This is a genomic window from Acinetobacter sp. A2, from assembly GCF_012371325.1.
Taxonomy (GTDB): Bacteria; Pseudomonadota; Gammaproteobacteria; order Pseudomonadales; family Moraxellaceae; genus Acinetobacter.
Genome location: NZ_JAAZQX010000014.1, coordinates 1 through 57,671, shown reverse-complemented (window position 1 = coordinate 57,671; position 57,671 = coordinate 1). Strand labels below are relative to the sequence as shown.

The 57,671-nt window shown below is 42.5% G+C and carries 47 protein-coding genes and 4 tRNA genes (1 of these 51 running past the window's edge); 18 read left to right on the top strand and 33 right to left on the bottom strand.

All coding sequences use genetic code 11. The features are described from left to right. From HHA43_RS07100 to HHA43_RS07020, 17 genes are all read right to left on the bottom strand, one after another. A protein-coding gene (locus HHA43_RS07100; protein ID WP_168542226.1) for a PglL family O-oligosaccharyltransferase crosses the window boundary here: on the bottom strand, positions 1–1,091 show its 5' portion. 541 nt of this gene lie to the left of the window's left edge; the window shows 1,091 of its 1,632 coding nt (coding positions 1–1,091); its start codon is at positions 1,089–1,091; its stop codon lies beyond the left edge, outside the window. Positions 1,092–1,243: 152 nt separating this feature from the next. Next, positions 1,244–1,978, bottom strand: coding sequence for a TfpX/TfpZ family type IV pilin accessory protein (tfpZ, locus tag HHA43_RS07095; protein WP_168542254.1), 735 nt, complete (start codon positions 1,976–1,978; stop codon positions 1,244–1,246). Between the two features lie 6 nt (positions 1,979–1,984). Next, a complete protein-coding gene (locus HHA43_RS07090) occupies positions 1,985–3,610 on the bottom strand; it encodes an O-antigen ligase family protein (protein WP_228284164.1) in 1,626 nt (541 codons plus the stop codon). 81 nt (positions 3,611–3,691) lie between these two features. After that, positions 3,692–4,249: a pilin gene (locus HHA43_RS07085; RefSeq protein WP_168542222.1), complete on the bottom strand. Its 558-nt coding sequence runs from the start codon at positions 4,247–4,249 to the stop codon at positions 3,692–3,694. A gap of 525 nt (positions 4,250–4,774) precedes the next feature. Then, positions 4,775–5,335 carry a TPM domain-containing protein gene (locus tag HHA43_RS07080; protein WP_168542220.1) on the bottom strand — a complete coding sequence of 187 codons (561 nt, stop codon included), beginning with the start codon at positions 5,333–5,335 and terminating at the stop codon, positions 4,775–4,777. After that, positions 5,329–6,444, bottom strand: a complete 1,116-nt coding sequence (locus HHA43_RS07075) for a TPM domain-containing protein (RefSeq protein WP_168542218.1) — start codon at positions 6,442–6,444, stop codon at positions 5,329–5,331. The genes HHA43_RS07080 and HHA43_RS07075 overlap by 7 nt, the downstream gene beginning before the upstream one ends. Before the next feature lie 19 nt (positions 6,445–6,463). Then, positions 6,464–7,054, bottom strand: coding sequence for a LemA family protein (locus tag HHA43_RS07070; RefSeq protein WP_168542216.1), 591 nt, complete (start codon positions 7,052–7,054; stop codon positions 6,464–6,466). Positions 7,055–7,345: 291 nt separating this feature from the next. Beyond that, complete coding sequence (locus HHA43_RS07065) at positions 7,346–8,767, bottom strand: FAD-dependent oxidoreductase (RefSeq protein WP_168542214.1); 1,422 nt, start codon at positions 8,765–8,767, stop codon at positions 7,346–7,348. Between the two features lie 91 nt (positions 8,768–8,858). Beyond that, positions 8,859–13,334 (bottom strand): glutamate synthase large subunit, encoded by a 4,476-nt coding sequence (gene gltB, locus HHA43_RS07060; protein ID WP_171525715.1) that lies wholly within the window; start codon positions 13,332–13,334, stop codon positions 8,859–8,861. A gap of 591 nt (positions 13,335–13,925) precedes the next feature. Next, positions 13,926–14,780 (bottom strand): hypothetical protein, encoded by an 855-nt coding sequence (locus HHA43_RS07055; RefSeq protein WP_168542210.1) that lies wholly within the window; start codon positions 14,778–14,780, stop codon positions 13,926–13,928. A gap of 10 nt (positions 14,781–14,790) precedes the next feature. Continuing rightward, the gene (gene aroB, locus HHA43_RS07050) at positions 14,791–15,870 is read right to left on the bottom strand and encodes a 3-dehydroquinate synthase (protein ID WP_168542208.1); all 1,080 of its coding nucleotides are present in this window, start codon (positions 15,868–15,870) and stop codon (positions 14,791–14,793) included. A 19-nt stretch (positions 15,871–15,889) separates the two neighbouring features. Then, a complete protein-coding gene (gene aroK, locus HHA43_RS07045; protein WP_096901281.1) occupies positions 15,890–16,432 on the bottom strand; it encodes a shikimate kinase AroK in 543 nt (180 codons plus the stop codon). 37 nt (positions 16,433–16,469) lie between these two features. Continuing rightward, positions 16,470–18,608, bottom strand: coding sequence for a type IV pilus secretin PilQ family protein (gene pilQ, locus HHA43_RS07040; RefSeq protein WP_168542252.1), 2,139 nt, complete (start codon positions 18,606–18,608; stop codon positions 16,470–16,472). A gap of 60 nt (positions 18,609–18,668) precedes the next feature. Next, positions 18,669–19,193, bottom strand: a complete 525-nt coding sequence (locus HHA43_RS07035; RefSeq protein ID WP_104852650.1) for a pilus assembly protein PilP — start codon at positions 19,191–19,193, stop codon at positions 18,669–18,671. Then, entirely contained in the window at positions 19,193–19,903 is a 711-nt protein-coding gene (locus HHA43_RS07030) for a type 4a pilus biogenesis protein PilO (RefSeq protein ID WP_104852651.1), read from the bottom strand. Before HHA43_RS07030 ends, HHA43_RS07035 begins: the two co-directional genes overlap by 1 nt. Beyond that, positions 19,900–20,535: a PilN domain-containing protein gene (locus tag HHA43_RS07025; RefSeq protein WP_168542206.1), complete on the bottom strand. Its 636-nt coding sequence runs from the start codon at positions 20,533–20,535 to the stop codon at positions 19,900–19,902. The genes HHA43_RS07030 and HHA43_RS07025 overlap by 4 nt, the downstream gene beginning before the upstream one ends. Then, the gene (locus HHA43_RS07020) at positions 20,535–21,593 is read right to left on the bottom strand and encodes a pilus assembly protein PilM (protein WP_168418910.1); all 1,059 of its coding nucleotides are present in this window, start codon (positions 21,591–21,593) and stop codon (positions 20,535–20,537) included. Before HHA43_RS07020 ends, HHA43_RS07025 begins: the two co-directional genes overlap by 1 nt. Before the next feature lie 169 nt (positions 21,594–21,762). Between HHA43_RS07020 and ponA the strand changes: the two genes are divergently transcribed. Beyond that, positions 21,763–24,321, top strand: coding sequence for a penicillin-binding protein PBP1a (gene ponA / locus HHA43_RS07015; RefSeq protein ID WP_168542204.1), 2,559 nt, complete (start codon positions 21,763–21,765; stop codon positions 24,319–24,321). Positions 24,322–24,427: 106 nt separating this feature from the next. Here ponA and HHA43_RS07010 read toward each other — a convergent pair whose 3' ends face one another. The 8 genes from HHA43_RS07010 to HHA43_RS06975 form a co-directional block, all read right to left on the bottom strand. Then, the gene (locus HHA43_RS07010) at positions 24,428–25,231 is read right to left on the bottom strand and encodes a putative RNA methyltransferase (protein WP_168542202.1); all 804 of its coding nucleotides are present in this window, start codon (positions 25,229–25,231) and stop codon (positions 24,428–24,430) included. 73 nt (positions 25,232–25,304) lie between these two features. Next, positions 25,305–26,423 (bottom strand): phospho-N-acetylmuramoyl-pentapeptide-transferase, encoded by a 1,119-nt coding sequence (gene mraY, locus HHA43_RS07005; protein ID WP_168418907.1) that lies wholly within the window; start codon positions 26,421–26,423, stop codon positions 25,305–25,307. Beyond that, on the bottom strand, positions 26,424–27,833 hold the full coding sequence (locus HHA43_RS07000) for a UDP-N-acetylmuramoyl-tripeptide--D-alanyl-D-alanine ligase (protein WP_168542200.1): 1,410 nt from the start codon (positions 27,831–27,833) through the stop codon (positions 26,424–26,426). 9 nt (positions 27,834–27,842) lie between these two features. Further along, a complete protein-coding gene (locus HHA43_RS06995; protein WP_168542198.1) occupies positions 27,843–29,336 on the bottom strand; it encodes a UDP-N-acetylmuramoyl-L-alanyl-D-glutamate--2,6-diaminopimelate ligase in 1,494 nt (497 codons plus the stop codon). A gap of 10 nt (positions 29,337–29,346) precedes the next feature. Beyond that, complete coding sequence (gene ftsI / locus HHA43_RS06990) at positions 29,347–31,170, bottom strand: penicillin-binding protein PBP3 (protein ID WP_168542196.1); 1,824 nt, start codon at positions 31,168–31,170, stop codon at positions 29,347–29,349. A gap of 12 nt (positions 31,171–31,182) precedes the next feature. Then, positions 31,183–31,458, bottom strand: a complete 276-nt coding sequence (gene ftsL / locus HHA43_RS06985) for a cell division protein FtsL (protein WP_413784402.1) — start codon at positions 31,456–31,458, stop codon at positions 31,183–31,185. Between the two features lie 62 nt (positions 31,459–31,520). Next, positions 31,521–32,432 (bottom strand): 16S rRNA (cytosine(1402)-N(4))-methyltransferase RsmH, encoded by a 912-nt coding sequence (rsmH, locus tag HHA43_RS06980; RefSeq protein WP_168418902.1) that lies wholly within the window; start codon positions 32,430–32,432, stop codon positions 31,521–31,523. Positions 32,433–32,629: 197 nt separating this feature from the next. After that, on the bottom strand, positions 32,630–33,643 hold the full coding sequence (locus tag HHA43_RS06975; protein ID WP_168418901.1) for a sulfate ABC transporter substrate-binding protein: 1,014 nt from the start codon (positions 33,641–33,643) through the stop codon (positions 32,630–32,632). A 497-nt stretch (positions 33,644–34,140) separates the two neighbouring features. On the opposite strand from HHA43_RS06975, the gene HHA43_RS06970 reads away from it, so the two are divergent. The 5 genes from HHA43_RS06970 (at position 34,141) to HHA43_RS06950 (ending at position 36,826) form a co-directional block, all read left to right on the top strand. Further along, positions 34,141–34,437: a hypothetical protein gene (locus HHA43_RS06970; RefSeq protein WP_168418900.1), complete on the top strand. Its 297-nt coding sequence runs from the start codon at positions 34,141–34,143 to the stop codon at positions 34,435–34,437. Between the two features lie 140 nt (positions 34,438–34,577). Then, a complete protein-coding gene (gene gltX, locus HHA43_RS06965; RefSeq protein WP_168542194.1) occupies positions 34,578–36,086 on the top strand; it encodes a glutamate--tRNA ligase in 1,509 nt (502 codons plus the stop codon). 57 nt (positions 36,087–36,143) lie between these two features. Further along, positions 36,144–36,219: transfer RNA gene (locus tag HHA43_RS06960), tRNA-Ala, on the top strand. A gap of 36 nt (positions 36,220–36,255) precedes the next feature. Further along, positions 36,256–36,331: transfer RNA gene (locus HHA43_RS06955), tRNA-Glu, on the top strand. A gap of 153 nt (positions 36,332–36,484) precedes the next feature. Next, a complete protein-coding gene (locus tag HHA43_RS06950) occupies positions 36,485–36,826 on the top strand; it encodes a membrane protein (protein ID WP_026438243.1) in 342 nt (113 codons plus the stop codon). 123 nt (positions 36,827–36,949) lie between these two features. Here HHA43_RS06950 and ettA read toward each other — a convergent pair whose 3' ends face one another. After that, positions 36,950–38,611 carry an energy-dependent translational throttle protein EttA gene (gene ettA / locus HHA43_RS06945; RefSeq protein WP_168542192.1) on the bottom strand — a complete coding sequence of 554 codons (1,662 nt, stop codon included), beginning with the start codon at positions 38,609–38,611 and terminating at the stop codon, positions 36,950–36,952. A 282-nt stretch (positions 38,612–38,893) separates the two neighbouring features. Here ettA and HHA43_RS06940 point away from each other — a divergent pair, with 282 nt between their 5' ends. The 4 genes from HHA43_RS06940 to HHA43_RS06925 all read left to right on the top strand — a co-directional run bounded on the left by HHA43_RS06940 (position 38,894) and on the right by HHA43_RS06925 (position 42,279). Next, entirely contained in the window at positions 38,894–40,171 is a 1,278-nt protein-coding gene (locus tag HHA43_RS06940) for an O-acetylhomoserine aminocarboxypropyltransferase/cysteine synthase family protein (protein WP_168418898.1), read from the top strand. Between the two features lie 306 nt (positions 40,172–40,477). Then, the gene (locus HHA43_RS06935) at positions 40,478–41,365 is read left to right on the top strand and encodes an SDR family NAD(P)-dependent oxidoreductase (RefSeq protein WP_168460772.1); all 888 of its coding nucleotides are present in this window, start codon (positions 40,478–40,480) and stop codon (positions 41,363–41,365) included. Between the two features lie 205 nt (positions 41,366–41,570). After that, positions 41,571–41,861: a hypothetical protein gene (locus HHA43_RS06930; RefSeq protein ID WP_168542190.1), complete on the top strand. Its 291-nt coding sequence runs from the start codon at positions 41,571–41,573 to the stop codon at positions 41,859–41,861. A 106-nt stretch (positions 41,862–41,967) separates the two neighbouring features. Then, the gene (locus HHA43_RS06925; RefSeq protein WP_168542188.1) at positions 41,968–42,279 is read left to right on the top strand and encodes a hypothetical protein; all 312 of its coding nucleotides are present in this window, start codon (positions 41,968–41,970) and stop codon (positions 42,277–42,279) included. A gap of 48 nt (positions 42,280–42,327) precedes the next feature. Here the strand turns inward: HHA43_RS06925 and HHA43_RS06920 are convergent, their stop codons facing one another. Both HHA43_RS06920 and HHA43_RS06915 read right to left on the bottom strand, forming a co-directional pair. Beyond that, complete coding sequence (locus HHA43_RS06920; RefSeq protein ID WP_168542186.1) at positions 42,328–44,301, bottom strand: DUF2075 domain-containing protein; 1,974 nt, start codon at positions 44,299–44,301, stop codon at positions 42,328–42,330. 90 nt (positions 44,302–44,391) lie between these two features. After that, entirely contained in the window at positions 44,392–46,728 is a 2,337-nt protein-coding gene (locus tag HHA43_RS06915; RefSeq protein ID WP_168542184.1) for a Tex family protein, read from the bottom strand. 347 nt (positions 46,729–47,075) lie between these two features. Between HHA43_RS06915 and ompR the strand changes: the two genes are divergently transcribed. From ompR to HHA43_RS06900, 3 genes are all read left to right on the top strand, one after another. Further along, positions 47,076–47,840: a two-component system response regulator OmpR gene (ompR, locus tag HHA43_RS06910; protein WP_096901297.1), complete on the top strand. Its 765-nt coding sequence runs from the start codon at positions 47,076–47,078 to the stop codon at positions 47,838–47,840. 169 nt (positions 47,841–48,009) lie between these two features. Further along, positions 48,010–49,470 carry an ATP-binding protein gene (locus tag HHA43_RS06905; protein WP_168542182.1) on the top strand — a complete coding sequence of 487 codons (1,461 nt, stop codon included), beginning with the start codon at positions 48,010–48,012 and terminating at the stop codon, positions 49,468–49,470. A gap of 307 nt (positions 49,471–49,777) precedes the next feature. Continuing rightward, complete coding sequence (locus HHA43_RS06900) at positions 49,778–51,301, top strand: acetyl-CoA hydrolase/transferase family protein (protein ID WP_168542180.1); 1,524 nt, start codon at positions 49,778–49,780, stop codon at positions 51,299–51,301. 107 nt (positions 51,302–51,408) lie between these two features. Here the strand turns inward: HHA43_RS06900 and HHA43_RS06895 are convergent, their stop codons facing one another. The 5 genes from HHA43_RS06895 to HHA43_RS06875 all read right to left on the bottom strand — a co-directional run bounded on the left by HHA43_RS06895 (position 51,409) and on the right by HHA43_RS06875 (position 53,979). After that, the gene (locus tag HHA43_RS06895) at positions 51,409–51,804 is read right to left on the bottom strand and encodes a hypothetical protein (protein WP_004974410.1); all 396 of its coding nucleotides are present in this window, start codon (positions 51,802–51,804) and stop codon (positions 51,409–51,411) included. A 98-nt stretch (positions 51,805–51,902) separates the two neighbouring features. Beyond that, positions 51,903–52,637 carry a class I SAM-dependent methyltransferase gene (locus HHA43_RS06890; RefSeq protein ID WP_168542178.1) on the bottom strand — a complete coding sequence of 245 codons (735 nt, stop codon included), beginning with the start codon at positions 52,635–52,637 and terminating at the stop codon, positions 51,903–51,905. A 154-nt stretch (positions 52,638–52,791) separates the two neighbouring features. Then, positions 52,792–52,867 (bottom strand) — tRNA-Phe (locus HHA43_RS06885). Between the two features lie 133 nt (positions 52,868–53,000). Further along, positions 53,001–53,076 (bottom strand) — tRNA-Phe (locus tag HHA43_RS06880). Positions 53,077–53,601: 525 nt separating this feature from the next. After that, on the bottom strand, positions 53,602–53,979 hold the full coding sequence (locus tag HHA43_RS06875; RefSeq protein WP_004974405.1) for a GNAT family N-acetyltransferase: 378 nt from the start codon (positions 53,977–53,979) through the stop codon (positions 53,602–53,604). 97 nt (positions 53,980–54,076) lie between these two features. Between HHA43_RS06875 and hisB the strand changes: the two genes are divergently transcribed. The 5 genes from hisB to hisA all read left to right on the top strand — a co-directional run bounded on the left by hisB (position 54,077) and on the right by hisA (position 57,561). Next, on the top strand, positions 54,077–54,670 hold the full coding sequence (hisB, locus tag HHA43_RS06870) for an imidazoleglycerol-phosphate dehydratase HisB (protein ID WP_004974403.1): 594 nt from the start codon (positions 54,077–54,079) through the stop codon (positions 54,668–54,670). After that, positions 54,670–55,287 (top strand): imidazole glycerol phosphate synthase subunit HisH, encoded by a 618-nt coding sequence (hisH, locus tag HHA43_RS06865; RefSeq protein ID WP_104852663.1) that lies wholly within the window; start codon positions 54,670–54,672, stop codon positions 55,285–55,287. The genes hisB and hisH overlap by 1 nt, the downstream gene beginning before the upstream one ends. Positions 55,288–55,456: 169 nt before the next feature. Then, entirely contained in the window at positions 55,457–55,921 is a 465-nt protein-coding gene (locus HHA43_RS06860; RefSeq protein WP_168542176.1) for a DUF805 domain-containing protein, read from the top strand. Between the two features lie 163 nt (positions 55,922–56,084). Continuing rightward, positions 56,085–56,762, top strand: a complete 678-nt coding sequence (locus tag HHA43_RS06855; protein WP_168542174.1) for a 3'-5' exonuclease — start codon at positions 56,085–56,087, stop codon at positions 56,760–56,762. Between the two features lie 67 nt (positions 56,763–56,829). Beyond that, complete coding sequence (gene hisA / locus HHA43_RS06850; protein WP_168460793.1) at positions 56,830–57,561, top strand: 1-(5-phosphoribosyl)-5-[(5-phosphoribosylamino)methylideneamino]imidazole-4-carboxamide isomerase; 732 nt, start codon at positions 56,830–56,832, stop codon at positions 57,559–57,561. The last annotated feature ends 110 nt before the right edge of the window (positions 57,562–57,671 follow it).

Below are 57,671 nucleotides of genomic sequence, written 5' to 3'. Positions count from 1 at the left end.
ACAACCGATTCCACCGATTGGGTATATTTATGCAACTGGTAGCCCCAATAACCAAGATACGCCAAAAATGGTACGCCTAGTAACACCCCATTCCAGAGTAAAAAGTCCAAAATAAAATTGTGTGCGCTGCGAATCCACACAGGGCCTTGGACAAATTCGCTAATCGTGACATACGCCACACTGGTTTGATGCCAACCGTAGCCCCACCACGGTTGATGCTCAATCGCAGCGAGCATTTGCTGCCAAATTGCCAAGCGTGACATATCACCTGTGGCGCGCTGTACCACGTCACGAGATTGCACCGAAAGGTCTGCACTTTGTGAGAGCATTTGACTAAAAGCAGGTGCGATAAAAATCAGCCCGATAAATGCGGCAAACCACAGCAAGCTATAGCGACATTTAATCCGCATCACGCCACGGTATTGTTGATAGCTCAAATAGGTCAAGAGACACAGCGACGCCAACCATGAAGTCCGCGATTGACTCAGTACCACACCGACCAAAATCATGGCAGCAGCAATCACAATCCACACGGTTTTAAGTTTTTGTTTTTCGTATAAATATAGGCATGCCATGAGTGACATCACCAAAAAGGTCGCCATGTTATTGGGTTGGGCGAAGTTGGCATAAGGGCGCTGTCCAATTTTTATATCCACCATCATTGGCAGGTATTGATCGAGTGTGAGCCACTGGCAAATGGCCATGAGTGCGGTAATACTTCCCACGCCAAGCAGCACATAACTAAGGCCTGTAAAGATGCGTTCACGTTCGATGCTGTTTTGAGTGAGGTTATAGCCAAAAATGATTGCTAACCAAAAACTGAAGATGTACACGCTGCTGAGCAGAGCTTTGTCAAAGAAGTAGACCAAGCCAAAGCCCCACTGAATAAGTGGAACACTACACAGTGCTAGTAATGGCAGGCTGATTTCAGGTATCTGTAATTTTTCTTTTAAAAGGCAGGCTGCAAGGGCAAACAGGGCAAAAAATGCGTAGAGTTCACCTGTATAGGTGACCCATGGGCGGTAGTGAATGGGCAAAAGCCATGCAAGGGAGATGAGGATGGCAGCCAAAAATAGCAATGCAGATTTCATAAGAAAAATAGACCAAAAAACTGGCTCTATCTTATATTTTTTTAGGCAAGATGATAGTGCTTTGTGTGGCAAGTTTGATTGGAATTCTGCCAGTCTTAAAATGGGATGATCGCATGGGGAATACTTAAATTCCCCATTTTTAACTTAAGAAATTATTTCCACGGTCTTAGGTCTACTATTTTGATGATAGATGCAGATTCTTTATTGACTAAAACCACCATATCTACCACATTAGCTTTTAAAGGTAGCCACGCGTCAGCCTTTGGATATTTTGCTAAAGCTTTTTCAACGTCTGCTTTTGAGTTGTACTGTTCTAATTCCTTCAGTGGTAATGCGCGTTGTTGGATTTGGGTTTTGGCTTGCGTGAGTTCTATATAACGCTCAGGCTGCTGAGCAAGAGAGATTCCACCTAATACTTCAGTAAACATATCATCTTGACGTTGTTGTGCACTAACTGCCAATTTTACTGCAGCAAATTTTGGACCAACCGATGACACCTGTTGAAATCGAGGCTGGGCTTGATCAATATTTACTAAAATAATGTCATTCTTTCGTACTAATTCAAAACGATCCACATTATAGACTAGCCATGCAGGACGACCTTGCTCCAAACTATAAACACCATACATCAAAGCCGAGATTTGAATCAAAATAATGACCGACAAATCAAATTTTAAGGTTTTTTTATGTTCTTTATAGACAAGCAACCCAAGTAATGGACCAATAATAATATCAATAGCAAATAACATTAAAATGATATGAGTTACACCAACAGTTTTTGCAAGTGGTGTAGGATACCAACAATAAAAAATGAGTCCAAGCAACACCAGAGCAACGATAAAGGACAACGTTAGATGCTTGATAAAAAAATGTATACGCTTTGTCATAACCAATTACTTCACATTTGGGGCTGATAGATCATCTTGATTTTTTAAAAATAGTGATGCAATATCATTGCTATTTTTTGTAGGAATTTTAGATAAATCTTCAAATAAAGCATTTTTATTATACAAGGCATTTGACACCTCAAAATAATGATTTGCCTTCTCAAAATTCTCATTAAAGTAGAATATTTGTGCCATTTTAAATAAATTATAGTAGCTCGGTTGGCTAACCACGTAATACTCAAATACCTTTAATTCATCTTCTGCATACCGCTTATCAATTTTTGCAATAATAAACTCAGCTCGGTCTGCAAATTGAGAAAAAACAATTGATTTTTTATGTTGTGATTCACCTGTATTTTCCATACCAGATACATAGCCAAAGTTCGTCAACCATTGATCATATTGTTGAAATATCAAGGCATAAAATATAATTGAAAATAAAAATGTAACTTGCTTTAATTTTTCATTTATTGAGACGCTCTTACTCTTACAATCTATCAATAATATTCCAATAAAAAAACCTAAAGGGAATAAAAAATAACTATAATATAATGGATATTCAAGCTGAGCATGCACCAATATACATAGTAGCATCATAAAAATATAAAGTTCAGCTAATGTTTTAATATTACAAATAATCACCTTGATTAAGTACAAACTATAAAAAATCAAAAGAATACCGAATGGAATGCCTACCCATAGTATTAAATCAATAATAATATTGTGTGCACTTGTTGCATTACCTTCATTTTTAAATATCAGTACACCCTCTAGTTGAGCGATAGTAGTTTGATACCATCCATAACCAAACCAAGGATGTTGCATAATTGCATAGTACATATGCTTCCACATTTCTATACGAGCAAAACCACCATTGATGCGATCTTCTAAAGGAATCGGTGCAACTAATTTTAAGTATTCAGCAATTTCAGTATTAAAGGTAAAAAGAAGTACATACAATACAAGAGCTAAATAAATGAGATTTACTGTTGATCTTCTTTCAAAATTTACTTTTTTGAATACATACACAATGATTAAGAGAATGATAACAACCCATGTCGTTCTCGACTGTGTCAGGCTAAGTGCATGAATCTCTAAAATAAGCAAAGGCACACATAAAAACCATTTATATCCATAACGATCATATAAAAATACAACACTACAAATACTCATCATTAAAAGTGTTGCTAAATGGTTCGGCTGTCCTAAGTTTGCATAAGGTCGATTATGAGCTAAATTTAAAATGTAGGGATGATAGATTTGGAGCCATTGCGCAATGGCGAATAGACTACTGATCAAACCAATAAGCGTAAAAAAATATGCAATATATTGAATAATTTTATTTTTATCAGCCAAGTGATGACTGTTATAACCATAAAGAAGAGAAACCAGAAAACCAAATAAAAAACAGAAACTAAAAAAAGCAGTAGAAAAGTAATAAATCTGATTGAATAAAAATTGTATAAATGGAATTAAACAGATAAAAAAAATTGGAATAGCTAATTTTGGAATCTTAAACTGCTTTTTATAATACAAAATAACAAATAATATAAGTCCTAAAAAACTTAGTAAATCTTGTAAAGAAGATGTCCACGGGTAAGGAGATATACCTACAAAATAAGGTGCTCCCAAACAAATTAAACTAATAAAAATTATAAATATCATTGTAATTATGGAAAAGCTGACCTAAATCAGCTTTTCCATATAAAGAAATTATTGTTGATTACGACAAGAAGCTGGTAAGTATTTAGACAAAGCTGGAGCATCTGCTGCAGCAAAACCACATTCCCAAGATTTAATGGTTGCTTGTGATGCCTGAATATTAACATTTCCACCTGCTTTTGAAACTGTCTTAGTACTTAAAGGCTCACCATCAGCAGCAATAGGTGTCATAAGAATTGTTTTTGTAGCTGCACCCTTTAACTCTGAACTATTAGTTAGTAATACTGAAATTTGACCAACTGTAGCATTTGCACTAGAGACAGTAACACCTTGAACATATTTTGTTGCTGGATCACCACTTGCATTAATTACACCAGTATTATTAATATTTTGCTCACAGCCCCACCCACCAGCAGCAGGTAGCACTCCAGAATCCACAGCTTCTGTTACTGCTGTTCGACAAGATGAACCAGCTAAAATAGCTTCAGAAACTTTTGCACGAACTGTATAGTCTTGATAAGCAGGTAGCGCTACCGCAGCCAAAATACCAATAATCGCTACAACGATCATTAATTCGATTAGGGTGAAACCCTTTTGAGCAGTTTTCATAACATTCTCCACAAATGTTTTGTTAATTTTTTATAAGCTTTGTAAGCTATTTTAATCTTAGCACTAAACGTGCCAACTTTTATTATAGATAATTCTCATAAAAAAACAGCATCTTACACATAAAAAATTTAGAACTTTTAATTCGACTGTGTATTTTTGTTAAAAAGTGACAAATATTGTCAGGTGGAAATTGTAAATTTAACAAATTTTGTCAATTTTAGAGCTATGAGTCACGTTTTATAATTTTAAAATAAACCTATCACACATCTATTTGTATTTTTGATCTAAATTTCAGCAAATTTAGCTTGTGTGCGGTGATTATCTTTTGTGCTGATGTGGTTTCCCTTTTTGAAAAAGTAAGTCAAATGTAGTGAAAACCACCCATGTTTAAAAAATCTCTCCTAGCCTCTCTTTAGAAAAGAGAGGAACCCTCGTTGCATTCTCTTTCTTGCGCACAAACTTAAAGCCGTGCTTAAATTTGTGCTCAAGAAAAGGATTAAAAAAAGAGAAAAACACCAACAACCCTCATCCCAAAATAATCGGCGCATTGCTCAATTCATTTTGCTGATCGAGCAACTGGCGGTCATAAAATACATCCAAAATTTCACCAATTTCTTGCACACCTGTGATTACAGCTTGCCGATATTGTTGCTGTGCCAAACCCTGCACTATATGCGCACAGACTTCATCCCACACCTGTTGCATGGTCGCGCTTTTAATGCCACGGTCTATGACAATTTCCACTTTACGCTCACACAAATTCAGGTACAGCAAAATCCCGCTGTTCAGTTCAGTATCCCAAACACCCAATTCTGCAAATAATTGGCGCGCGCGGGTATGCGTATCTACCGCATACGCCAAACGCGAGGGTAAACAGCCTTCAATCACCACCTGAATTTCACCCACATGCCCATGCTCGGCGGCAGTCACTGCTTCTGCAATGGCATGTTGATCCTGCGCATTAAAAAAACGTTTGGTGGCAGGTAAATAAAAGAAATGCTTCAGCCAACGCTTTACACTCGGACGCGCTTCAATGTCAATTTTCGGTTGAGTAATAATTTCTGTTGTATCTGTTTTGGTTACCATGATCCTGATGCTCCTCCCCCACCAAAGCCACCACCGCCGCCGCTATAGCCACCGCCACCAAAACCGCCGCCGCCAAAACCACCACCACGTCCGCCTCCACGCCCTGCAGAGGACAAGAAAATTTGGAAAATAGTCTGTGCAATGGCAGTGATGAGTAAAAAGAAAATTCCCGCGCCAATCATTAAACTGGTGATTAAGCCTGCACCATTGACCAAACCTGCCACTGTACCTGCCACGGCAGCGGTTGAAGCACTTAAGCGTTTTCCAACAATCAGTGAGCCAATTACCCCTGCAATTAAAATAAATAAAGCAGTGCTCAAGGTTTTTTCACGTGCCTGTTGTTCTTGCAAAGCTTGTTCCTGACGCTGTTTCAGTTCTTGCGCCGCCTGTGCAGCAACTTCGGGGTCTAGGTTTAAAATTCGTTCAATTTCTGCCAAGCCTGCGTCAATGCCTTGTGCATATTGCGCTTGCTTAAAATATGGCGTAATGCGTTGGTTAATAATCCGACTGATCACAATATCGGGTAGCACACCCTCTAAACCATACCCCGTTAAAATTTGAATACGGCGGTCATTGACTGCAATTGCCATTAACACACCATTATCTTGCTTGGCAGAACCCAACTGCCATTGTTCTGCGACCCGCATAGCAAAATCAAAAATATCTTCCTGCCCTGTGGTCGGTACAATCACCACCCCAATTTGCGCTTTGGCGTGTTGATGTAAATTTAAAATCCGCTGGCTGATTTGCTGTTTTTCTGCAGCAGTGAGCAAATTGGCTTGATCTACTACGGGCTGATTCAATGTCGGCAAAGCACGGATAGATTCACCCTCTGCCATATCATTGGCAATTTGCGGTTGCTGAACAGGTGTTTCTACAGGTGCTTGCTGAGTGCTGGATGTAGACTGGCGTGAGTTTGCAAGATCTGGGATAGGGTTGGCATTTTGAGGATGCTGTTGCTGCACAATTTTACCCAGCACCACAGCTTCGGCGGTTTCATCAGTTGCAGTGGCAACTTCACTATATGCAAAGCAGCTGAAACACATAACTGCCATGAGCAGCAGCATCTGCGCTAGACTCATGTGGGTCTTGCTGTGCATTTGCAGCATCCAGACATTCTCCTATGCGTTATTCAAACGAAACTTTCGGTGCTGTTTGTGCGCTTTGTTCGGCACTGAAGTTTGGTTTGGTGTCCATACCAATCACTTTGGCGGTCATCACTTGCGGGAATTGACGTGCATAGCTGTTAAAATCTTGCACTGTGCTGATGTAACGGTTACGCGCCACGGCAATACGGTTTTCTGTGCCTTCTAGTTGTACTTGTAAATCACGGAATTGCTCATTGGCTTTTAAGTCTGGATAATTTTCAGACACCGCAATTAAACGTGATAAGGCACTGGTCATTTGCGCCTGTGCTTCCTGATATTTCTGGAATAACGCAGGGTCTTCTAATACCGACTTATCCACTTTTAAGCCTGCGACATTGGCACGTGCCTGAGTGACTTCAGTCAAGACTTGTTCTTCATGCTTGGCATAGCCTTTGACCACATTCACCAAGTTTGGCACTAAGTCAGCACGGCGTTGATATTGGTTTTGGACTTCTGACCAAGAGGCAGTCACGGCTTCATCTTTCACTTGTAAGGTGTTATAGCCACAGCCGCTTAAAGTCAAAGTACTGGTTAAAGCCACTGCGAGTATGGTTTTTTTTGTGAAATTCATACATTAACCTCTAAATTTTCTTTGTATTTGTTTGAAATGATTTCATTCTAACGTGAAATTCTGACCTGTTTGTGTATTTTGTTTAATCGAGCGAATCACCAAACTGTTTACATCAAAAAATAACCTTGTACAGCAGATTGAATTGATATTGAAGTTTCAGCTCTTAAACCTTATATGAATCAGAGATGGCAATGTATTCCACATGAAGATGAGCTGGATAAAATATCCAATAAAAAAGGACTGAATTCCTTAAAACTCAGCCCTTTCAAGATCCAAGCAAAAGAAACTCGTTTAGACCTCTAAATAATCTAAAATACCTTCTGCCGCCTGACGACCTTCCCAAATTGCAGTCACGACCAAATCAGAACCACGCACCATATCGCCTCCTGCAAAAATTTTCGGGTTAGATGTTTGGAACTTAAATGTTTGCTGTTCTGCTGCCACTACACGACCTGAACCGTCTACCCCAACATTGACAGAGGCAAACCAATCTGCAGGGCTAGCACGGAAACCAAAAGCAAGCAATACCGCATCGGCAGCTAAAATTTCTTCTGAACCTGGAACAGGCTCTGGGCTGCGACGACCACGACTGTCTGGCTCACCCAATTGCGTGGTCACAACTTTGACACCTGTGACTTTGCCATTTTCACCGACAATTTCAATGGGTTGACGGTTAAATAAGAAGTTCACCCCTTCTTCACGGGCATTGGTCACTTCACGGCGTGAACCTGGCATATTGGCTTCATCACGGCGATAAGCACAGGTCACTTCCTGCGCACCTTGACGAATTGATGTACGGTTACAGTCCATGGCAGTATCCCCACCACCCAGTACAATCACTTTTTTGCCTTCAACACTGATGTAATCTGCAGGGTCTTTTTCCCAGCCTTGGCAACGGTTGACATTGGCAATCAAGAAATCCAGCGCATCATAAACACCATCTAAATCTTCACCAGCAAATCCACCTTTCATATAGGTATAAGTGCCCATGCCCATAAATACGGCATCGTAATCTGAAAGCAATTGTTCAATCGTGATATCTGTACCAATTTCAGTATTTAAATGGAATTCAACCCCCATGCCAGAAAAAATTTCTCGGCGGCGTTTCATCACGTCTTTTTCCATTTTAAATTCTGGAATACCAAAGGTGAGCAAGCCACCAATTTCAGGGCGTTTGTCAAAGACGACAGGCTTTACCCCGTTACGCACCAAGATATCGGCACAGCCCAAACCTGCAGGGCCTGCACCAATAATCGCAACTTTTTTATCGGTCCATTTCACATGCGACATGTCTGGACGCCAGCCCAAGGCAAAAGCAGTATCGTTAATGTACTTTTCGGCATTGCCAATGGTCACTGCACCAAAACCATCATTTAAGGTACATGCGCCTTCACACAAACGATCTTGTGGACAAACCCGTCCACAAACTTCAGGCAAAGTATTGGTTTGATGACACAATTCTGCCGCCTGAAAAACACGACCTTCCGAAATTAGTTTAAGCCAGTTCGGAATGTAGTTATGCACAGGGCATTTCCATTCACAGTATGGGTTACCACAGCCCAAACAACGATGGGTCTGATTGGCTGCCACTTCTGCAGTAAACGGTTTATAAATTTCCACAAACTCATTTTTGCGGACATCGAGATCTTTTTTCTCTGGATCTTGGCGTGCTACATCCAGAAATTGAAAGTCATTATGTAGGCGTTCTGCCATGTCTTTCTCCGTAGGTGGATGTGGATAACGCGACATTTACGCTGGGTATAAGTCTAAAGTTATCCACATCTGCCGAATGCTGAGTCGTGGATTATTGTGGATCTGCTTGGGTGGTTTTCAACAAAGTCTGCAAGTTTGCAGCTTTTGGTTTCACCAGCCAGAATTTACGGCTATAGAAATCAAACTCATGGCGGATTTTGTATGCCCACGCACTGCCTGTTTCTTTAATATGTTCATCTAAAATACGGCACAAGAACTCTTTATGTTCTTCCATCGATTCAGTTGAGATACGGTTCAATTCAATGAGTTCATGGTTGTAATGGTCAACGAAGTCATTATCTAAATCGAGTACATAAGCAAAACCACCGGTCATACCTGCACCGAAGTTATGTCCCACTTTGCCAAGTACAGTCACAATACCGCCTGTCATGTATTCACAGCAATGGTCGCCTGCGCCTTCAATGACTGCAAACGCGCCCGAGTTGCGAACCGCAAAACGCTCACCTGCCGTACCTGCAGCAAATAATTTACCACCGGTTGCACCATAGAGACAGGTATTACCAATTATCGCTGTGTTTTGAGTTTGGAAAGGCGAACCTTTTGGTGGGAAGATGGAAATTCGTCCCCCCGCCATGCCTTTACCCACATAGTCATTGGCATCGCCTTCAAGTTTGATATGCAAACCACCTGCATTCCAAACACCTAAAGATTGTCCCGCAGTACCCGTAAGGTTCAATTTGACAGGATGGTGTTCCATGCTCAAGTTACCATAACGACGCGCAATTTCACCTGAAATACGCGCACCAATTGAACGGTCACAGTTGCTCACATTAAAGTAATAATCGCCCCCTGTACCTGCTTCAATTGCAGGCAACATTTCTGCAATCATTTTTTCAGCCAAAACGCCTTTGTCAAACGGTGCATTGCCTTCAACCTGACAATATTGTGCTTTGCCTTCTGCCGCAGGGTGCGATTCCAACAAGGCACTTAAATCCAAGTGCGCATGTTTTTCGGTTTCACCCGGTAAAATTTCTAGCAAGTCGGTACGACCAATCAAGTCTTTCAAGCTCGCAACACCCAGTGCAGCTAACCATTCACGGGTTTCTTCTGCAATGAAAGTGAAGAAGTTGATCAGCATTTGTGGTTCACCAATATAGTGTTCCTGACGCAAGTGATCTTGCTGCGTTGCTACACCAGTAGCACAGTTGTTTAAGTGGCAAATACGCAAATATTTACAGCCTAAAGCAATCATTGGTGTTGAACCAAAACCGAAGCTTTCTGCACCTAAAATTGCAGCTTTAACCACATCTAGGCCAGTTTTTAAACCGCCATCGGTTTGTACACGAACTTTGCCACGCAAATCATTCACACGTAGAGCCTGATGCGCCTCGCTTAAACCTAATTCCCATGGCGAACCTGCATGGTGAATAGATGACAACGGCGATGCTGCTGTACCACCATCATAACCTGAGATGGTAATGAAATCGGCATAGGCTTTAGCGACACCTGCGGCAATCGTACCTACACCCGGTTCAGATACCAGTTTTACTGACACCATGGCTTGTGGATTGACTTGTTTTAAATCAAAAATCAATTGTGACAAGTCTTCAATCGAATAAATATCGTGGTGTGGTGGTGGAGAAATTAAAGTCACACCCGGTACAGAGTAACGCAAACGTGCAATCAAGCCATTCACTTTACCGCCTGGTAACTGACCACCTTCACCCGGTTTTGCACCCTGCGCTACTTTAATCTGCAATACTTCTGCAGAGGTTAAGTAAGCAGGGGTTACCCCAAAACGCCCTGAAGCAATCTGTTTAATTTTCGAGTTACGAATTGTGCCGTAACGCGCTGGGTCTTCACCACCCTCACCTGAGTTTGAACGTCCACCAATGGTGTTCATGGCAATAGCAATAGCTTCATGCGCTTCTGGCGACAAAGCACCTAAAGACATCCCCGCAGAGTCAAAACGTGGCAGGATTTGCTCAACCGATTCAACTTGATCTAAGGCAATTGAATTGTCTGTTTTCAATTTAAATAGATCACGAATAGTCGCAATAGGGCGATTGTTCACGATTTCTGCATATTCTTTAAAATCTGCATAATTGCCTGAACGTACCGCTTTATGTAACGCATTGATCACATCTGGGTTAAAAGCATGGTATTCCTTGCCAAAGACAAATTTCAGCAAACCACCCTGATCAATTGGCTTACGTGATTTCCACGCAGTATCTGCCAGTTTTTTCTGATCATTTTCAAGGTCGGCAAAAGTAGCGCCCTGAATACGGCTCGGTACACCAATAAAGCAGGTATTCACCACTTCAGCAGACAAACCAACCGCTTCAAATAATTGTCCACCGCGGTAAGAAGCTACAGTTGAAATACCCATTTTTGATAAGACTTTGAGCAAGCCTTTTTCAATCCCTTTGCGGAAATTGCTTTGTGCATAGACTGGGTCGCCCAATAACTCACCTTTGGCAATCAAGTCATTGATCACATCATAAGCCAAATATGGATATACCGCTGTTGCACCAAAACCGAGCAATACTGCAAATTGATGTGGGTCACGAGCAAAGCCCGTTTCGACAATAATGTTGGCATCGGTACGTAAACCGACTTGAATTAAGTAGTGATGTACTGCACCTGTGGCCATGACGGCATTGGCAGGTAAATAGCCTTCACGGATTTTTTTATCGGTAAGCACCAATAAAGTTTTTCCATCACGCACTGCTTGCGCAGCTGCTTCACAAATACGCTGAATAGCAGCTTGCAAACCTTCACTTTCTGCATAGTTCAGATCGATGTCGGCAATTTCATAGCCTTTACGCCCTAAAGTGCGAATCTGATGCATTTTGGAATTGGTCAGTACAGGGCTTGAAATAATCAAGCGGTCTGCATGTTCTGGGCCTTGCTCAAATACGTTTTGTTCACGGCCTAAACAGGTTTCCAAAGACATCACGATAGATTCACGCAATGGGTCAATCGGTGGATTGGTTACCTGTGCGAACTGCTGACGGAAATAATCCGACACATGGCGTACCTGACGCGACAATACCGCCATTGGGGTGTCATCCCCCATTGAACCCACAGCTTCCTGACCACTTTCTGCAATTGGACGCAATAACTGGTCACGTTCTTCAAAGGTCACCATAAACATTTTTTGTGCAGCTTTTAAGGCATCGCCTTTTAAACCGTGATCACATAAATATTCTTCAAGCTCTGGGCTACCTTGTAAACGGATTGAATTTTCACGTAACCATTCACGATAAGGACGCATTCTTTTCAGATGGTTATTCACATCCTGCGTATCTAGCACTTTGCCAGTAAAGGTATCGACTACCAAAATTTGACCTGGACCAACACGTCCTTTAGAAATCACATCTTCAGGCTCATAACCCCACACCCCAATTTCAGAGGCCAAGGTGATGTAGCCGTTTTTGGTAATCACCCAACGTGCAGGACGTAAGCCATTACGGTCCAGCATACAGATTGCATGACGACCATCCTGAATGACTAAACCTGCAGGGCCATCCCACGCTTCCATGTGCTTAGAGTTGAACTCATAGAAAGCACGTAAATCGGCATCAATGGTTTCTACGTTCTGCCATGCAGGCGGAACCAGCATACGCAAGGCACGGAATAAATCCATTCCCCCACCCACCAGAATTTCCAGCATGTTGTCTAAGCTAGAAGAGTCAGAACCTGTACGGTTCACAATAGGTTTCAGCTCAGTTAAACCTGGTAAAAGTGGGTTTTCAAATTTTGGCGTACGTGCCATCGCCCAGTTACGGTTTGCGGTAATGGTGTTGATTTCACCATTGTGTGCCAAATAACGGAACGGTTGCGCCAATGGCCAACGTGGTAAGGTGTTGGTCGAAAAACGCTGGTGGAATACCACAATATGTGATGCCAAACGCTCATCGGCAAGGTCCGTATAGAAGTCTGCAATCGCAGCAGGCATCATCAAACCTTTATAACTGATCACAGTTGAACACAAGGTGGTCACGTAAAAATACGGATCAGCAGTTAATTGCTGCTCTGCACGACGACGTGCCAAGAATAACTTGCGGTTAAACTCAACTTCTGTCACGCCAATTGGGCAGTTGACAATAATTTGCTCAAAGGCAGGCAAAGATTGCATCGCAATTTCGCCCAATGCCTCATTATTGGTTGGCACCACACGCCAAGCCAAAACTTTACAGCCTTCAGCTTCAATTTCTTTAGTCAGAATATTTTTAGCGTGAGTCGCCAAGGCAGGGTCTAGGTTTAAAAACACTGTACCTACTGCAAAGATTTCGCTTAGGGTAATGTCACTTAAGCGTTTTGCCTCTTCACGGAAAAATTGCTTTGGCATTGCCAACAGCAAACCACAGCCATCCCCTGTTTTACCATCTGCGGCAATCCCGCCACGGTGGGTCATACAACTTAAACTATGAATAGCCGTTTTGACGAGATCATGGCTTGCATCACCCTGCATATGGGCAATTAAACCGAAACCACAGTTATCTTTAAACTCATCCGGTTGGTATAAACCTTGAGCGGGAGCTACAGTATTAGGCGATGGCATGTGCATAGCGTACCCTTCTTTTACTTGCCCAATTGGGCCAATTAAACAATCTAGTTTTGCGATTTAACTCAATTTACTTCTCTAAACATCAATCTTGTGTAAATGAAGTTTCACGCATTTGTTTAAGTCTGATTTGGCTTAAACCTCAAACGTGTCATTCATCATTTACACAACTTTTACACTTTAATGTAGCAGGCAAATTTGACAGTTTCGCACAATCATTGAATCTTTTTTGCGCCAAAATAGGGACAACAACTCAATTCACGCACCAATAAAAGCAAAAACAATGCCAACTTTAATTTTTAGTTATACACGCGCTAAACATCAGCATCATTCAAGAAAAATCGTCGTTAGTTCACATTTTTGCTATAAATTCGCACTATTTTTGTGCACTTCATTATTTTTATACACCATGCTGCGCCATTTTAGAACGTATTTTTAATTCAGGATGATCAATTTTTTAGATCAAATTGGTGCAATGGAGCCAAAATAGCTCAACTTGAAAATAAATAAAAAAGACGAGTAAAACTGAAGCTTAAGTAGTCGCTTAATTACTATATTGCAGCAAAAAGCTGAGAAGAATTTAAATTATTAATTAAAAGGGTCGTGGACTTCTTCAGATTCTGGTGCATCAGGCTGAACCTGAGCAGGGACAGTACCACTTTGAGATTGCTGCACATCCACTACATTACCTGCCTGATCACGGCGTGTAATTGTGGTACTGGTGGTGCTATTTTGCGGAGAAGTAGGCTGGGTACTTGGTGCTGTATTTGGTGTCGCTCGCGGACGTGTTAAGACACTTTCATCTATTTTTGGCACAGCAGCAGGCCGTAAATTTACCGCATGTAATTTGGTATTTAGCCCCATCTCATCTGCCCCTAAGTCATTCACATAAGGAATATAATCTTCCCATTGCACAACAACAGGCTGAATGGTTTCAGGAAACTGGAAAGGTAAATTCGCAAGGTCTTGAGTGGCTTCACGTTTATTTTTATAGTTGCCATACAGCATCACATATTGTTCTGCCTGCCCCTCGCCACTTAAACGAATATAAAATAATTTACTGCGTTCAGACTGTTTTTTGATAAAGCTTTTAATGACATTTTCGTCACTGACTCGAAACAGCTCAATGCTACTGTTATTCTTTTGTTCCTGAATGAATTTTGTGCCGCGAAATTCAGCTTCATGCACACCTGATGCTGTTAAGCGTGTAGTCAATTCCAATGGACGAACTTCTTCAAGCAACCCACCTAAGTAAGTTGTTGCTGCCACTTTTTCAGGCTGAATTTGTAATTCAATTTCAGACTCAGGCTGTTTTTCAATTTCAACCAGTTCTTCACGGTCAGTCACTGCCCAGAAAATAAGGGCTGCCAATAAACACAGCACTGCGCCCAGCAACCAAATCGACTGTTGAATTTTTTGCCAGTGTGTACGCAGTGCTGTCATAAGCTGCCTTTTATACTTGGTTAGCTAAAATTGCCTGTTTCATCAATTCTAGATCAAACTCTTTGGTGATGATGGCTTGACCCAATTGCTTCATCAAGACCAAACGTAATTGACCATTCAGCACTTTTTTATCGTGTGCCATATAAGCCAAAAACTGGTCCAGTGGAATCTGCGGACATACTATCGGTAAATTGGCTCGTGCAATGATATTTTTTGTACGCTGCACATCTGCTGCAGAAATCCAGCCCATTCGCTGTGATAAATCTGCTGCCATCACCATCCCAGTTGCCACAGCTTCACCATGCAACCATTCACCATAGCCTAAATATGACTCAATGGCATGCCCAAAGGTATGACCTAAATTCAGTAAAGCACGTTCGCCCTGTTCTTTTTCATCATTGGCGACAATTCGAGCCTTATGCGCACATGAGCGATAAACCGCTTCTGCCAACAACACAGGATCACGCGCCACCAGAGCCTCCATGTGCGTTTCCAACCATGTTAAAAACTCAAGATCACCCAACAGTGCATATTTGATGACCTCAGCCAAACCTGCAGACAGTTCACGCTCTGGCAAGGTATTCAGCTGAGACATATCTGCCAACACCACTTGTGGCTGCTGAAATGCACCAATCATATTTTTGCCTAGCGGGTGATTAATCCCTGTTTTACCACCGACACTAGAATCGACCTGCGATAATAAGGTGGTTGGTACTTGAATAAAATACACCCCACGCTGGAAACTTGCCGATGCAAAACCTGCCATATCACCAATCACACCACCGCCTAAAGCCAACACGGTGCAATCACGGTTAAAGCCTGCTTCCAACAGCGCATCAAAAATAAGGGTCAAATGCTGAATATCTTTGTATTTTTCCCCATCAGGCAAAATACATGTTGCCACTTTCTTTCCAAGTGCTTCAACGGCAGTCACATAATGACTCAAATACAAGGGTGCAACTGTGGTGTTGGTGACAATCATCACTTGCTGCCCCTTAATATAAGGAGCCAATAAGTCTTTGGGTTGAAGGTCACTACCTATGAAAATGGGATAACGGCGATCGCCGAGTTCAACATGTAAAGTTTGCATGAAAAGAGTCGCTTTCTACCTAAGATATTTGCTCTGAAACAATCGTATTTAAGATTTTTTGCGCCAAATCTCGCGCAGCACCCTGATTGGTTTCAATAATATAATGTGCTACCTCACGATACAACGGATCACGTATTGCAAGCAAATCACGTAGTCGCTGTTCGGGATTTTCGACTTGAAGTAAAGGACGGTTTTTGTCGCGATAGGTTCGCTGGAGTTGAATTTCGACAGGAGTATACAGATAAACAACAATACCGCGTTGTTTTAAAAATTCACGATTAGGGGCTTGAGTTACTGCACCACCACCTGTGGCCAGCACAAGTTTATGTCGCGTAGTCAACTCATCAATGACCGCTGTTTCACGACTACGAAACCCTGATTCCCCTTCTTTTTCAAAGATCCAGGGAATCGTTGCACCTGTTTTACGCTCAATTTCATGATCACTGTCTAGAAATTCACGCCCTAACAATTCTGCTAAATGTCGTCCTACAGTGGTTTTGCCTGCCCCCATCGGCCCTACCAAATAGATATTTGGTAGGGTTTCAAACTCTTTGCTTAGCAAGGAGTCACCTATAAATTTTGTTTAAATTGAAAATATATTAATGATTTCTTGAAACACTGTCATTAACAATTCGTGGTGTAACAAAAATCAGCAACTCACGTTTGTTATCTGACTTGATATCTTTACGGAATAAACGTCCGATATAAGGGATATCGCCCAAGAACGGAACCTTGGTTTGTGAGTTGGCAGTTTGCTGCTCAAAAATACCACCCAAGACCACAGTTTCACCATTATCTACCAAGACATTGGTATTGACTGCATTCTTGTTAATCGTGAGCTGACCGGTTGGTGTAGGCGCACCTGGTGAGTCACTGGTGATATCCAATTGCATTTGCACCTTGCCATCTGGCGTTATACTTGGCGTCACATCCAAACTTAAAGTCGCATCAATAAATTCTGTGGTCGAGACAGCATTAACACCGCCACCTTCAGAAGATTGGTATGGAATTTGAGTACCCGATGCAACTTTGGCATTTTGCTTATCTGCAGTCAGTACTTTTGGTGTTGAAATCACTTCACCATAGCCATCGGCTTGTAATGCAGACAATTCCAAATCCAACATAAAGTCAGATAAACTGATTAAACCAAACGCAATACGGCTGGCACCTGGACTGGTCACACCTAAATCGACATTGAGGTTTTGCGGACGCTCAATATCATAAGTATAGCCGCCTAACTCGCTATTCTCTGCTGGCTCACGCAAGTTCCACAAAGTGGTATCACTACCACCCACCAACAAGTGATTATTGTTGGTGATCCCTTGTGACAAGATACCCCACTTCACACCCATCTCTTTGGTGAAATCTGTGGTTGCACGTACGATACGTGCTTCAATCATCACTTGTTTCACAGACACATCAAGCAAATCAATCATCTGACGAATCTGATCAATTTTTGCTGAAGTATCATTAATAATTAAGGTATTGGTACGTGGATCTACAGACACTGTACCGCGAGGGCTGAGCAAGCTCCCCACGCTATCACCTAATGGGTCAGCTCCAGAACCTGTATTTGAACTACCACTACGTGATGCATTTTTACCTTCAGTAATAAGCTTCTCAATATCTGCGGCTTTAGCATAGTTCAACTGAATATATTCAGTTTGCAGTGGTGCCAATTTAACACTTTGTGCAATCGCTTTGGCTTCTTCTTCTTCCGCCTTAATCAACTCAGAAACTGGCGCAATCCAGATCACATTACCATTACGGCGCTTGTCTAAATTTTTGGTTTTCAGAATAATGTCTAAGGCTTGATCCCAAGGCACATCTTTTAAACGTAAGGTGATATTACCTTGTACTGTATCTGCAGCCACCATATTGATGCCTGTAAAGTCTGCCAACAGCTGTAATACACGACGCACTTCGATATCTTGGAAGTCCAATGAAATCTTTTTACCTGTGTAGCTTTGTGCTGCACGTGGCTTAAACGGGTTTTTATCAACTGGGCGTTTTAAGCTGATGGTGAGCTTGTCTTCTGCCTGATAGGCCATATATTCATAGCTACCTGCAGCCTGAATGGTGATCACGCCATTGCTACCATCATTATGCGCATCAATGGTTGATACTGGGGTTGCAAAGTCATTCACATTCAGGCGACGAGCCAAATGCGCAGGGACTTTATTGCCCAAAGTACGTACGACAATTTTGCTGCCTTGTTGCTGTACATCTACAGGGGTGTTGCTACCCAATAGGTCAATTACCACCTGACCTTCACCTTCGCCACCACGTTGGAAACCAATATTGGAAATTCCTTGTGCGCTACGTTGTGCAGTCACTGCTGCAACAGGTGTGGCTGTAGTTGAGTTGATCTTTAAAATAAAGGTATTGCCTTCAACACGTGTCGTAAACGCACCTGCATCAGCCAAGTTCACAGTTAAACGTGAACGCTGCGCATCTGAGCTGACCTCTACAGAACTCGCTTCTTTGGTCGCCACTGCAATACTGTTTTGTTTCAGCGTTTGTTGTGCTTTATCAAAGTCTAGAATCAAACGCGCAGGTTGTTCCAACTGATATGCCGCTGGCTGTGGTGGTAAGCCATTGAACATGACACGAATTTCCGTGCCTTGTCCTGGAATTTGCATTGGTACAATATTGGTAATGCTCACTTGGGCATTGGCCACTTGCATCACCGCCATTGCGACTGCACCCATTGAAAACTGACGGAACAAATTGTTCATTGTATTACCATCCCCAAAAATAAAATCTTTCACACTGTTATTCATTTTTATTCCTTTAATTTATGGCGCAGGCCCAATTAAAACCAAACTTCTTGGACGTTCTACATAACCTTCACGACCATCTGGAATAATCTCGATTAAATCAATTTGCGTTGGTGTAATGTTCACCACACGACCATGATTTACCCCCATATAACTGCCACGCTGGATACGCTCAATCTCACCATCTGGTGTTTGAATCAATGCCAAAATTTGACCATTTTGACGCATACTACCTTTCATGGTCAGTGATTCAAGTGCGTAGTTTTCCAGTGGTTGTAACTGGCGAGCAAGGTTCGGATAAACACGCTTCCCTGCCATAATTTTAAGTTCAGCAGCCAAAGAACTTGGCATAAATGGGCTTTTCAGCTGATGCGCTGCATAGTTGAATGTTGGCGCAGGCTCAAACACGGGGGCAGGTTCAATCGGCAATGGTGGCTGATTACGGATTTCAGCCATTTGTGCATTGACTGCATCAATTCGAGAATCACAGCCTACCATTAACACAGTTGCCAGTAGAGCCAACGAAAGCTTTTCAATTTTCATTACTGTGCCCCTCCAGCAGTGTTAGCCGCAGTTTGTGTATCTGCACTACCCACATAACGATATGTCTTCGCTTGCGCTTTATATGTCACTTGTGGAATATCTGTTTTCTTGTCTTTATTTTCAGTCGCCACAATTTCAAAATCATGCATGGTCACAATACGCGGCAATGCTGCAGTACCACTTACAAATGAACCAAAAGCGTGATAGTCACCTGTTGCTTCAATCGAAATTGGCTGCTCAATAAAGAACTCTTGTTTAATTTCATTCTCTAAGCGAATGTTTTTAAACTTCAAGCCTGAATTAACACCTGTTACGTTGATGTCTTCAACTAAGCCTGGAATTTCAGTTTCTTTCGGTAATTGCTCAAGCTGCTGGTTAAAGTTAGCTTCCATTTCTTGTAATTGCGCTTGATATTGCTGCAAATTACGCAATTTAGAATCTTTTTCACGGAACTCGTTTAATAAATTCTGTTCTTGTGCATGCGCTGCAGCAATGGCATCTAACTTCGGCTTAATTACGACAAAATAGCCTAGTGCCGCAATTAAGAAAATAATGAAAATCCAGCAGGTAATTTTGACCGAAAGTGGCCAACCACCATAGTTATTTGGATCAAGGGTATTAAACTGCTGAAAAAACTTCTCAACGGTCATTTTCTTTTTCGGAGCAACAGCAGCTTCCTGATTTACTTCATCAAATTCATCGAGACTCATTGTGCTGCCCCCGCTGCTGATGTTGAATTAGGATCTGTAGCGGTCACTGGAATTGCGATTTCTTCTAAATCAGAAGTCACCACAAATGTGCCATAACTTTCCTCAACACGAGGAACTACAGAACTTGGTGCTTTATCTTTATTTTCTTCTTTGGCTAAGAATGAATTCATAAATGCATTGCGATACCACGGCGATGCTTCCAAATTACGTAAAAATTCTGCAACCGTATTTGGACTTTCTGCCTTGCCTTCAAAGGTAAATTTATTGCCAGTACGCGTCACTTTGGTCAAATACATATTGCTTGGTGTCACACGCACGAGCTCATCCACCAAACGTACCGCAATTGGACGTTGGCTTTGTAAGCCCTGAATCAGCTTCATACGCTCTACAATTGCATTACGCTGTTCTTGTAAGCCTTCCAAAGATTTTAGTTGTACATCTAGGTTTTGGTTGGTACTGATAACCAATTGATTGGCTTGTTCTTGATCTGCCAATTTTGCATTGTAGAAAAACCACGCCAATGCGACAGCCAACACCCCTACAGCAGCTGCTGCAACACAAAATACAATAAATTCTTTTTTACGTTTTTCTCTTAGCTCATCGCGCCAAGGGAGTAAGTTAATCTTTGCCATTAATCAAAACTCCTCATTGCTAAACCACATGCCACCATCAAGGATGGTGCATCACTTTCAATTCTTTTAATGTCGATTTGTGGAGAGAAGCCCATTTGCAAGAATGGATTGGCAATGGTCACACGGTAGCCCAGTTTTTGCTGCAATAATTTCGCAAGACCTGGAATATTGGCATTCCCCCCTGCCAATAAAATGTGATCAATTTCGTTAAATTGTGAAGATGAAAAGAAGAACTGCAATGAACGTGCGGCTTGTTGTACCACAGCCTCCAAGAACGGTTCTAACACCTCAACGTCGTAATCATCTGGCAAGGTACGGCTCTTTTTGGCACGTCCCGCTTCTTCATACGATAAACCATAACGGTTTTGAATTTCTTGAGTCAGCTGTTTGCCGCCAAAGGTTTGCTCACGGGTGTAAATAATTTTGTTATTTTGCAGAACCGACAATGTGGTCATGGTGTGACCAATGTCTAGAATACCAATTGTGTTCACACCCATAGGCAGGGTATCGGAGAACACTTTAAAGGCATTTTCAATTGCAAAACTTTCAACATCAGCAATTTTGGCGGTCAATCCACCTAAATCCAATGCTTCAACTCGTGCTTCCACGTTTTCTAAACGGGTGGCCACCAGTAACACATTGACACGGTTTGGATTGGCTAAGCGATCTGGTAAAACTTCAAAATCCAGACTGACTTCGTCTAATGGGAATGGAATATATTGCTCGGCGTCCATACGAATTTGAACTTCACGCTCATCGCTAGTCATATCTGCATCCATTTCAATGATTTTGGTAATTACCATTGATGTTGGAATTGCTAAGGCTGCAGATGTAGATTGCGTGTTTGCTAAGTTCAATGCACGTTCAAGCGCATCCCCGACTGCTTCTGGATTGAGAATGTTTTTTTCGACCACACTGCCTTCTGGAAGAGGGACCAGCGCATAGCTTTCGACCCAATATCTCCCATTCTTAACAGAGAGTTCTAATAACTTAACAGAAGTAGAACTAATATCTACACCTATTAACCCCTTACTTGGCTTACGATATAACCTACGCACAATAGTACCATTCCTATTATTTTTTTATCCCCAAAAAAATTTAACCTACTAATCTGCGCTGGTCTATAATTTTTTACGGATACAATAATTCATCTAACAATCCGTAAATCTACTCGCTATACTGACCAGCAATTAGTTTGCTATTAGCGCTTATTAAAACGCACTTGTTATGAAAAAGCTATCTTGTTCGGGTCGTGTTCATCCATTTTTTTTGATCATTATTATAATTTTGGTCGCAATACCGATGGGTTTCTATGGCATGTATCTCTATATTGCCCCATCTTTGCCAGAAATGACCACCTTAAAAAAAGCACCATTACTAAAGCCATTACAGGTTTACAGTGCCGATAATGAGCTGATTGCGGAGTACGGTGGCAAACTTTCTGTACCTGTTGATTACGAACATATTCCTGAAAAATTTATTTTAGCTTTTTTGGCTGCCGAAGATTCTGCCTTCTTTGAACACAGTGGTATTAGCTTCAAAGGCCTTGGGCGTGCTGTGAGTGAAGCGGTAACGGGCTCTAATGTGCAAACAGGTGGCTCTACCATTACCATGCAAGTTGCGAAAAATTATTATTTAAGCCCTGAACGCACCCTAAAACGCAAACTGACCGAAATTTTTTTAGCACGAAAAATTGAACAGAACCTGAGTAAAGAAGAAATTTTGACCTTGTACGTCAATAAAATCTTTTTGGGTAAAAATGCTTATGGTATCGCGGCAGCTGCAAAAATTTATTACAACAAAAGCTTAGAAGAACTCTCTATTGCACAAATGGCAATGATTGCAGGTTTACCCAAAGCACCATCACGCTATAACCCTGTCGTCAATCCTGAACGTGCTTTAGAGCGTCGCAACTGGATTTTAGGACGCATGTTGCAATTAGGGTATATCAACCAAAATGAGTACCAAAAAGCGATTGCTGAACCCATTAATCTAGATATGCCTGATCGCAGTATCAGCAATAAACATCCATATATTGGCGAGATGGTTCGTTCAGAATTGGTGAAAAAGTTTGGTGAACAAGCGGTAGATTCTGGCTACAAAGTCTACACCACAGTAGACAGCAAGCGTCAAATGTACGCAGAACAAGCCGTACAGGAAGGTTTGGAGGCCTATGACCGTCGACATGGCTGGCGTGGCGCTGAAGCGCATGACAAGCCTCTGACAGAATTTCGTGCCTATGCCAATACTTACCCAGCCCAAGTCACGAAAGTGCTAAACAATTCTTTTGAAGCCTTAATGCAGGATGGTTCAACTGTAACGGTACCTTGGTCTGGAATGTCTTGGGCACGTCCCTACCGCAATGCCAACAGTGTAGGCAATGCGCCAAGTCGTGCATCACAGATTGTAAAAGTCAAAGATATTGTCCGTTTACGTCCAAATGACAATAAAACTGCATGGGCCTTGGTTCAAGTACCCAAAGTGCAAGGACAATTGGTTGCAATCAACCCCAACAACGGTGCTATTGAAGCGTTGGTCGGTGGTTATAATTTCTATCAATCTAAATTTAACCGCACCTTACAAGGCTGGCGTCAGCCAGGTTCTACCATTAAACCCTTTGTTTATGCACTGGCTTTAGAGCGTGGCATGACCCCACACACCATGGTCAATGACAGCCCGATTACCATTGGAAAATGGTCGCCACGTAACTCCGATGGTCGCCATTTGGGTATGATACCATTGCGTCGCGCGTTGTATTTATCACGTAACACGGTATCTGTACGTTTATTGCAGGACGTTGGGATTGAACGTACCCGTCAGTTGTTTATGGATTTTGGTTTGCAGGAAGATCAGATTCCGCGCAACTACACCATTGCATTAGGCACACCACAAGTCTTGCCTATTCAAATGGCGACAGGTTATGCCACCTTTGCCAATGGCGGTTACCGTATTCAGCCACACTTCATTAACCGCATTGAAGATGCCTATGGCAAGGTGATTTACCAAGCTAATCCTGAATATGCCTGCATTGCCTGTATTAATGCCAAAGAACAAACCATAGAAAGTGCCGAAGCCACAACCCCTGATGATGAAGTGATTGAAGTCACCAATCAAAAATTGGCAGAGGCAGAAGTTGCGCAAGATTCAAAAATTTTGGCAGAACGCAGTCAGTACAAACAAGCACAGCGTATTTTAAAATCTAGTTCTGCCTATGATATGTCCAACATTTTACGTGATGTGATTCAACACGGCACTGGTCGTGCCGCGCTCAGAATTGGCCGTGGTGATATTGGCGGCAAAACAGGAACCACCAATGATGCCAAAGATGCATGGTTTGCGGGCTTTAACAGCAAGCTGGTGACTGTGGCCTGGGTCGGGTTTGACCAACCGACCACTTTAGGTCGTCGTGAATACGGCGGTGTGGCTGCTTTACCAATTTGGACGGACTTTATGGGCAATGCGCTCAAAGGAACACCTGAAGCTTGGGTAAGCTTGGACAACAAAGCCAAAGCACCACAGCGTGAGCTGAATCAACTGACCGCAGAACAGCAACAAGATTATCGCGCCTCTCCACCTCTGGCACGTCCGTTGTATCGCCCTGCACCTGCTGCACCGGTACGTGCACCTGAACGTGATTTTGATGACTTGCCAGGCGAGGAAGTGTTGATACCAGACAACAATACGCCACCACCGATGCAAACGCCAGAAAATACACCGACTAAACCAACGCCTGCACCAAAACCTGCACCCGATGCTTTGGAAAACTTAATTGATGAAGTCTTGTAAGCACAGACACCATCAGCTAGCAAAAAGCCCTCATTCGCAATGATGAGGGCTTTTTTATGAGCACAGCTTGGACTTAAATAGCAGCCCGATTTTTAAAACCTAGCGCTTACTTTTTTTGGAACAGGTAAATTTGATGTTGTGCAGATAGTTCAAATTGAGCATGTTGCTCTAATGCCTGACGACGCTCAGGTTTGGCCTTATAGGCATAAGGTGTCATCGCAATCAAATGTTTTAAATCTGTTTGACTGAGCTGTAACGGTGTCTTCACCACACTGGCATCCACCAATTCAAAAGCATCTTGTAATTGAGTAACAAATTTTTCAGGCTCATGCGGTTTGACATCTTCAAACAAGGCCTGACGCATGGTCAGCAAGTGTTCAGGCGCTGGCGTAACCACCAGCAAATAACCTTGTGGCTTGAGTACCCGTAAAATTTCCTGCTTAGGTATTGGACTAAACAAACTGCTGCAAACATCAATGCAATGATCCAACACAGGCAAAGTTGCACCTGTACCCACCACCCAAGTCACTTCTGAATTCAGTTTAGCCGCCACTTGTACTGCATTTTTGGCAATATCTACCCCTACACATTGCATGACTTCAGCTTGCATAGCTGCAGTGTAATAACCTTCGCCACAGCCAATATCCAACAGATTTTCTATACGTAGTTCACGCAATTTTTGTACCACTGCCTGTTGCAAAGGTGCATAGTGCCCCGCACTTAAAAAGGCACGGCGTGCCTGTACCGAAACAGGTGTATCTCCTGGGTTTTTACTGTGTTTATGCTGCACGACATGCAAGTTGACATAGCCTTGTTTCGCGACATCATAACTGTGGTTGCTGGCACAGCGCCACGTTCTGTCATGCAGTTGTAAGACCTGACGACACACAGGACACATCAGCAGATTCATGATTTTCTCCAAAGCAGGCGGCATAAAAAAGTCGGCAGGTGCCGACTTTTCAAGGTTTTTCGGTTCTTTTGGCTTAGCGTAATTTTAAGGTCATTAGGCCTAAAACCACCAGCATAATTGTAATAATCCAGAAGCGAATCACCACTTGGGTTTCACGCCAGCCTTTCTTTTCGTAGTGGTGATGCAACGGCGCCATTAAAAAGACACGTTTATTGCGCATACGCAGTGAACCAATTTGCAGGAATACTGAAATGGCTTCCACCACAAATACACCGCCCATAATCGCAAAGACGATTTCCTGACGTACCATTACAGCAATCGTACCCAGCATTGCCCCCAAAGACAGTGCGCCCACATCGCCCATAAACACTTGTGCAGGATGCGCGTTATACCACAGGAATGCCAAGCCAGCACCAATCATTGCTGCGCAGATCACCACCAGTTCAGAGGCATATTTCACATAAGGAATATGTAAATAATCTGCAAAGCGAACATCCCCCGCCAAGTAGGCAAATACACCCAAACCTGCTGCAACTAGCACGATTGGCATAATCGCTAAACCGTCTAAACCATCGGTCAGGTTAACTGCATTTGAGGCACCATTAATAACTAAATAGGTAAAGATAATGAAACCTATACCCAATGGAATCAGTGACAATGGAATACTGAAATCTTTAAAAAATGGGATCAAGACATCCAGCATATCTGCAGTTTGCGCAGGGTTTGGCTGTTGGGTTGCAATCACATACAACGCAATACCTGCCCCTAACGATGCCACCGAAGTCCAGAAGAACTTTTTACGTGCTGGCAAGCCAGCATTGTCTTTGTAGCGAATTTTAATCCAGTCATCCGCCCAGCCTACAGCGCCAAAGATCACCATGACCGCAAGTACAATCCAGACATAAGGGTTAGATAAGTCTGCCCATAACAACGTGGAAATACCAATCGAGAGCAGGATTAATACCCCACCCATGGTAGGTGTACCCATCTTTTTGGCATGTCCTTCTGGTGCATATGAACTAACTGCTTGACCGTATTTCAATGCTTGCAGTTTACGAATCATCACAGGGCCAAGCACCAAGCCAATGCCAAGTGCAGTCAATACACTCAGTAATGAACGTAATGTTAAATAACGAACCACTTGAAACGAACTGTGATAGCCCGCAAGCTGTTCAAATAACCATAACAGCATTTAAATTTTCTCCATCAATGCAGCCATCAACGTTTCCATATGGGTATAACGAGAACCTTTAAATAGGAAACTCATGGACTGAGGTTGATGTGTTTTTACCAGATCAATTAAAAACGGCAAGGCTTGTTCCTGCGTTACAAAGGCCTGTAATTTTTTTCCAAATTGGGTACTACGCGCGCCCTCTTGAGTCGCAGGTGAAAATTCACCCACAGCCACCACAAAATTAATGCCACGAATAGAAACTAAATCCCGTCCTAGCATATAGTGTTGCTGTGCCGCACTGTTGCCAAGCTCACCGATATCACCTATCACCATGACCCGCACGCCCGTTTGCTGTGCCAAAACTTCACCTGCAGCACGCATTGAAGTTGGATTGGCATTATAGGTGTCATCAATGAACAAATGTGCGCCTTGCTGAATAAAGTTTAAACGGCCTTTGGCCCCTTGCGCTTGCTCCAAGCCCGCCACAATATCATCTAAACTCACGCCAATTGCCAGTGCAAAGGCTGCAGCAGCCGTGGCATTTTGTACATTGTGTTCGCCGGCAAAAGGTAAATTGACCTGACGTGTGCCTTGTGCGGTATTTAAGCAAAAACTTGCCGATTGTGGCTGCAACTGAATCTCTGTGGCAAAAACATCACCGCCTTCACCAAAACTTAGACGCTGTTCTGACTGAACGGCTTGTTGAATCTGTTCAGCAAAATCATCGGCAGCAGGCACAATGGCAGTACCTTGTGGTGCAAGATGTGCATAGATTTCTGACTTCGCCCGACAAATGCCCTCACGTCCACCAAATTCACCCAAATGTGCCGTACCAATATTGATAATGCCTGCCACATGCGGCTGCACCAAGTTTGAAGTGTAATCGATTTCACCTTGATGACTGGCACCCAATTCCATTACGGCATATTGATGGCTTGTGTTCAATTCCAGCAACATCATCGGCACTCCCAAATCATTATTCAGGTTGCCACGGGTAATTAAGGTCGGTGCCAAACGTGACAAAATACTGCCGAGCATTTCTTTGGTGGTGGTTTTACCACTGCTGCCTGTTAAAGCAATCACTTTTAATTGTGGATGTTGCTGACGACGAAAGGCACCCAAGTGTCCTAAGGCTAAACGGGTGTCAGATACCACGAGCTGACAAATATCTGCGTCGACAGGCTGGCTGACAATCGCCATTGAACAGCCCTGGGTCGCCACTTGAGCCACAAAGTCGTGTGCATCAAAACGCTCACCTTTTAATGCCAAAAAGGCATCGCCTGCTTCTGCATGCCGTGAATCAGTCAAAATACGTTTAATCTCGCCCTGTGGTGTTTGTCCGTTCAGCCAATAACCTTGTGTTGCCTGTTGCAGTTGTTCTGCAGTCCAAGGTTCTAAAATTGCAGTACTGGTGGTGGAAGTGTGCATACAAATTCCTTATTGCGCAGGGTAAGCAGAAGGTGAGCAATGTTGTGCATCTATCGCAGCTTGCACTTCAATCACATCATCAAACCAGTGTCTTACCCCATCTATTTCTTGATAATTTTCATGACCTTTGCCTGCAATCAACACAATATCACCTGATTGAGCATGTTGAACGGCATATTTAATCGCTTCACGGCGATCATGAATTTCATGCGTTTGTACTACTGATAAATCTACACCTGCCTGCATATCGGCAAAAATTTGTAAAGGATCTTCTGTGCGTGGGTTATCTGAGGTCAAGAGCACAACATTGGCATAATCTAGTGCTGCTTGGGTCATGAGTGGACGCTTGCCACGGTCACGGTCACCACCGCAACCAAATACTGCCCAAAGCTGTGCGCTGACATGGCGTTTTAGGGTTTGCAGTACTTGAATCAAGGCATCTGGGGTATGTGCATAATCCACCACAAACAGACGCTCTGCATCACGCAGCACTTGCATACGGCCAGGTGCACCTTTCAGTTGTAGTACAGTCGCAATCAAGTCAGCCAACTCAAAACCTGCCTGCTCAGCCGCAATTAAACTCGCCACCAAGTTTTCAACATTAAAATGCCCGAGCAATGGACTTTGCACCACATATTCTGCCGTAGCAGTTTGTAAATGGAAACGTACGCCATTCAGACTGTATTCAATTTGCTGTACTTGATAATCAGCCGCTTGCTGAGTTGAATAAGTCAAAATTTTCGGTTGTGCAGGATTCTGCTGCGCAGCTTGCAGCATGATCTCAGCATATTCATCATCCAAATTAATAATCGCGACTTTTAAACTGGCAAACTGAAACAACATGGCTTTAGCGGCAGCATAGGCTCCCAAAGTGCCGTGATAATCCAAATGATCACGGCTCAGGTTACTGTATACCGCAATTTCGATGTCGCAACCATTTAAGCGACCTTGCTCTAAGCCATGTGAACTGGCTTCAATTGCAGCAAATGCTGCCCCTTGCTGGGCGTAATTGTGCAAAGCATTTTGTAGTTGCAAGGCATCCAACGTCGTGTGCGTTGAAGCTTCTAAATTCGGTAAAATGCCGTTACCTATTGTGCCCATGACCGCGCAGCGTTGATCTTGCAACATCAACAATTCAGCAATTAAACGTGAAATGGTGGTCTTGCCATTGGTGCCTGTGACCGCAAGTATGCGTGCCAAACGTACAGGCTGCACGGCTTGTAAATATTGTTTTTGCCACTGCCCCATGCGCTGACGCACATCTGACACCACCAAATTATGCGCTACCGCCAAGGGTATTTCTGAAATCACCGCCAATGCACCTTGTGCTAAAGCGGCTTGGGCAAATGCAACGGTTTTTTCAGGCTGTGACAAACTGGTCAGGGCGATAAAAATTTGACCTGCACGTACATGACGGCTATCCAGTTGAAAGCCCTGAAATTCTTGTGTCATCCAATCTGCAACGCTTGCTGTGCGGTAAATATCTTGAAAGCGAATCGACATGCGTCACCTGTTATGGAGTGTTGGGAGTTTCTAAAGGTTTATCTAAAGGTACGTTCATTAAACGTAACGATTCTTGCATCACACGAGCAAACACAGGCGCTGCCACCAAACCACCATAATACTGACCCGTTGGGTTTTCTACGACCACCACCATCGCCAAACGTGGATCGCTCACTGGAGCAACCCCTGCAAATAAAGCACGATATTCAGTTTGTGAGTAACCTTTGCGGTCTGCGCGAAGTTTATGTGCCGTCCCTGTTTTACCTGCAACCCGATACCCAGGAATATTGGCTTGACGAGCAGTACCGCCTGGCAAGGTCACCGCTTCCATCATCAGCATCACTTGATCGGCAATTTTGGCATCCACAATTTGTTCGCCTTTGGGCTGTTCTTCCAGCTTATATAGGCTAAGCGGCATTTTAACGCCTTTATTGGCCAGCATGGCATAGGCATCTGCCAATTGCAGCACAGTGGCATTTAAACCATAGCCATAGGACATGGTCGCCACTTCTGACACATTCCATTTACTTGGCGGCAAGATTAAACCTGCGCTTTCACCCGGGAATTTAACGGCAGAACGTGCACCGAAACCGAGACGTTTATAAAAAGTTGGTAAAGTTGCATAAGGTAACGACAAGGCAATTTTCGCTACACCTACGTTAGATGATTTTTGAATAATCCCCGCCAAAGTCAGTGACCCATAGTTATGCGTATCGCGAATGGTGTGATTACCCACCCGCATTGAACCACCGCTTAAATTAACCACGGTATTCGGTGAATATTTACCGCTTTCCAGTGCCATTGCCACTGTCATCGGTTTCATGGTCGAACCCGGCTCAAAAGAATCGACCGCACCACGGTTACGCATCGCATCTTTGTTCGATAAGCTTTTTTTGTCATTCGGGTTATACGATGGCCAACTGGTCATTGCCAGAATTTCACCTGTTTTGACATCTACCGCAATAGCAGTTGCCGAACGTGCATTATTGGCGACACCTGCTGCGGTTAATTCACGGTACATAATGTACTGCAAACGTGAATCAATACTTAAGGTGATATTTTCACCCGGTTCTACTTCTTTAATGACTTCAGGGTCTTTAACTCGGTTACCTTTTTTGTCACGGATGATTTGCTGTTCGCCATCTACACCAGCCAAACGGGTATTCAGCTGCATTTCCAAGCCTTCAATACCTGTGCCCTCACTGTTGGTCAAACCAATAATTTGTGCATTCGGCTGCGGCTGTGGGTAATAACGCTTATAGTTTTTTTCGGTATATACCCCTTGGAAATTGCGTTTTAAAATCAGTTCTGCCTGTTGCGGTGGCACTTCTTTTTGCAGCACCAAATAACGTGAGCGTGGACGCTCATTCATTTTTTGTTTGAGTTCCTGACGATCCATGCCAACCGCATCGGCCAGTTCATCTAAATTTAAGTTTTTATCTGGTAACTGACGACGCAATTTACGGCTAGTCGGATTTTTCTCCAGCTCTGCGGTAATTTCATCAAACAACTTTTTATTGTCAAAATAATCACGTGGATCAATCACCACTTTCATAATTGGGGTACTAATTGCCAAAGGCACGCCATTGCGGTCATAAATCACCCCACGCATGGCTTTTAGTTTTTCAGTTCTTAAAATATTGGCATTGGCTTTGTTTTGTAAAAAATCATGGTTGATAATTTGCACATAGAATGCCCGCCCCACCAGTGCCACGAACACCAGTAGAACCACGCTCCACATTAAGTAAAAACGCCACATTTCAACATGAATGGCATTTTTTCCAGTGACCGATTGTTGTTTCTTTCGGGTTTGCTTTTTACGCGCATCAACCATGTGCCAGCCGCCTTATTGTTCTGAAGTTGTAGGCAAAGAAATCACCACCGTTTGTGCTGCAGGCGGAGAATACATGCGCAGCTGCGTCACAGCACGGGTACCAATTTGTGCTGTTGCCCCAAAGGTTTGTTGCTCAATCAGTAAACGCCCCCATTCTGCATTTAAGTCGTCACGCTCGCGGTTAAACGAACTGAGCTGACGATAATCATGACGATACTCAAACACTTGAAATACCACCATAATTGCACTAATAAACACCAGTGCCAACAAAATAAAATAAGCGACCATTTTTTTTAGTCGTGATGGCGTTAGATTTTTTTCTACAGCGTCTGTTTTCATTATTGGCCTTTTCAAGCTAATCGTTCTGCAACACGTAACCATGCACTGCGTGAGCGTGGGTTGGCTTTCACTTCAGCATCACTGGCACGTACCCGCGCAATTTTTTTCAGGCGTCTCGTATCTTGTTGCTGTTGTGGCAAGCCCCAGCCCGTATCTTCAGGCAAGCTCGATTCTTTTTGAATAAACTGTTTGATTAAACGATCTTCCAAAGAGTGGAAGCTAATCACCGCCAAACGGCCTTGGGGCTTTAACACCTCGACCGCCTGCGGCAAGAAGGTTTCAATATCTTCTAATTCTTTATTAATCGCAATACGAATGGCCTGAAAGGTGCGAGTAGCAGCGTGTTTGTTCTTTTCCCATTTCGGGTGCGCCACTTTTACAATTTCAGCCAATTGTGCCGTGGTCTCAATATAGCCTGCCTGTTTAATGGCTTTGGCAATACGGCGGCTATAGCGCTCTTCGCCATATTGGAAAATCACATTGGCCAAAGCTTCTTCTGCAATATCGACTAACCATTCTGCTGCAGTTGGCCCCTGAGAGTTGTCCATACGCATATCGAGTGGACCATCTTTCATAAAACTAAAGCCACGCTCGGCCTGATCCAATTGCGGTGAAGACACACCTAAATCGGCCATCACACCATCTACCTGTGTAATGCCTAAAGCATTCAATTCTTGCTGTAGGTCGGCAAAACTGGCATGAATAATCTGAAAACGAGAATCTTGCTGAGCCAATTCCGCTGCCACTGCCAATGCTTGCGGGTCTTTATCAAATGCATAGACCCGTGCCTGTGCATCAAGTTTGGACAATAACAAACGAGTATGACCACCACGACCAAAGGTAGCATCGACATAAATTCCTGTATTGCGATCTGCCAACATGGCATCAACAGTTTCATGAAGTAATACAGAAATATGCGACATAGGGTTCATTCAATACAGCTAAAATGTAACTGCACATTATTACCTTGTTTTGACAAAGCTCCAAACGTCTTTTTGTAGATAAATATTACTTTTCATAGGGAAATCCGTTTTTGGCTTTTTTTAGACACAAAAAAATCTCCGTAGAGATTTTTTTGTGTGTTGATCTGATGATCAATCAGGCGACAGCGAAGTATTGCTTAACGCTTAGAATTATAAATTTGGTCAAAAATCGCACCATTCACAAAGTGTGTTTTTTGTGCATTTGCCCAACCACCAAAAACTTCATCAATAGTGAACGTTTTTAGCTTTGGAAATTGTGCTGCATATTTTGCCAACACTTTTTCATTACGTGGGCGGTAGAAATGCTTAGCTGCCATTTCCTGACCTAAAGGTGAATATAAATAGTTGATATAACCTGTCGCCAACCATTTATTGCCATTTTTCTCTACCGTACGGTCTACCACAGCCACTGAAGGTTCAGTCAAAATAGAAATTGAAGGATAAACAATATCAAACTTGTCTTTACCTAAAGTTTTTAAGGTCACTAAGGCTTCGTTTTCCCAAGTTAAAAGCACATCACCAATGCCACGCTCAGCAAATGTCGTCATAGAAGCGCGTGCCGCAGAGTCCATCACTTTCACATTGTGGTACATCTTGCCCACAAATTCCTGTGCTTTGGCTTTAGAACCACCCGGTTGCTTCTCTGCATAACCCCAAGCCGACAAATACACCCAACGTGGCAAGCCGCCAGTTTTCGGGTTTGGCGTAATAATTTCTACGCCCGGTTTGGTTAAGTCCTTCCAGTCTTTAATCTGTTTTGGGTTACCTTTACGTACCATAAATACGATGGTTGAGGTATATGGCGCAGAGTTATGTGGGAACTCTTTTTGCCAACCTGCTTGGATTTGCCCTGACTTTACAATTTCTTCAATGTCGTTAGCCAAGGCCAAAGTCACCACATCGCCCTTTAAGCCATCTACCACCGAACGGGCTTGCTTGCCCGAACCACCATGCGACTGCTTGAAATTTACAGTGATACCCGTACGTTTTTTCCAGTACTGACCAAACGACTGGTTAAATTCATCATAAAATTCGCGGGTTGCATCATAAGATACATTTAAAAACTGACGATCTGCAGCCTGAGCAGTCGTTGCAGCAAAACCTGTTGCCAATAGCGCAGCAGCCAATAAAGCTTTGAATTGAGTTTTCATTACAGCACACATCATCTTTAAACTGCCGCCAATATATGCAATCCCATCACGCTGCGCAATTCAGTAAAATGAGGCAAAATATCCAAATAATTAAATCATTTCAGCTTAAGCATTTATTTTTATTCACTTTAAAGTTTAAAATCTCGCTTATTCCAAATTTATACCTTTTTTGTGAATTGGATATACAAAAATCGAATAATGATTTCAGGCTATTTCGTATTTTTAATCTCCATCAAGCTCATCACAATTGTTCTAACACTATTTTTATTGTGACTTTTGTAACAATCTTCACGATCTCTCCACACTTGTTTGTTACAACATGTTCTAAATGACAGATCATCTGCAAAATCGGTATATAGTCAATCCTGATTATTTACTATTTTGAAAAAAGTGTGACGCAAGTCTACTTTTTGGATGCTTTTTTGTGATTAAATGGTAACGGTATTAGAACAACTTATAAATTGTCAGTGCATTCATAAACAAAGGGGGAAATCAGAATGACATCTAAACTGATCTTGGCAACACTCATTAGCTTAAGCTCACTTGCTACGGTTAGCCATGCTGCAGTCATAAAGTCGGCTGAAACTAAAAGCAGCCTTGCACCTGCAAAAAACTCCCTAATTGAAAAAGCCATTACCCAGCAAAAACAGGCAGACAAGCAAAAATTTGAATCAAATAATGATTTAAAAGTACTGACCTCGATTAATGTTGCACCGACACAAAGCTTCTTTGCTTTGCAAAACCAACGTTTCAGCCGTTTTGTGCAAGCCTTATTCCCGCAAGGCAACTCATAAGCAACACCCAATTTCACTGCCTTTGATCCCCTTTTCAAAAGCAGCCGAACTGCCCAAGTACAGAATGTTGAATTTAACATTAAGTACTTGGGCTTTTTCGTTATAATAGTTTCAATTTACATTTTGAATTATTTTTGGTTATGACTGTTCGTACTCGTATTGCCCCATCTCCTACTGGCTTCCCGCACGTGGGAACGGCTTATATCGCCTTATTTAACTTATGTTTTGCCAAACAGCATGGCGGTGAGTTTATTCTTCGTATTGAAGATACCGACCAACTGCGTTCAACACCTGAATCTGAAAAAATGATTTTGGATTCATTGCGTTGGTTAGGCTTAAACTGGGCAGAAGGTCCAGATGTTGGTGGTCCTCATGCACCATACCGCCAATCTGAACGTATGGACATTTACAAGCAATATGCCTTGCAACTGGTTGAACAAGGCCATGCTTTTTACTGTTTCGCAACTGCAGAAGAACTGGATCAGATGCGTGCAGAACAGCAAGCACGTGGTGAAAGCCCTCGCTATGATGGTCGTGGCTTGAATCTTTCTACAGATGAAGTACAGCGTCGTTTAGCTGCAGGTGAACCGCATGTGATCCGCATGAAAGTCCCAACCGAAGGCGTATGTAAATTTAACGATATGCTGCGTGGTGAAGTGGAAATTCCATGGGCGCAGGTCGACATGCAAATTTTGCTCAAAACCGATGGCTTACCAACTTACCATCTAGCCAACGTGGTAGATGACCATTTAATGCAAATCACTCACGTAATTCGTGGCGAAGAATGGATTCCATCTGCACCCAAACATCAATTGCTATATCAATATTTTGGTTGGGATATGCCTGTGTTGTGTCACATGCCATTGTTGCGTAACCCAGATAAATCTAAATTATCTAAACGTAAAAACCCAACTTCAATTAACTACTACAAAGATATTGGGGTACTGCCAGAAGCCTTACTGAACTACTTAGGCCGTATGGGTTGGTCAATGCCAGATGAAAGTGAAAAATTCACGTTGGCCGAAATGATTGAACACTTTGATATTCAGCGTGTATCACTAGGTGGCCCAATTTTTGATGTAGAAAAATTGAACTGGCTGAATGGTCAATGGATTAAAGCATTATCTCCTGCTGAGCTGCTGGATACCTTGCTTGCATGGAAAGCAGATCGTGCCAAGCTTGAAGATATTGCGGCTGCAATTCAACCACGTATTAACTTGTTGTCTGAAGCGGTGAATTGGTCTGCTCATTACTTCAACCATTTCCCAAGCTTGAGCAAAGAACAGTTTGAAAGCAAAAAGCTATCTGAAGAACAAGTGCGTCAAAGTCTGCAATTTGCCATTTGGCGTTTAGAAAGCCTATTTACTTGGAACAATGACACCGTGAGCCAAACTCTCATGGATTTGGCCAACCAAATGGAAATCAAATTGCGTGATTTCATGCCTGCTTTCTTTATTGCTATTGCAGGTTCAACTGCGTCTACGCCAGTCATGCAAACCATGGTCACCATTGGCCCTGACCTAACTTTTGCACGTTTGCGCAATGCCTTAGAAGTTGTAGGCGGCCCAAGCAAAAAAGAAGTCAAAGTCTGGGAAAAACTGAATGAAAGCATCAAATTGCCGAAAAATGATGCAATTGATCCTGCTTAATTCATTTTTTTGTTGACGTGTGAACGCAATAGCCCTAATATTGCGCTCACACAGACTGGGGTCATAGCTCAGTTGGTAGAGCGCTACAATGGCATTGTAGAGGTCAGCGGTTCGATCCCGCTTGACTCCACCAAGTTTAAATAAGGCTTTACCTGTGTTGCCTCATCAAGTCCCTATCGTCTAGAGGCCTAGGACATCGCCCTTTCACGGCGGTAACCGGGGTTCGAATCCCCGTAGGGACGCCATATTCAAGATGAATATAAAGCACTTATCTTCATCTTATAAAGAAGCTCAAGCAACGACTTGGGCTTTTTTATTGCCCTGTTTTCTGACAGACTGTTTTTTATTTGTCGCACATTTCGTTAGAATAACAATTAGATCAGAATTTTGGAGTTGTAATGCAATACCGATGCCCTAAATGTCAAAGCCCAAAAATCATGCCTGTTGCACAGGCAGGTCAAGCAACGCCACGTCCTGTTGTGCCTAAAAGCTTGGTGATGCTCATTCCTGCGGTATTTGTATTATTGCTTCTGGTTTTAATTAGTATTGCCATGTGGATTTTTGGCGATGGTGCAGGCACAACCTTACAAAGCATTACTGTAGCGGTATTTGTTGTGTGCGTGATTGCAGGCTTCTTGTTCTACCGTGATTTGCCTGATTTTAAAATTTCCATGCAAGCTTTTATGCAGTCGCAAAAACAATGGAAGTGCCGTGAATGTTCACATGAGTGGGAAGTTTAAACGCTGCTAGTCTTTTTCAGATTTCACATCATGCTGTTGTCTTGATACTCAATCAACATGATTGAATGAACACAAAAAACCAGCCCTAAGGCTGGTTTTTTTATTTACAAACGTCGGGAATAATTACACACCGATTTTGCGATATTTTTGACGCTTGGTTACTAAGTCATCACCATCACGTTTGCGACGATATTCTTCGAATTCAGTATAGTTACCAGTGAAGAATTCTGGTGTTTCACCTTCAAATGACAAAATGTGCGTTGCAATACGGTCTAGGAACCAACGGTCATGCGAGATCACCATTACAGTACCTGGGAATACCAAAATGGCATCCTCAAGTGCACGTAAAGTTTCGATATCCAAGTCGTTTGATGGCTCATCCAGCAGGATCACGTTAGCGCCCATTTGCAGGATTTTGGCAAGTTGTAAACGGTTACGCTCACCACCCGACAATTGACCCACACGTTTTTGCTGATCTTGACCTTTGAAGTTAAAGCGACCGATATAGGCACGAGATGCAATTTCGTATTCACCAATACGCAAGATGTCTAAACCGCCAGACACTTCTTCCCATACGGTTTTGTTGTCGTCTAAGGTGTCACGAATCTGACCCACGTAAGCCACTTTAACCGACTCACCCAGCGTTACCGTACCAGAATCTGGTTGCTGTTCGCCAGTCATCATACGGAATAACGTCGTTTTACCTGCACCGTTCTCACCGACAATACCCACAATGGCACATGGTGGTACTGAGAAGCTTAGGTCTTTATACAGAGTACGGTCGCCGAACGATTTGCTGATCCCTTCAACTTCAATCACCTTGTTGCCCAGACGTGGACCAGGTGGAATGTAGATTTCAGAAGTTTCATTACGTTGCTGGAATTCACGCGAGTTAAGCTCTTCAAAGCGTTCCATACGTGCTTTGTTTTTCTTTTGCTGGCCTTTGGCATTAGAACGAACCCATTCAAGTTCTTTTTTCAATGCTTTAGCAAAAGACTCTTCCTGCTTCTGTTCTTGCTCTAGACGTGCGTTCTTTTGCTCTAACCAAGAAGAGTAGTTACCTTGGTATGGAATACCATGTCCACGGTCAAGTTCTAGAATCCATTCAGCCACGTTATCTAGGAAGTAACGGTCGTGCGTAATCGCGACGATGGTACCCGGGAAGTCTTTCAAGAAACGTTCTAACCATGCAACAGATGAGGCATCCAAATGGTTGGTCGGTTCGTCTAGTAGCAACATATCTGGTTTAGACAAAAGCAAACGGCAAAGTGCTACACGACGGCGTTCACCACCAGAAAGCTTAGAAACGTCTGCGTCCCAAGCAGGCAGGTTCAGTGCTGCAGCAGCTTGATCCATCTGGTTTGTAAGGTTGTGCGCATCCCAAGTTTGAATAATAGCTTCAAGCTTTTCTTGCTCTTTGGCTAGTGCGTCAAAGTCTGCATCTTCAGCCGCATATTCAGCGAAGACTTCATCAAGACGAGCCAAAGCATCAAGTGGCTCACGCAAGCCATCTTCCACGTTACCACGAACGTCTTTACTCTCGTCCAAAGGTGGTTCTTGCTCAAGATAACCAATTTTGATGCCTGGCTGCGCACGTGCTTCACCCGAGAAATCTTTGTCTACGCCCGCCATAATACGGAGCAACGTCGATTTACCTGCACCGTTTAAACCAAGCACACCAATTTTCGCACCTGGGAAAAATGATAAAGAGATGTCTTTCAGGATTTCGCGCTTAGGCGGAACCATTTTGGACACTCGGTTCATCGTATAAATATATTGGGCCACGTAGGACTCCTCAATAGAAAACCAAATCTGGGGCTCAGATGAGCAGCCCCTGCTCTAATGAGCGAAAAAATAATCGGGTATTATACCTGAATACAGAGAAAAAATAAGACACCTCAAACATCTTGCATGCTTTGTTACAACTCCGTCTTTAAGCTTGCAACCCGCCCATCTACTTAAGTGCTATATCAACTTTCACGCTAAATATTGCAATATTTTGACGCTTTCTTTCATATTGAAAAATGCTAGACTCAAGCCAATTTAACTCACGAAGATGAAGTAAACATGACCTATAAAGACGAAACCTTGGCGATTCATGCAGGATATAGCCCAGAACCGACCACCAAAGCAGTGGCTGTGCCAATTTACCAAACCACATCGTATGCCTTTGATAATACACAACATGGTGCCGATTTATTCGATTTAAAAGTACAAGGCAATATTTATACCCGTATTATGAACCCGACCACTGCGGTGTTGGAGCAACGTGTTGCTGCGCTTGAAGGCGGGATTGGTGCCTTGGCTTTGGCATCAGGTATGGCTGCTATCACTTATGCGATTCAGACCATTACCGAAGCAGGTGACAACATTGCTTCAGTATCGACGTTATATGGCGGAACGTACAACTTATTTGCTCATACTTTGCCAAAACAAGGCATTGAAGTGCGCTTCTTCGATTATCAGAATCCAGAAGCACTGCGTGACTTGATTGATGACAAAACAAAACTGGTCTTTGTAGAGTCCATTGGTAACCCACTGGGCAATATTATTGACCTTGAAGCGATTGCCAAAATTGCACACGAATACGGTATTCCTGTAGTGGTGGATAACACTGTGGCAACACCTGTATTGCAAAAATCATTTGATTTCGGTGCAGACATTATCATCCACTCACTGACCAAATATATTGGTGGTCACGGTACCTCTATTGGTGGCATTATTGTCGATAGCGGTAAATTCCCTTGGGGCAAATATCCTGAACGCTTTAAAGCACTCAACACACCAGACCCAAGCTATCACGGTGTCAACTATGTAGAAGCCTTAGGTGCTGCGGCTTATATCGCACGTGCACGTGTGGTACCACTGCGCAACACGGGTGCAGCCATTAGCCCGCACAACGTATTCCTGATTTTGCAAGGCCTAGAAACCCTAAGCTTGCGCATGGAACGCCATACCGAAAATGCGCAAAAAGTAGCGGAATATTTACAGGCTCATCCAAAAGTAAAATGGGTCAATTACGCAGGTTTAAAAGACCACCCTCAACATGCATTGGCGCAAAAATACGTAAAAGGCAAGCCATCGGCAATTCTGTCTTTTGGTGTACAAGATGGCCGTGAAGGTGGCACCCGCTTTATTGATGCCTTACAACTGTTCACTCGTTTGGTAAATATTGGTGATGCCAAGAGCTTAGCATGCCACCCTGCGACCACCACACACCGTCAGCTAAATGCCGATGAACTGAAAGCCGCAGGCGTAAGTGAAGATATGGTGCGTTTATCTATCGGGATTGAACATGCCGATGACTTAATTGCCGATTTGGAACAGGCTCTCGCTGCTGTATAAAAACTCATCAGTTCAAGCTTTATACTGGCATCCTGCTGATTTATTTCAACAGGATGCCTTTTTATTTTAATTTTTCCTTGAATGTCTTTGCATTAGCTTTATTTCATGGTAAAAATAAGAATAGCCAGCGTATTAAAATAGAGCAATTACTCTAAATTCATCTGAAAATTCAATCACTTATTTCATAGCTTTTTTTACACAATCGGCTATCATAAAGCCAAGTAAATCAGTCCAGATCACGGTAGGATTTGGATGAGCAATTTCAATAAAAACGACAATCTGGGAACTTAAATCAGGAATATTAGCGTGAAGCCAAAATTAGAGAAACTTTTTCAAAAGCGTGTAAATGGTAAAGTTGCCCTTATTACAGGTGCATCAAGTGGTATCGGTTTAACAGTGGCACATAAACTGGCCGATGCGGGTGCGCATGTGCTTTTAGTTGCACGTACTCAGGAAACCTTAGAACAAGTCAAAGCTGAAATTGAAGCCCGTGGTGGTAAAGCATCAGTTTTCCCTTGCGACCTAAACGATATGCAATCGATTGATGCGGTATCACAACAGATTCTTGCTTCAGTCGACCATATTGATATTCTGATCAATAACGCAGGTCGCTCAATCCGTCGTGCAGTACACGAGTCGGTTGACCGTTTCCACGACTTTGAACGTACCATGCAATTGAACTATTTTGGCGCGGTACGTTTGGTGCTAAATATTTTACCGCAGATGATGCATCGTAAAGATGGTCATATCATCAATATCAGCTCGATTGGCGTATTGGCCAACGCAACTCGCTTCTCTGCTTATGTTGCATCTAAAGCTGCGCTAGACGCATTTAGTCGCTGTCTATCTGCAGAAGCGCATACGCATAAAATTGCAATTACTTCGGTGTATATGCCATTGGTGCGTACCCCAATGATCGCACCAACCAAAATTTATAAGTACGTGCCAACACTTTCACCTGAACAAGCTGCAGATTTAATTGCTTATGCAATTGTGAAACGTCCGAAGAAAATTGCGACTCATTTGGGTCGTTTGGCTTCAATCACTTATGCAATTGCACCAGACATCAACAACAAACTCATGTCAATTGGTTATAACCTGTTCCCAAGTTCAACCGCTTCAGTCGGCGAACAGCAAAAACTCAACTGGGTACAAAAAGCGTATGCACGTTTATTCCCAGGTGAACACTGGTAATTCAACCTGCTCAAATTTGAATTTAGGCGACCAATCGGTCGCCTATTTTATAGCTTCATTTTTTACATCCCTTGCAATACCACAACATCAATTCAACAGTTCTTGAATGGTTTCAAGCTTTGTTTTCATGCAAATTTAAGCAAATTTTAATCTTGGCTTAAGAAAGCGACATCACAATAAGTGCAAGAATGAAAGGGACAATAAAATGAAAACACTGTATTTTTTTAAGCTGTTTTGTTTTTCTGCTGCGCCTTTGAGCGCCTACCATTTATATGCTGAGCTGATGCACAATCCTATAAATATTTTCCAAGTGATTACTTTGGCAGGCTTAATTGTGGTGCTATTGGAGCTCGGCTATCGTAGTCGGCTTACAACTTCTGCTCCTGCAAGCTCTGCAACACAAGCAGATGCTCCAACAGACTATGCCTATATGTATTCTAAATTGGCAGCAGGCAGTATTGCTACCTGTTTTATTGTGCAAAGCTGGATGACTTAAAATATTCCTCCAACAATCTAAACTACCACGTGTATTCCGACAAAACATTCAATTGATGGATTGTTTTATGCTATAACACAGCTGTTTTAAGTCGTTTGAATGAATTATGCGAGCCCTAGCCCTCATTTTACAATATGGCTGTTTTGCCTTTGCCTTGTTTCTGAGTTATCAGGTTGCAATGGTGCTTTATCAGCAAGAATATGAATTACTGGAGATTGTTGCAGATATCGGCACGATTTTAATTTGTATTGATTTGGGCGTGTTTTTATTTAGCAGTAAAGCCTCGCAAGGTTTAAATCTTCAGGAATATGCCCGCCAACTTGAAGCACCGCCCTCTAAATTAGTGGCCGTCACACGTAAACTTGGACATTTGGGTATTATGCTGATTTTAGTGAGTTGGATTGTGCCGTTGATATAAAATAGCCCTTTATCTCAAAAGGGCTAAGATACGTATAAACGCTGTATTTTAGTTTTTTAACACATCGAATCCACAGCTCAGTAAAAATTCATAGGTCGAATCATATTGTCGTGCAGGCCGTGTCCAATCATCTTCGCTAACACATGGCACAAAAATCACCATACCTTGACGGGCACGCGTTAATAAAACGCGATAGGCATTCAATAAGTATTTCCTATTGGCTTCATTATGAATTTGCTGCCACCTACTGCCCCTAAAATTCTGGTAAAACCATTGTTGATCAAAATAAAAGTTAATATCCCAAGCCACACAGGTATAGTCAATTTCCAAGCCCTGTATATCAAATTCAGTTGCAACGTCTTCTAAATAATAAGAGGAACGCACATCAAAATTGTTATTTAAAAACCAATCCGATGGCACCATTTTGTTTTTAACATCCAAGCCCTCTGCCTTTAAACGACGCCCGCCCGAACTTGCCACAATGCCGTAACGCTCTGAACCTTTCGCTTTTTCTTTTAGCCAATCTTTTGCTCGTTTTAAATTACGACATATAACAATTGGATAATCCTGTTTAATCTCCTGATAAATTTGCTTTGCGATGTCCGGCTGATTATCTAATATCGCCTGAACTAAATTAGACACACGTTCACTTCTAAATGAACGGACAGAAACAGCTAAATGTAGGTTTGGCTCATGCTGTCCAAAAGCTTTCAACCAAGCAATCTGTTCATTTGACTCAAGATAAACTTTCTGCTGTAAAATTTGATCTGAATAATAGACGGTCCAATCTTTAAAACTATACTGCAAAGTGGAAATCCACTCAGAAACACCCGCCTCTCCAGTATTAATCTCTTGTCCACCACCAATTAAACATACGATCACACACCAATCTGAATGCCGATCCATGACACTGATCAAAAATTCTGGCTCTGACATCGAAAAATTTTCAATGCCCTTTTTTTGTTTCATAAAATTAGAAACTTGCTCTTTTTGCCAAGCACGTTGAGCCTCATCAAAAACAACGACTTTCTCAATCGGCGCTTCTGATGATTTTAAATAATGATCACGAAAGTGATGAATATTTTGAATAAATGTTTTAGCATGACGCTCAGCATCTGTACGCTTGATCAATTGGTTATTTTGCTTAGCACTATTCACAGTATCACGTATCAAGGCCTCTCGTAGCACATCCACAAGTGGGCCATTTCCTGATAAAAATACAGAGTGCTCAGACTCATCTACTTTTAAGCGCTGATTGGCAATATTTAAACCTGCCAAGGTTTTTCCTGCTCCAGGCACACCCGTTAGAAAGCAAATGGCTTTATGTTTATTCAGCTTAGTGAGTTCGATAATCTGCTCAATTCGCTTTGATGTGATTTCTAAATTAATTGCACCTGCATCACTTCGCGAAATATCTTCAACACGATGCCCTTGATAAAGTGCCTGCGCAGCTTCAATAATTGTGGGTGTGGGTTTATAGGTTGAGTTAATCCACGTCGAGACATCAAAATGGTCAGATTCAGAAAATTGCTGTATTGCTTGTAGTAAATAATTAGCTAGTTGCTCCGCATTACAACATAAAGCATCATTTAACTCTCGAATCGCTCGCCAATCCTGCCCAACTGAGTTGGCTTGTGTTGCAATCAAAACTGGAATTACTTTTTGATGATGACTCCCCGCATGAAAGTTTAATAAATCTAGACAGTAATCAATCACCTGCGTTTTTGCTTGCGAGGTGAATTGCCGATCTCCTACTTTAAATTCAACTACAAAAATTAAATCACGAATAATAAGAATATTATCTACCCGCTTGCCCATACGCGGGATACTAAATTCAAAAAAAATCTGCCCATGATTAAAAACGGCTAAATGCTGTTTCAATATTTGAATTTGTTTTAACCATGCATTTTTCTGCAATTCATCTAATGCAAACTCATGCGCTGCCGTCAAGCTTCCAAGAATAAATTCATCCGTTGTTTCTATGAACCTTGCAAACTCACTTTGATAATAACTTCTTAACATCTTCTGACTACGATATTTTTATTTAATATACTGAATACAAAAACAAAAAACTCCCTCAATTCGGGAGCTTTTTGTTTTTGTAATTAAAGATTACTTCGAACCTTTAATCCCTGCTTGTAACAACAAGGCACCTAAACCACCAATTTTATTCTCTTGTGGTTTAGCAGTTTGTGGCTTTTTAGCCTGAGGTCGCGACTGCTGTAGACGCTTCGCCTGTGGCTTACGCTCTGTACGTTGCTCTTGATCACGACGTGCTGGACGTGCCGCTTTAACAGGTGCAGCCGAACCTTCTGGACGCATTGACAAGTTTACACGGTTACGCTCTACATCAACCTGTAACACACGCACTTGAACAATTTGACCTGGTTTCACCACTTTATGCGGATCGGCCACAAATTCATTGGCCAATTCAGAAATGTGAACCAAACCATCCTGATGCACACCCACATCCACAAAAGCACCGAAGTTGGTTACATTGGTCACCACGCCCTCAAGCTGCATGCCTTCAGTCAGCTGTGCCACTTCAGTCACATCTTCACGGAATTTTGCAGTACGGAATTCAGGACGAGGGTCACGACCTGGTTTTTCCAATTCAGACAAAACATCCTGAATCGTTGGTAAACCGACTTGCTCATCTACAAATTCTTCCGCATTCACTGAACGAATAATTTCAGTATTGCCAATGATGTCTTTGACTGTGGTTGCTTTCGCTGCAACGATTTTTTCCACCAAACCATAAGATTCTGGGTGAACAGCAGAGGCATCTAAAGGCTCAGAACCGGCTTGAATACGCAAGAAACCTGCTGCTTGTTCAAAGGTACGTTCGCCTAAGCGTGGTACATTTTTCAAAGCTTGGCGGTTATCAAAACGACCATGCTCTTTACGGTAATCTACAATTTGCTGTGCAATTGATTTATTCAAACCCGCGATATAGCCCAGAATAGCTGAAGATGCTGTATTCACATCTACACCCACCGAGTTCACACAGTCTTCAACCACGGCTTCCAGTGTTTTTGCCAAACCTGCCTGATTCACGTCGTGTTGATACTGACCCACACCAATCGATTTCGGATCAATTTTAACCAACTCAGCCAATGGGTCTTGTAAACGGCGTGCAATAGACACTGCACCACGAATCGACACATCTAGCTCTGGCAATTCTTGTGAAGCCAATTCAGAAGCTGAATACACCGATGCACCCGCTTCAGACACAGACACGCGCGTCAGCTTCAAATCGCTGTGCGCAGCCATCATTTCAGCCACAACAGCTTCAGTTTCACGACTCGCTGTACCGTTACCAATCGCAATTAAATCGATATTGTGTTCACGACATAAACGCGCAAGTTCTTCAATCGCACCCGCTTTATCTTCTTTTGGTGCAAATGGATAAACCGTACTATGTGCAACCACATCGCCAGATTGATTCACGACTGCCAGTTTCACACCTGTACGGATACCAGGGTCAACGCCTAGCGTACATCGTGCACCTGCAGGTGCAGACAACAGCAAATGGCGTAAGTTTTCTGCAAATACATCCATTGCTTCTGCTTCGGCAGCAAGACGTTTTTCAGTCAATAACGAATGTTCAATTTGCGGGCGAACTTTACCCAACCAGAACAGTTTTGCAGTTTGCTTTAAAAAGTCTTGACGTGCTTGCGGCTGAATTTGATCTAAATTGTATTCAGTTTCAATACGTGCCAATGGTGCGCTGTCTTCACCATCGACTTTTAAGCCTAGGACGTTTTCCTGACGACCACGCAGCATCGCCAATAAACGATGTGAAGGGACTTTGTTCAAGTTTTCAGAAAAGTCGAAGTAATCACGGAATTTTTTGCCCACTTCTTTTTTATCTTCAGACGCTACTAAACTTTTTAGCAGTGCTGTTTTGGCAAAAATGGCTTTTAATTCGGTGGTCAAGGCAATATTTTGTGCCCATTCATCAATCAGAATATGCTGTACAGCATCAAGCTGACTGTCTAAATCTGGGTAGTCTGCATGACTAAAGCCTACCAATGCTGCACTTGGCTCAAGTGCTTCTGCAAAAATTTGCGCGGCAATTGGGCCTAAACCTGCTTCTTTAGCTTTAAACGATTTACTGGTGCGTTTTGGACGGTAAGGCGCGTAAATTTCTTCTAGCGCATTCTTGGTTTCAGCAGCATTTACACGTGCCAATAAATCATCAGACAATTTATTTTGTTCTTTGAGTGATTCTATTACTTTTTCGCGACGCTCATATAAATCACGTAAATACGATAAACGTGTATCGAGCTGACGTAGCTGCGTATCATCTAAACCTTGCGTTACTTCTTTACGGTAACGTGCAATAAATGGAACGCTAGCACCTTCATCAATCAGTTTGATGGCAGCTTCTACTTGATTTGGTCGTACGGCAAGTTCTTTTGCTAACTGCTGAACTAAGTCAGTCATCGTGTGTGATCCTACAAGGATAAGTACTAAAAGCCATGATTATAAAGACCAAGACTATAAAATCCACAATTGTTTTATGAATTTTATAAATGGCGGTTTTTTGGTGGATTTTGCCAATTCGACAGAATTTTATAAATCTAAATAAAATTCAGGCCCATGTTAGACTGAAACGGGCAAATATGTCAGATTTTCACACAGGAATGCTGTATATATTTGGTATCTATGTCTTGATTTTATCTGCAATATTTGTTGCTTTAGAACATAGGCAATAGATACAAATGAATCGTATACTCAAAGCCAACTCAACTTTTTGTTTACGATGACAATAAAGAATAAAGGAGCACATCATGAGTTTAGTTGTACCTGCTGAAAAAACAGATGCCGTACACACCGAAACTGACCGCGTCGAACGCATTCTCGTCGTCGATGATGATGTGCGTTTACGTACCCTTTTACAGCGCTTTTTGGAAGATAAAGGCTTTGTGGTGAAAACTGCCCACGACGCCACACAAATGGATCGTTTGTTGCAGCGTGAACTGTTCTCTTTAATCGTGCTAGATTTTATGCTGCCTGTGGAAGATGGTTTAAGTATTTGCCGTCGTTTACGTCAGTCCAACATCGATACGCCAATTATTATGCTGACCGCTCGCGGCAGTGATTCAGACCGTATTGCAGGACTTGAAGCAGGTGCAGATGATTATTTGCCAAAACCATTTAATCCAAACGAGCTGTTAGCACGTATTCGTGCCGTATTGCGTCGTCAAGTGCGAGAAGTACCGGGCGCACCAAGTCAGCAAATGGAAGTGGTCGGTTTTGGCCCATGGTCGCTAGATTTATCGACCCGTACTTTAACGCGTGAAGGTCAGGTTGTAACACTGACTACAGGTGAATTTGCGGTACTCAAAGCGTTGGTACAACACCCACGCGAACCTTTGACCCGTGACAAATTAATGAATTTGGCGCGTGGCCGTGAATGGGGTGCGATGGAACGCTCGATTGATGTTCAAGTTTCTCGTTTACGTCGTTTAATTGAAGAAAACCCTGCCCGTGCACGTTATATTCAAACGGTTTGGGGGGTAGGTTATGTATTTGTTCCAGATGGCGCGGAATAAGTTAGAAATGATGTGAGGCTTCAGCCTCACATCTTCATACAATGATCAAAATTTATACATACCGATCATTGTGCAATGATTTAAAGAACAAACACTCCAATAAAAAGTATATTCATCATAAAATTTCACTCACCAAATTCGCTTTACAACCTCTGCCACAGGACAAGATGTGAAACTCGAACCCATCAACCCACAAGAGTTTACCGACTATGTGGCGTATTCTGAAAAGAAACGTACCCGCTGGGAGCGTTTTTTGGACAAAATCAAGCCACGCTCTGCAGCCATGCGTACCACGGTACTGGTGGTCTTTGTGGTGTTGTTTAGCCTGTTTATGTCGTTGTGGTTCTTTTGGCGCACCTTATATTTACCTGAAATTCAACAACACGCCCGCTATTTAGCGGTTGAACTGGAAATTTTAAACAATCCAGATTTGCGCATTTTTCACAATGAAGCCGAAGTCGATGTTGATGCATGGCTCAAAAATCGGGTCGGCATTGAGTATGTGACCGATCCACGTGAGTTTCCCAATGTACGGGAAAAAGTCATTGCGGAATTTTTTACCCGACAAATTGAAAAGAAACTGGCAACTGAGTTAAAAATGCAGGATGTCACGGTTTATTTCCAATTCAAACCAAGCCCGCGCATTTGGATTCAAACCCCAGAAATGAATGGCAACTGGGTACGTGAGCCACTTAAAACCTATGCCAATTACAGTCCTGAACTTGTGTTTGGCTGGCTCTTGGGTATCCCACTTTTCGCAGCCGCTATTATTTTAACTTTGGTGCGTCAGCTGAACCGCCCTTTGCGTCGTCTGCAAAATGCTGCTAACAGCTACAGTAAAACAGGCAAAGCACCCTATTTGGAAACCAATCACGGCCCGCAGGAAATTCGCGAGGTCAACCAAGCTTTTAACCAAATGATTTATACCTTGGAACAGACTGAACGTGATCGTCGGATCATGCTGGCGGGTATTTCTCACGACCTGCGCACGCCACTCACACGAATTCGCTTAAGTGCCGAAATGATGCCTGATGAAGACTTTTTAAAAGAAGGCTTAATTTACGATGTAGAAGATATGGATGCGATTTTGAATCAATTCATTTCTTATATGCGAGATGGTTCCGATGAAGAATTACAAGAAACTGATTTAAATGTGTTGTTGCAGGAATTGATTATTCAGTTTAAACCTTTGGATATTCGCTATACCGCACAGGAACTACCTCTAATTCAGGCTCGTAGTTTGTCACTAAAACGTCTGATTGGTAACTTAATTAACAACTCTAAACGCTATGGGGCAGAACCAATTGAACTTTCTGCAGAAGTGCTGGAGGATCAGATTCGGATTAGTGTTGCCGACAACGGCACAGGAATTCCTGAAGACCAGATTGCTGATTTAATGCAGCCGTTTGTACGTGGCAATGAAGCGCGCACCGTACAAGGCAGTGGTTTAGGCTTAGCAATTGTAAAACGTATTGTCGATATTCATCAGGGCGAACTGACCATTCAAAACCGCGAACAAGGCGGATTAGAAGCCATTATTACCTTGCCACTACAACCCGAACAGGTTGAGGAAAAAAACAGCCTTGGCACACTAGAAAAAATCAAGCAAAGCCTGAGCGAGCACTTTTAATTGCCCTCAGCTTTGTATGCTGTTGAAATGGCTATATACCAAATTCAGACCAACAGCAAATCTTAAGTGCAATCAAAGCAAAAACTTCTCACAGCGCATATCAAAATTGTATAAAAATATATCAAGTAAATTTTTACATTTATCAAGCGATATATAAATAAACTATTAAATTCAACTATTTATATATTATTTAATATTTTTATACCACCATTTAGGCAAAAAATTAGACCTTAGCCTAACACCTATGCAAAATACCTTTTTTGATCGGTACAATCGGTATCAGTTTAGTATTTTACGAGAGTTCACCATGTCTTTAGATCGCATCCGTTTAGCCTCCCTCCACGACAAAGTAATCAGCGCAGAACAAGCTGCTGAATTCGTTCATGATGGTATGACCGTAGGTATGAGTGGCTTTACTCGTGCGGGTGAAGCAAAAGCAGTTCCACTTGCATTGGTTGCACGTGCAAAAACCAATCCTTTAAAAATTGATTTAATTACAGGTGCAAGTCTAGGTAACGATTTAGACAAGCAATTGACTGAAGCAGGTGTTTTGGCACGTCGTATGCCGTTCCAAGTAGACAACACTTTGCGTAAAGCAATTAACCAAGGTCAAGTTATGTTTATTGACCAGCACTTGTCTGAAACTGTTGAGCAAATGCGTAACAATACGCTTAAACGCCCAGACATCGCTATTGTTGAAGCAGTAGCAATTACTGAAGACAGCTTAATTATTCCAACAACTTCTGTAGGTAACTCTGCAAGCTTTGTTGAATTTGCAGATAAAGTCATTATTGAAATCAACACTACGGTAAGCACAGAATTTGAAGGTCTACACGACATTTACATCCCTGAAGCACGCCCAACACGTGGTCCAGTACCGTTAACTCACGTTGACCAACGCATTGGTACCAAAGGTATTCAGTTAGACCCAGCGAAAGTTGTAGGTATTGTATTTAACGATACTTTGCTTGACTCTCCATCTAACGTGACTGATCCAGATGATGAAACTCAAGCAATTGCAGATCACTTAATTGCATTCTTTGAAAATGAAGTTGCACAAGGTCGTTTACCGAAAAACCTTGCACCATTACAAGCAGGTATCGGTTCAATTGCAAACGCAGTATTAACAGGCTTCAAACACTCTAACTTTGAAGACTTGGTCATGTACTCAGAAGTACTTCAAGACTGTACCTTTGAATTGATTGATGCAGGCAAAATGAAGTTCGCTTCTGGCTGTTCAATGACTTTGTCTGAAAAATGTGGTGATCGCGTATTTGGCAATCTTTCACACTACAAAGACAAATTCATTTTACGCCCACAAGAAATTTCTAACTTCCCAGAGTTAGTTCGTCGTTTAGGCATCATTGGTATTAACACTGCACTTGAGTTTGATATTTACGGTAACGTGAACTCAACACACGTATGCGGTACCAAAATGATGAACGGTATTGGTGGTTCAGGTGACTTCGCGCGTAACGCACACTTGGCGATTTTCGTGACTAAATCAATTGCGAAAGGCGGTGACATTTCATCTATCGTTCCAATGGCTGCGCACGTAGACCACAACGAACACGACGTTGACATTTTGGTTACTGAGCAAGGTTTAGCAGATTTACGCGGTCTTGCACCACGTGAACGCGCTCGTGCGATTATCGACAACTGTGTACACCCAATGTACCGCAATGCCTTGAACGATTACTTCGAGCGTGCATGTGCAAAAGGTGGTCACACTCCTCACCTACTTCGTGAAGCATTGTCTTGGCATGCAAACTTCGAAGAACATGGTCACATGTTGACTCCTGCACAACAAGAATCTGCGCAACCAGCGTAATTCATGTGCAATAAAAAACGCCCTGATTTTTCAGGGCGTTTTTTTATGTCTTAAGTTTTTACGTCTCATAAATTATCACAACGTCATTTGTGACAACGCACTCGACTTTACTCAAATGCCAAAGCTTTAAATTCATCTATAAAATGCTGTCCTAACTGACGCAAACCATCCACACTGAGTGTGGTTTCAATCACACCTAAAGACACGACATCACGTTGAATTTGCAGCACGGTTTGACCTTGCGGGTTGATATAAAAACGAGAACCCAAAGTTGCAAATTTGCTTGCTAAGTCTAGGTTTTGTTCAGCTCGAACTTGATTCACCACATCTTGCGCGGTAAAGCGGTATTGATCATGCAGCAAATTTAAGCTGTTGGATTGCCCATATTCTGCACTTAATGCACAATCATCCAAGACCTGTAAAGGCTGATCAAGATTGGCAAAAGCAGTCGCAGGGAGACTCAGCGCAAGACTGAATAAAATAGGGAGAGAAAATTTTAACATTGGACACCTCGCACATAGGTAAATTACACCTGTGGAGAAACATCCTTTTTTCACCAACTTATATTTTAAGTTCAAAAATCACTCAATACATTGACTTTTTATACCAAACGACCTAAACGCAGCAAAACTGGAAACTGAATTTCCAAGCCCTGAGCAGGTTGCTGCTGCAACAATTGCTGTAATTCAAGCAAGGGCGTATCAGTATGTTGCTTTAAATAATGCTGCAGTCCCGACCAAGTGTTTAAATAATTCAGCAATTGTGCTGCCGACCAACGATATTTCAGGCAAAGTTCGGGTGTCACGATTTCTTGAAATGGGAAAGGAATCGTGCGATATAAGTCATCAATATAACGACGTTCAGCATCCCAACAACCTTTTAAGGTCTGAAAATACAAGCGTTGAATTGCGGTATTCACCTCAGGATCTACAGCTTGAATCAGACCGTAGCCCACCGCAGCAAATATACCACTCGGTTTTAGCACCCGATGCACTTCGGCATATAAGGCATCAAACTTGAACCAGTGAATCGCTTGTGCAACGGTAATTAAATCCACACTCGCATCTGCCAATCCGCTGTCTTGCGCCAAACAAGCGCGATAACGCACATTTTCCCACTGTGGTGCTTGATCCAGCTGTGCCTGACTTAAATCCGTGGCTAAAATCTGCTGAAAATGTGGCGTTAATAACTGGGTAAACTGCCCTGAACCAGCACCACAGTCCCACGCCAAACGGCGCTCGGGTACATGCTGCAAAATCGTATCGACGATTTCTGTTGAATACTGTGGACGCGCCTGACGATACAACGCACTTCCCTGCGAAAACAAATCTTTCATGCTGCAACTCCCTCACCCTGACCATTTGATTCTAATACAGCTTTTAAAATGAGTAGTGTGTACTTTGGATGAAGCGAGAGAGAACCGATTTGTATTCAACATTTTTATTTGGGCATAAAAAAAGCCTCAAACAATGTTTGAGGCTTTTTGAATATGGTGGCGAGACCCAGGATCGAACTGGGGACACACGGATTTTCAATCCGTTGCTCTACCGACTGAGCTATCACGCCAATGCCGTGTATTAAGCCGTATCTCGGCTGAATAGTCAATATAAATCATGACTTTTTTATTTGATCGCATAAATTTTATGCAAAAAAATCCCTGATGGGATCAGGGATTGAAAACGTTAAATCGTTTTGAATATGGTGGCGAGACCCAGGATCGAACTGGGGACACACGGATTTTCAATCCGTTGCTCTACCGACTGAGCTATCACGCCAATGACGCGTATTAAACAGTTTCAGCTGTAAATCGTCAATAGTCTTTTTCGCTTTTCAGTGCAAATGTTTACTTTTACAGCAACCTCATTCTATTTCTGCTGAAATATCACCCAAAAATTTAAAAATGAGTTCTTTTCCAATTAAATTTTGACAAACTTCCGATACGCGAATGTGGGGCACGGATGCCCCACGTTACCCATCACGACAAGGATGTCGTGTATGGGTAACAAAAGACTTTTGCCTACTTTGGGTCTTGCCAAAGTAGGAAGATGCCTACGCAAAGCTATTTAAACCTTAGCTAAAAATTGTGGCTGTGCAAGCACAAAAAACAATATAGGATTTAGATAAACTTCTTTCACAAATCCGATTAAAACCATACTTCAATCCCCCATCATCCTCTTACGGAAGATATTCCTCATCCCTGAGCCATATATGGCGCAAGAGAAGGGATTTTCGATACTAATTTAATTTTGACCTATACGGATAAACTGAAAAGACAGACACAACGTCAGCTTTTTAAAAACTCACAACTTACCCAAATGCGCCAAACAACGGTGAATTGCGCCACAACCCGGCTGGAAATGCTGCACCCCTTTGGCTTCTTCCATACGGCATACCTCACTCACCAAACGGTCTGCCACCCCTCGCCCACGGTTTGCAGGATGTACCACGATATATTCAAGCGTCCGACTGTCCTCTTGTCCCGTGCACCAAATCGCCCCAATCACTTTAGTATTAAATTCTGCCGTGTAAAGTAGGGTATACTGAGCTAAGTTCTGCTCAAGTTGGCTTACCGCATCTTGCCCATCGCCAAACTCAGGGCTGGTATCATACAGTCGCTCAAGCTGGCTGCGCACTTCGTTATTTTCTAGTGAAGTATAGGCATGTACGGTAATAGGCATTGATTAACCCTCCTGAGCAATCTAATATGCTGAGACTTCGTCACAGCGAAAACATATTTACATCAATCATTTTTGACGTTTTTTGAGGAACGTGTCTATGACCCAACGTATCAGTGAAGTGGTAAGAAATACCAACGAAACTAAAATTCGAGTTCGTGTGAATCTGGACGGTACGGGTCAAGGCACACTCAATACTGGCATTCCATTTTTAGACCATATGATTGATCAAATCAAGCGACACGGTTTGTTTGATATTGATATTCATTGTGATGGCGACTTGGAAATTGATGATCACCACACCGTAGAAGACTGCGGGATCACGCTTGGACAAGCTTTTGCTCAAGCCTTGGGTGATAAAAAAGGTTTAAAACGCTACGGTCACTTTTATGCACCGCTCGATGAATCTTTAAGCCGTGTCGTGGTGGATTTATCAGGTCGTCCAGGTTTATTTATGGATATTCCATTTACCCGTGCCCGCATTGGTAGCTTTGATGTAGATTTATTCTCAGAATTCTTCCAAGGCTTCGTCAACCACGCATTAATGACGCTGCACATTGACAACCTTAAAGGTAAAAACAGCCACCACCAAATTGAAAGCGTATTTAAAGCATTTGCACGTGCTTTACGCATGGCATGTGAAGTTGACCCACGTGCTGAAAATACTGTGGCATCGACCAAAGGGACACTCTAATGACCCGAATTGCCCTTCTTGACTATGGCATGGGAAATTTACACTCGGCAGCCAAAGCTTTAGAGCATGTGGGTGCCACGGTGGATGTCACCAATGATCCAAAACTGATTGCTCAAGCCGATAAAATCGTCTTTCCTGGCGTGGGTGCCATGCGTGACTGTATGCAAGGCATGCATGAAGCAGGAATTGATGAAGTGGTACGCAACGCAGTCTTTAATAAGCCTGTACTCGCTATTTGTGTGGGCATGCAGGCCTTGATGCAGCGTTCTGAAGAAAATGGCGGTGCAGATGCGTTGGGTATTTTTGCAGGTACGGTTAAACGCTTTCCAGAAGTGGAAGGCTTAAAAGTACCGCACATGGGTTGGAATCAGGTACATCAACATGACCCGAGCCACCCTATGTGGAACAACATTGAACAAGATGCGCGTTTCTACTTCGTGCACAGTTTCTATGTTGAACCGCAAGATGACAGCATTGTGGCTGCAACCTGTGATTACGGTCTAACCTTCTGTACTGCACTGCATCAAGACAACTTGTTTGCAACGCAGTTCCACCCTGAAAAGAGCCATACTGCGGGCTTACAGCTACTTAAAAATTTTGTGGAATGGAAAATTTAAGTTTTTAAAAGCACTGAATTTTTTCTAAAGCCGAGTGAATCTCGGCTTTATTTTTGCGTGAATGTTTTTCACTTTTCATCTGCTATTTTATTGTTTAAAATTAGCATGTTTTTTATACCTTTAATTCAAAAAAAATTTAACTCAATTTAAAAAACAAGGAATTACAACAATGAGTCAATATGTAGAAGATTCTGCACTGAGTGCAGCGGGGCGTTTTGGTCGCATGTCTTTTTTAGCTTGGAACTGCTTACTCAGTTTCGCACTGACCCTGCTTATTTTAGTCATTGCAATTATTGCACCTAATCTTTTGGTCGATCTAAGCTCAGGCTCTATGGGCATTGGCATGATCTTACTTGTTATTATTTATATCGTTGCATTCTACTTTAGCTTTATTTTTACCATCCGCCGCCTACATGACCGCAATCATACGGGTTGGTTGTCTTTGCTGATTTTAGTGCCTGTGGTCAATATTATTCTGGGTTTATATCTGATCTTTGCCCCGGGCGATGACCGTCAGAATAGCTATGGTGCGCCACGTCCAACCGCAGGTTGGGAAAAAGTACTGGCTTGGATTTTCATTGTCCTGATTATTTTGGCAATCCTTGGCGGCTTATTTTCTGGCTTTATGGCATAGCGGCCTAAATCATACCCCATTGAAGTTTAAAATAGTCCACACCGCTTGGGCTATTTTTTAACTTTTAAAATTTTCAAGCAAAGTGATATTTCAATATTTTAGACTTTGCCAAATTCTGCAAAATTCTTTAGGCTAAAACGGCTTCTTTACCGCTTTGAATATTATGGATCAAACCCGTTTGCGCACCCTGCCAAGCCCTGAGCAAATTCAACAATTACCACACTTTGAAAATCTGCCCCGCGCGCAGATTATGCTGATTCAAACGCTGGAACAATGCCTTGAAGTGGAAGCAGAATTAAAAACCGCAGCCGTTTTGGGTTTCGACTCCGAATCTAAACCCACCTTTAATGTCGGTGAAGTGTCTACGGGCCCGCATTTAATTCAACTGGCAACGCTAGAAAAAGCCTATTTATTTCAGGTCAATGCCGATATTTGGCAATTTTTACAACCGATTTTTGCCAATCGGGATCAAATTAAAGTCGGTTTTGGGCTTAAAAATGATGCCCATTTATTTCGTAAAAAAGGCATGCAGTTGAATAGCGTGATTGAATTATCCAAATGTTTTGGCAGTTTTGGCTTTAAAAGTCCATTGGGGCTCAAAAATGCCATGGCCCTGTTATTTCATGTGAATTTTCCCAAAAGTAAAAGCATCAGCACCTCAAACTGGGCACGTCAATCACTTAGCGAAGCGCAAATTGCCTATGCCGCAGCCGATGCCTACGCACCTGTATTGGTATTTGAAGAATTAGGGCGTTTAGGTTTATTGCCCGATCACATTCCCAACAGCTCACTCAAATTGCGGATTCGCCCATCTAAAACAAAACCTGCAACAGATGCTTAGAGATTTAACAATACTTTGTTAAGATGCACAGATTGAATTCAATAAGTTTTTGGCAAGGAGCGAAAGCATGCTGATCATCCCTGCAATTGACCTGAAAGATGGCAAGTGTGTTCGTTTAAAACAAGGTCGTATGGAAGATGATACTGTATTTTCTGACGATCCAGTGGCGACTGCACAGCACTGGGTAAATGAAGGCGCGCGTCGCTTGCATTTAGTCGATTTAAACGGTGCTTTCGCAGGTACGCCAATCCATAAACCTGTGGTCGAAGCCATTGCAAAATCACAACCTGAGCTTCCAATTCAAATTGGTGGTGGTATTCGTTCACTCGAAACCATTGAACACTATTTAGATGCTGGCGTGTCTTTTGTGATTATTGGCACTAAAGCCGTGCAAGAGCCTGCTTTTGTAGAAGAAGCATGCAAAAAGTTTGCAGGACACATTATTGTCGGAATTGACGCCATGAATGGTATGGTGGCTACCGATGGCTGGGCCAACGTTACAGACGTTAAAGCAATAGATTTAGCCAAGCGTTTTGCCGATGCAGGCGTATCTAGCATTGTCTATACCGATATTGCCCGTGACGGCATGATGCAAGGTGTAAACGTTGAGCAAACCGTGAACTTGGCGCAATATTCAGGCTTGCCTGTGATTGCGTCGGGTGGTGTAACCAACTTAGATGACGTACGCAACTTAAAAGGTCAGCCAGGCATTCTAGGCGCTATTACAGGTCGTGCAATTTATGAAGGCACTTTAAGCCTGCGTGAAGCGCAATTGCTGTTAGATGAACAAGCCTTGTAATTGGTTCTGAGATGCTCAAAGAGGTCTACGGACCTGTTCCTTAAAATGTAATCAAACATAGTCAAGGACTAATTCGCACTCTGTTAATGTCTTGTTGCCAAGCGTGTAAC

Coding starts and splice junctions, on each gene's coding strand:
- HHA43_RS06920 (WP_168542186.1), bottom strand. CDS start 44,301: ATGTTAAGAAGTTATTATCAAAGTGAGTTTGCAAGGTTCATAGAAACA.
- gltB (WP_171525715.1), bottom strand. CDS start 13,334: ATGCCATCGCCTAATACTGTAGCTCCCGCTCAAGGTTTATACCAACCG.
- HHA43_RS06860 (WP_168542176.1), top strand. CDS start 55,457: ATGAGTCAATATGTAGAAGATTCTGCACTGAGTGCAGCGGGGCGTTTT.
- HHA43_RS07065 (WP_168542214.1), bottom strand. CDS start 8,767: ATGGCAGAACGCCTACATAATGACTTTCAATTTCTGGATGTAGCACGC.
- HHA43_RS07080 (WP_168542220.1), bottom strand. CDS start 5,335: ATGGTAACCAAAACAGATACAACAGAAATTATTACTCAACCGAAAATT.
- rsmH (WP_168418902.1), bottom strand. CDS start 32,432: ATGTCGCATATTTCTGTATTACTTCATGAAACTGTTGATGCCATGTTG.
- ftsI (WP_168542196.1), bottom strand. CDS start 31,170: ATGGTTGATGCGCGTAAAAAGCAAACCCGAAAGAAACAACAATCGGTC.
- HHA43_RS07025 (WP_168542206.1), bottom strand. CDS start 20,535: ATGGCAAAGATTAACTTACTCCCTTGGCGCGATGAGCTAAGAGAAAAA.
- HHA43_RS06925 (WP_168542188.1), top strand. CDS start 41,968: ATGCGAGCCCTAGCCCTCATTTTACAATATGGCTGTTTTGCCTTTGCC.
- gltX (WP_168542194.1), top strand. CDS start 34,578: ATGACTGTTCGTACTCGTATTGCCCCATCTCCTACTGGCTTCCCGCAC.
- tfpZ (WP_168542254.1), bottom strand. CDS start 1,978: ATGACAAAGCGTATACATTTTTTTATCAAGCATCTAACGTTGTCCTTT.
- hisA (WP_168460793.1), top strand. CDS start 56,830: ATGCTGATCATCCCTGCAATTGACCTGAAAGATGGCAAGTGTGTTCGT.
- HHA43_RS07000 (WP_168542200.1), bottom strand. CDS start 27,833: ATGCACACTTCCACCACCAGTACTGCAATTTTAGAACCTTGGACTGCA.
- HHA43_RS07070 (WP_168542216.1), bottom strand. CDS start 7,054: ATGAATTTCACAAAAAAAACCATACTCGCAGTGGCTTTAACCAGTACT.
- HHA43_RS07075 (WP_168542218.1), bottom strand. CDS start 6,444: ATGCTGCAAATGCACAGCAAGACCCACATGAGTCTAGCGCAGATGCTG.
- pilQ (WP_168542252.1), bottom strand. CDS start 18,608: ATGAACAATTTGTTCCGTCAGTTTTCAATGGGTGCAGTCGCAATGGCG.
- HHA43_RS06940 (WP_168418898.1), top strand. CDS start 38,894: ATGACCTATAAAGACGAAACCTTGGCGATTCATGCAGGATATAGCCCA.
- HHA43_RS07035 (WP_104852650.1), bottom strand. CDS start 19,193: ATGAAAATTGAAAAGCTTTCGTTGGCTCTACTGGCAACTGTGTTAATG.
- HHA43_RS06950 (WP_026438243.1), top strand. CDS start 36,485: ATGCAATACCGATGCCCTAAATGTCAAAGCCCAAAAATCATGCCTGTT.
- aroB (WP_168542208.1), bottom strand. CDS start 15,870: ATGCAAACTTTACATGTTGAACTCGGCGATCGCCGTTATCCCATTTTC.
- HHA43_RS07030 (WP_104852651.1), bottom strand. CDS start 19,903: ATGAGTCTCGATGAATTTGATGAAGTAAATCAGGAAGCTGCTGTTGCT.
- ponA (WP_168542204.1), top strand. CDS start 21,763: ATGAAAAAGCTATCTTGTTCGGGTCGTGTTCATCCATTTTTTTTGATC.
- HHA43_RS07055 (WP_168542210.1), bottom strand. CDS start 14,780: ATGACAGCACTGCGTACACACTGGCAAAAAATTCAACAGTCGATTTGG.
- hisB (WP_004974403.1), top strand. CDS start 54,077: ATGACCCAACGTATCAGTGAAGTGGTAAGAAATACCAACGAAACTAAA.
- mraY (WP_168418907.1), bottom strand. CDS start 26,423: ATGCTGTTATGGTTATTTGAACAGCTTGCGGGCTATCACAGTTCGTTT.
- HHA43_RS06855 (WP_168542174.1), top strand. CDS start 56,085: ATGGATCAAACCCGTTTGCGCACCCTGCCAAGCCCTGAGCAAATTCAA.
- ompR (WP_096901297.1), top strand. CDS start 47,076: ATGAGTTTAGTTGTACCTGCTGAAAAAACAGATGCCGTACACACCGAA.
- HHA43_RS06915 (WP_168542184.1), bottom strand. CDS start 46,728: ATGACTGACTTAGTTCAGCAGTTAGCAAAAGAACTTGCCGTACGACCA.
- HHA43_RS07010 (WP_168542202.1), bottom strand. CDS start 25,231: ATGAATCTGCTGATGTGTCCTGTGTGTCGTCAGGTCTTACAACTGCAT.
- ftsL (WP_413784402.1), bottom strand. CDS start 31,458: ATGGTCGCTTATTTTATTTTGTTGGCACTGGTGTTTATTAGTGCAATT.
- HHA43_RS06975 (WP_168418901.1), bottom strand. CDS start 33,643: ATGAAAACTCAATTCAAAGCTTTATTGGCTGCTGCGCTATTGGCAACA.
- HHA43_RS06900 (WP_168542180.1), top strand. CDS start 49,778: ATGTCTTTAGATCGCATCCGTTTAGCCTCCCTCCACGACAAAGTAATC.
- HHA43_RS06970 (WP_168418900.1), top strand. CDS start 34,141: ATGACATCTAAACTGATCTTGGCAACACTCATTAGCTTAAGCTCACTT.
- HHA43_RS07085 (WP_168542222.1), bottom strand. CDS start 4,249: ATGAAAACTGCTCAAAAGGGTTTCACCCTAATCGAATTAATGATCGTT.
- HHA43_RS06875 (WP_004974405.1), bottom strand. CDS start 53,979: ATGCCTATTACCGTACATGCCTATACTTCACTAGAAAATAACGAAGTG.
- HHA43_RS06895 (WP_004974410.1), bottom strand. CDS start 51,804: ATGTTAAAATTTTCTCTCCCTATTTTATTCAGTCTTGCGCTGAGTCTC.
- hisH (WP_104852663.1), top strand. CDS start 54,670: ATGACCCGAATTGCCCTTCTTGACTATGGCATGGGAAATTTACACTCG.
- HHA43_RS06930 (WP_168542190.1), top strand. CDS start 41,571: ATGAAAACACTGTATTTTTTTAAGCTGTTTTGTTTTTCTGCTGCGCCT.
- HHA43_RS06890 (WP_168542178.1), bottom strand. CDS start 52,637: ATGAAAGATTTGTTTTCGCAGGGAAGTGCGTTGTATCGTCAGGCGCGT.
- HHA43_RS06995 (WP_168542198.1), bottom strand. CDS start 29,336: ATGTCGATTCGCTTTCAAGATATTTACCGCACAGCAAGCGTTGCAGAT.